This is a genomic window from Dongia sp., assembly GCF_041905885.1.
Lineage (GTDB): Bacteria > Pseudomonadota > Alphaproteobacteria > Dongiales > Dongiaceae > Dongia.
Genome location: NZ_JAYRKD010000009.1, coordinates 55,472 through 110,307, shown reverse-complemented (window position 1 = coordinate 110,307; position 54,836 = coordinate 55,472). Strand labels below are relative to the sequence as shown.

Sequence of the window (54,836 nt, the reverse complement as noted above, 5' to 3'; positions counted from 1 at the left end):
CGCAGGTTGGCCGGCCCGCCGGTGCCTTCGCCGACGAGACGACCGCCGCCATCGCGGATCCGGGCCCGGCAATGGGTCCCCCCGCCGTCGATTCCTATAAATAGTGTGTCAGCCATTCAGCCGGCGGCGCTCCCAGACATTCGCCGAAATCATAATGCCAGTTTAGGTCCAGATCGGGAAGTACCAAAGAATTTGACTCGTCCGGATAATACCAGCATAATATCAGTTAAGGGAAGGCAAGGCTGAGAACAGCCATATGGCTTTTGGGACTGAGACCAACGCGGCGCGCTATCGCGGCCTCGATACCTGGAGCGACGGGGAGATCCTCGACGCGTTCTGGGAAGGCCAGTCGCGTGCCATCGGTTCATTGCGTTCGGCCCTGCCGTCCATCGCCGCCGCGGCGCAGGCCCTGGCGCAGCAGCTGAACGCGGGCGGCCGCGTGGTCTATGCCGGCGCCGGCGCTTCCGGCCTGCTGGCCGCGGGCGACGCGATGGAGATCGGCCCCACCTTCAACTGGCCCGACGACCGCGTCTTCGTGCTGCTCGCCGGCGGCACCGACCTGACGCCGGGCTTGAAGGGCGATGTCGAGGACCATGACGACCGCGGCCGGACCGAAGCCGAAGCGCTCAAGCTGACGCCGAACGACGCGATCATCGCGGTCGCCGCCAGCGGCACCACCCGCTACACCCTGGCGGTGATGGAAGCGGCGGCACGCGCGAAAGCACTCACCATCGCCATCGCCAACAATGCCGGCGCGCCGATGCTGGAACGTGCCGACCATGCGATCCTGCTGGAGACCGGGCCGGAGGTGATCAGCGGCTCGACCCGCATGAACGCCGGCACCGCGCAGAAGGCGGCGCTCAACATGCTCTCCAGCCTCACCATGATCCGGTTGAACCGCGTGCATGACGGGCTGATGGTCGATCTCCGGGTGCAGAACGCGAAGCTGCGCGAGCGCGCGATCGGCATCCTGATGAGCATCACCGGCGCCACAAAAGATTCGGCGGCCAAGGCGCTCGCCGCCTGCAACGACCGCATCAAGCCGGCCGCCCTGGTGCTGGCCGGCCGCTCGCCCACCGAGGCCGAGCGCATCCTCTCCCAAGTCGGCGGCAGTCTGCGCGCCGCATTGGGCTCTGTCGAAGCAACAACCAACCTGCAACGTAGACAAGGGAGCTGAACATGAAGACTGGATACCTTGCCGCGACCGCGATCGCGCTGGTGACTTTGATGGGCGGTGTCGCCCATGCCGAGACCGCGCTCACCATCGAGAGCTGGCGCAACGACGACGCCGACATCTGGAACAAGCAGATCCTGCCGGCCTTCATGGCCAAGCACCCGGACATCAAGGTGACGTTCAAGGGCTATCCGCCGACCGAGTATAACGCGGCCCTGAACACCGAGCTCGCCGGCGGCACCGCGGCCGACATCATCACCTGCCGTCCGTTCGACGCCTCGCTCGACCTCTACAAGAAGGGCCACCTGCTGAAGATCGACGACATCGCGTCGATGAAGAACTTCTCCGACGTCGCCAAGGCCGCCTGGCAGACCGACGACGGCAAGGACACCTTCTGCATGCCGATGGCCTCGGTGATCCACGGCTTCATCTACAACAAGGCGATCTTCCAGGAGCTGGGCCTTGCCGTGCCGAAGACCACCGCCGAGTTCCACGCCGTGCTGGAGAAGATCAAGGCAGACGGTAAGTACACGCCGCTGGCGCTCGGCACCGCCGACCAGTGGGAAGCCGCCACCATGGGCTTCCAGAACATCGGCCCCGACTACTGGAAGGGCGAGGCAGGCCGCAAGGGCCTGATCGCCGGCAAGGAGAAGTTCACCGACAAGCAGTATGTCGATGTGTTCAAGGAACTGGCGACCTGGGGCCCCTACATGGGCGACGGCTACCAGGCGCAGAAGTATCCGGACACCCAGAACCTGTTCTCGCTGGGCCGCGCGGCAATCTATCCGGCGGGCTCCTGGGACATCCCGCTGTTCGAGCAGACCAAGGAGCTCTCCTTCGACGCCTTCCCGCCGGTGCAGCCCGAAGGCACCGACAAGTGCTACATCAGCGACCATGTCGATATCGGCATGGGCATCAACGCCAAGTCGAAGAACGTCGATGCCGCCAAGACCTTCATCGACTGGGTCGGCTCGGCGGAATTCGCCGGCATCTACGCCAACGCCCTGCCCGGCTTCTTCCCGCTGACCCAGGAAGCGGTCGAGATCAAGGACCCGGTGGCGCAGACCTTCGTCGGCTGGCGCAAGAGTTGCGAGAGCACGATCCGCAACTCGTACCAGATCCTGAATCGCGGCACGCCGAACCTGGAGAACGAGCTCTGGGCGGTCAGCGCCAACGTGCTCAACGGCACGCAGACCCCGGAAGCGGCGGCCGAGCAGCTGCAGAAGGGCCTGGACGCCTGGTACAAGCCGGCCCAGTAACCGGTTAGACTACGCATGACCGCGGGTCGTGGCACCGGCCGCGACCCGCGGTTCGTTTCCGGCATCGAGGAGTCGAGGGAAGTCCTGGAATGACGTCGATCGCCATGGCGGCGGATACTTCCGTCGGAAGGCGGAAATGGCCGGCGCATATCGTCGTGTTCCTGGCCCCGGCCTTCCTGGTCTACACCGCCTTCTCGATCTATCCGCTGATCGACACGATCTGGCTCAGCCTCTACACCACCGACGACACCGGCCAGTCGCATTTCATCGGCCTCGGCAACTTCGTGACCCTGCTGACCGATCCGGTCTGGTCGGGGCCGTTCTGGAACGCCTTCCGCAACAACTCGATTTTCTTCGCGATCCACATGGTGGTGCAGACCTCGATCGGCCTGGCGCTGGCGGCCCTGTTGAGCCTGCCGCGGCTCCGCGGCGCCGGGATCTATCGCACCCTGCTGTTCATGCCGACCATGCTCTCGGTGGTGATCATCGGCTTCGTCTGGCAGCTGATCCTCTCGCCGCTCTGGGGCATCTCGAAGGGCTTCCTCACCAGCTTCGGCCTGGGCGCGCTGTTCGCGCCCTGGCTCGGACAGGAAGGCACCGCGCTCATCACCGTCTCGCTGATCTCGGTCTGGCAGTTCGTCGGCATCCCGATGATCCTGATCTACGCCGCCCTCATCAACATCCCGGATGACCTGATCGACGCCGCCACGGTGGATGGCGCCCCGCCCTTCTACGTGTTCTGGCAGATCCGGCTGCCGCTGGTCTATCCGACCCTCGGCGTGGTCTCGATCCTGACCTTCGTCGGCAACTTCAACGCTTTCGACCTCATCTACGCGATGAAGGGCGCGCAGGCCGGGCCGAACGGCGCCACCGACATCCTCGGCACCTTCTTCTACCGCACCTTCTTCGGCTACCAGCTGCAGACCGGCAACCCGACCATGGGCGCCGCCGTCGCCACCATGATGCTGTTCATCATCCTGGTCGGCGTCCTCATCTATCTGTTCGGCGTGCAGCGCAAGCTGCAGCACCACCTGGCCTGAGGGCGCGCGCATGGCCATGGTCAACCGACGCCTGAACCTGAACCGGATCGCCGTCCACGCGGCGCTGATCTTCTACACCCTGATCGCCACCTTCCCGATCGGCCTGGTCCTGATCAATTCGATGAAGTCGCGGAGCGCCATCTTCGGCGATCCGCTGGCCTTGCCGACGCCGTCGAGCTTCGACCTCGTCGGCTACGCGCAAGTCCTCGAGAAGGCCGACTTCGTCCTCTATTTCGGCAACAGCCTGATCGTGACCGTGGTCTCACTGCTGCTGGTGCTGCTGACCGGGGCGATGGCGGCCTGGGCACTCGGCGAATACCGCTTCAAGGGCAACACCATCGTGGCACTCTACATGGCGGTCGGCATCATGGTGCCGATCCGCTTGGGCACGGTCTCGATCCTGAAGATGATCGTCGGCATGGGGCTGATCAACAGCCTGACCGCGCTGATCCTGGTCTATACCGCGATGGGCCTGCCGCTGGCGATCCTGATCCTCGGCGAGTTCATGGCACAGATCCCACGCGACCTGCGCGAGGCGGCGCGCTGCGACGGGGTCAGCGAATACCGCATCTTCACCGACGTGATCCTGCCGCTGATCCGCCCCGCCGTGGCGACCGTCGCGGTCTTCACCATGGTGCCGATCTGGAACGATCTGTGGTTCCCGCTCATTCTAGCCTCAGGCGACGGGAAGCAGACCATCACCCTCGGCGCCCAGCAGTTCATCGGGCAATACGTGACCAATTGGAACGCGGTGCTGGCCGCCCTCAGTCTCGCGATTGCTCCGATTCTGGTGCTCTACATCGCCTTCTCGCGGCATCTGGTCCGCGGCCTGACCATGGGAGCGGTCAAATGAGGATGAGCAATGGCTGACGTTTCGCTGCGCAACATCAAGAAGTCCTACGGCAAGGTCGAGGTGCTGCACGGCATCAGCCTGGACGTGAAGGACGGCGAGTTCGTGGTCTTCGTCGGCCCCTCGGGTTGCGGCAAGAGCACGGCCTTGCGCATCATCGCCGGGCTGGAGGAGATCACCGCCGGCGAGCTCCATATCGGCGGCAAGCTGGTCAACCAGGTGCCGCCCGCCGAGCGCGGCATCGCCATGGTGTTCCAGTCCTACGCGCTCTATCCGCATATGTCGGTCTACAAGAACATGGCCTTCGGCTTGAAGTTCGCCAAGACCGACAAGGCCGAGGCCGACAAGCGCGTGCGCAAGGCGGCCGAGATCCTGCAATTGACGCCCTATCTCGAGCGCAAGCCCCGCGACCTCTCCGGCGGCCAGCGCCAGCGGGTCGCGATCGGCCGCGCCATAGTGCGTGAGCCCGCGGTGTTCCTGTTTGACGAGCCCTTGTCCAATCTAGACGCCGCGCTGCGCATCAACACCCGGATCGAGATCGCCAAGCTGCACCGGCACTTGAACGCCACCACGATCTACGTGACCCATGACCAGGTCGAGGCGATGACGCTGGCCACCAAGATCGTGGTGATGAACCAGGGCCGGGTCGAGCAGGTGGGCGCACCCTTAGAGCTCTACCACCACCCGCAGAACCAGTTTGTCGCCGGCTTCATCGGCTCGCCGAAGATGAACTTCGTGAAGGGCAAGGTGACCGCGATCGACGGCATGGGGATGAGCGTCGATTTCGGCGAAGCGAAGCCGATGGCGATTCCCTTCGCCGGCGGCGGCGCGAAGCCCGGAGACTCAGTAACGCTGGGGATCCGCCCCGAGCATCTGGGGGAAGGCACGCGTCACGCCATGGTCCTCACCGGTACGGTCGACGCCGTGGAGCACCTGGGCGAGGCGAGTTACGTCCATGTAAGACGCGACGATGGAACCATGCTCACCGCGCGCTCGCCGGGCGACAGCCGGGCCGAGATCGGCAGCCGGATCCCGGTCTCGACCGACGTCGATCACCTCCATCTCTTCGACGCGGAGGGCAAGGCGTTTCCCCGACACAGCAAGGCGGATGCGGCGTAGCATTCTTCAGCCCCCCAGACTGCGCGCGATCGCGTCGAACGCGGTCAGCAGCAATCCATCCATCGTATCGTCGAGCGGCAGCGGCTGCGACGAGAGCTTGACGATCACCACTTCGGAAGCGGGATCGATATAGATCCACTGGCCGTGGATGCCGATGGCGCAGAAGGCGCCGCGCTCGTTGCCGGTCGAGTACCACTTGCCGCGGTAGCGACCCCGGGGCAGCAGCTTCGCCATGCTGCTGCCGGCCCAGGCGACCGGATCGCCCTTGGTGCGGATATCGTCGATCCACCATTCCGGCACGACCTGGCGGTCGCCGGCCCGGCCGCGGTTCCGGACCATGTCGCCGAACCGGCCGAGATCGCGCAACGCGGCGCAGATGCCGCCGGCGGTCCGCGGCGCGCCCATGCGGTCGACCGTGACATAGGCGTCGAACTCGGTGCCGAGCTTCTTCCAGATCGTGTCCGCGAGCAGCGTGGCGTAGGGCCGGCCTGTCGCCCGCTCCAGGATCCAGCCGAGCAGATCCGAGTTGGGCGAGACATAATGGAACACCTGGCCATGAGGCCCCGGCCCGCGCCGCAGCGTGCGCAGGAAGCTCCTGAGATCGTCCGCCCTGGTCCCCTGCGGGATCGGATTCCAGCCGGTCGCCACCCGGTAGCGCATGAAGTCGCCCTGGGCGTCGAGATAATCCTCGATGAAATTGATGCTGACCGTCATGTCGAGCACATGTCGGACGGTGCAGTCGCCGCCATAGGCGGAGCCCTCAACCTCCGGAATGTAGCGAGTCACCAGCGCGTCCGGATCGAGCCGGCCGTCGCCGATCACCACGCCGGCCAGGATCGCCGAGATCGACTTCGAGACCGAGAAGACGATGTGCTGGATCTCCGGCCGCATGCCGGCGTCGTACCATTCCATCAGCGCGCGGCCGCGCTGCATCACCAGGAATCCGTCAGTCCAGGTCAGCGGCAGCAGGCCGCCGATGGTCCATTCGCGGCCGTCCGGTCCCTGGAAGGCGAGGCGCTCCAAGAGCGAGGAGACCAGCATGATCCGCTCGACCGGCTTCTCGGTTCGATGGATCGTCGAGGTCGGGATCAGCTCCCGCACATGGTGGAAGCCCCAGCGGTTGAACGGCGGCAGGCGCCAGTTGTGGATGGTGACCTGCCCCTCGTTGGGCGGGGGGAAGCCCTCCATGATCTGGGGCTCGCTCAACTGCGTCTCCTCGGGGACGATCTTCTTGAAATCGAGCATAGCAGCCTGACCTGGTGCGCCAAAGAGGGCCGCAGCGCAGCCCACTGGTGATCGAACGGCCGAGCGGGGATTCTGTTCCACTTATAGTAAATTGAAATGCATGGCATTTTCGGAAAATCACCGGCTTCGCTATAGTGAGGCCAGGAACAAGGATTCTGCGCGGGAGCGATCATGCAGCCGGAGATCGTCGCCTTCTTCGACGAGGACACATTCACCGTCAGCTACCTGGTCGTCCACCCGGAGACCCGCCGCGCCGCGGTGATCGACAGCGTGCTCGACTTCGACCATGCCTCCGGTCGCACCCGTCATGCCTCCGCCGACAAGATCATCGCCCATGTGCGGTCGCGGGGCCTCACGGTGGACTGGGTGCTGGAGACCCATGTCCATGCCGACCATGTCAGCGCTGGCGACTATTTGAAGCACCAGCTCGGCGGCCGCTCGGCGATCGGCGAGCATGTGCGGGTGGTGCAGGATGCTTTCGCCCGGATCTTCAACACCGGGGCCGAGTTCAAGACCGACGGACGACAGTTCGACCAGCTGTTCAAGGACGGCGACCGCTTCAAGATCGGCAATCTCGACGCCCGGGTGATCCACACCCCGGGCCATACCCCGGCCTGCATCACCTATGTGATCGGCGATGCCGCCTTCGTCGGCGATACGCTCTTCATGCCGGACTACGGCACGGCGCGCTGCGACTTCCCCGGCGGCGATGCGGCGGTCCTCTATCGTTCGATCCGCAAGCTGTTCGCCCTGCCGCCGGAGACCCGCGTCTTCCTCTGCCACGACTACAAGGCGCCGGGGCGGGATGAATACCGCTGGGAAACCACCATCGCCGAGCAGCGGGCCAGGAATGTGCATATCCACGAAGGGGTGACGGAGGCCGCGTTCGTCGCCATGCGCAGCAGCCGCGACAAGACCTTGAGCATGCCGAAGCTGATCCTGCCCTCGGTGCAGATCAACATGCGCGCCGGCATCCTGCCGGAGCCGGAGAGCAACGGCGTGCGGTATCTGAAGCTGCCGGTGGACGGGTTTTAAGCAGCGAGTCTGCGGCACCCCCTCCCCAACCCTCCCCCGAAGACGGGGGAGGGAGAAGCAAGCACGGTGCGCCCCTCCCCCGGCTTCGGGGGAGGCTGGGAGGGGGTGCGACTGAATGCTCTATCCGATCAGCGCGACGCCGCGCGGCCTTCGACCTTGCCGAGCACGGCGTCGATGCGGTCGCGGGCCTTGGTGCAGTCCTCCGTCGAGCCGGAAAGGAACAGCCGTCCGGTCGCGCCGATCATCTGGACATCGACCAGGGTGACGCCGGGCGCCGCCTTCTCCGCCTCGTTGGCGGCGACGGTGGCGAACAAGGCCGGCTCCAGCTCATAGAGCAGCAGCGACTTCCCCGGCAGCAGCATCGAGGCTTCGCGGGTGCGGTTGAGGATGATCGCATGCTGGTCGGCGACATTCTCGATGATGTCGGCGAAATGGGTGCGGGGCTTCAGCTGGTCGGTCGCCTTGCGGCCGATGCCGTCCAGCACCACCTGCCCCACCCGCTTCAAGGCATCGAGGTCGGCGGAATGGAGCTCCAGCAGGCCGTATTGCCGTTCAACATAAAGCAGGCCCGGCTCCATGTCCGGCGCGCTCTTCAGGGCGAGGTCGCAGATCCGGTGGATCGCCAAGGCCGGCGCCACCTCGATGATCAGGCTGTGCTCGCCCTCCAGCGGCGGATAGCCCCGGGCCCGCGTCGGCGTGGACATATACGCCGCGAACTGCCGCGCAAGGGATTCGATGAGGAGGTAGACGCGAAGCTCGGTCATTTAGGCTCTCTGCCAACCACTAACTCCGTCATCCCGGCGCCCAGCACCGGGATGACGGCTGAGAGAGTCCTGTCACTTGCCCGAGGTCGTGAAATGCTTCGCCAGATCGGCATGCGGCCGCGGGATCACATGGACCGAGACCAGCGTGCCGACGGTGTTGGCGGCCTCGGCGCCGGCTTCGGTCGCGGCCTTCACCGCGCCGACATCGCCGTTGATGATGACCGCGACCAGGCCGTCGCCCACTTCCTCGCGGCCGACGATGGTCACGTTGGCCGCCTTCACCATCGCGTCCGCAGCGGCGAGTGCCGCGACGAAGCCCTTGGTCTCGATCATTCCGATTGCGTTTGACATGGTTTTCTCCGTTGCTTGATTTGAATTACTTCTTGGCCGACTTGGCGTCGGTCGGTTGATCCAGGGATCCGATGATCAGCGCGTCGATCGGGATCTTGCCGCCGCCGAGCCAGGAGGCCGCGGTCGAGCCGGTCACCACCATGACCTCCTCGCCCTCGCCGCAGCCCAGCACGTCAAAGGCCATGATCCGGCCGCCGCCCAAGGTCTCCACTTCCAGAAAGGCGCCCGAGGGAATGTGCTCGATGCGCTTGGTCGCCCAATAGCGGCCGACCACGTTTCCACGGATCATGGCTTCATCCTCTCGATGGTTATGCCGAGGCTGCTCGCCTTGTCGCGGGCGAGCGGCGTGACGCTGACACCGGCCCCGATCTGCAGCCGCCGGGTGCCCTTGGGCAGCTTCAGCAGCAGGGTCTCGGTGACGACACCCTTGTCGATGCGGGGGGAAGCGCTGGCTGGCGCGGAAGATGCCGGTGCCGCCGAAGAGCCGCCCTCCAGCGTAAAACGGTAGCTGCCGTTGGCGATGGCACTGCGGGTTGCGGGATCGTTGGCGAGACTGAGCACCTGCTTGGCGAAGGCGGCGAGATCGGCGTCATTGGCGATCCGCACCCGATGCTCCGCGGGCATGGCTTTCGCCGGCGCGGCCTCGCGCTTCACCGCGGCGATCTCGGCCGCGATGACGTCGCGGATCAGGGCTCTGAGTTCATTGCCGTCGAGCATCACTATCCTTCCAAGGCACGGATCGCGCGTTCCGCCGCCTGCGCGCCCATGCGTACATCCGATTCCTCGCCGGAGAGATAGACCCGGCCGGTCGCACCGATCATCCGGTAGTCCACCACCTTGATCTCCGCCGCCTTCTCCGCCTCGTTGGTGGCGAGGATCGCGTAGGAAGCCGGCTGCATCTCCAGCACAAACAGCGACTCGCCCGGCAGGATCATCGAGCCCGCCTTGTTGCGGTTGATCAGGAAGGCATGGACCGGATCGACCCGGGTCACCATCTTCGCCGCCAGCACCTTGGGCTTCATCGCATCGCCCTCGTCGGCCTCGAGCTCGTCCAGCACGGCGCGCGCCGCCGCCTTCACCGACGAGGTCGAGCGCGAATGGAACTCCAGGGTGCCGAACTGCCGCTCGACCACCAGCATGCCGCCGCCGACATCGGCGTGTTTCAGCGCCACGTCGGTCAGCGGCTCGATGTCCAGGCCCGGCGCCACTTCGATGATCTGCGCCGCCATGTTGGTGCGCGGCAGCCGCCCGCGCATGCCGCTCGCCATGTAGCAGAGCGTCTGCGGCTGCAGCTGGTCGATGAAGATGAAGGAGCGCAATTCCGCCACGGGCTATTTCCTCAGCGCATGGCGCAGTTCGTCGAGCACGATGCGGCGAATCTCTTCGCGCAGGATCGCGATCTCGTCGCCAGCGGCCGGGGCGGCTTCGGCACCTTCCTGCAGGCGGCCGAGGGTCATCGGCGCCTCGCGGCCGAGCACCGGATCGGGGAAACGCGCGTCGATGCCGCTGAAATCGCCGAAGGCTTCGGCCGGGTCGCTGTTGTAAGCGATCCGGGTCCAGTTCACGAGATGCTTCGGCTCGATATTCTCGCCCACTGAAGAGCGGCCGAAGAAGCCGGTGCCGATGGTGAAGGTCGGCGCCAGATGCGTGGCGAAGCCCGCGGCACCCTGGCTGCACGGCGCGTTGACCGCGACGCGCAAAGCTTTCACCGCGGCGCTGAATTTCAGGATGGTCGCCGGGTTCTTGCTGTGGATCGCCGCCGAATGCCCGGCGCCCGAAAGCCGGATCAGCGCCCGCGACATGGTGATGGCGCCTTCGGCATGGGGTGCGCGCACGAAGCCCAGCACCGGGCAGAGTTTCTCCTTGGAGAGCGGCTCGTCGATCCCGACCCGGTCGATCTCGGCGAGGATGATCCTGGCATTGGCGGGAACGCGAATCCCGGCCTTCTGGCCGATCTCCGCCGCCGACTTGCCCAGCACCTCGATGTTGAAGCTGCCCTTGCCGAAGAGGAGATCGCGCAGCACCGCGACCTCATCCGGCTTGGCGACATAGGCGCCGTGCTTGGCGAAGGCCGAAAGCAGGCGGTCGGCGATCGCCTCCTCCGCGACCACGACGCTTTCATTGGTGCAGAGGATGGAGTTGTCGAAGCTCTTCGATTCCACGATCCGCTTCGCCGCCGCGTCGAGATCGGCGCTGGCATCGACCAGGGCCGGCGCATTGCCGGGGCCGACGCCGATCGCGGGATTGCCGGAGGTGTAGGCGGCGCGCACCATCGGCGTCCCGCCGGTCGCCAGGATCACGTTGATCTTCGGCGAGGCCATGACGTATTCGATCAGCGGCAGCGTCGGCGCGTCGATCACCTGAATGACGCCCATCGGCGCGCCGGCCTTCTCCGCCGCCGCGGCCATCACCCGCGCGGCTTCGGCCGAGCAGGCCTGGGCCTTCGGGTGCGGCGAGATCACGATGGCGTTGCGGGTCATCAGCGCCAGCAGGATCTTGAAGAAGACGGTGCAGACCGGGTTGGTCGAAGGGGTCAGCGCGAAGATGACGCCGGCCGGACGGGGCAGCTCGACGATCTTCTTCTCGGCGATGATCCGCTTCGAGCAGAAGTCCTCGTTGCGATAGAGCTCATAGAGGCCGCGGGTGGTGATCTCGTTCTTTGTCTTCTTATGCGCGGCGACGCCGAAGCCGGTTTCCTTCACCGCGGCTTCGCCGAGCTTGCCGGCGACGGCATAGCCGGCTTCGGCAGCGGCATGCACGATCGCATCGACCCGCGCGCGGTCGAACAGGGCGAAGGAGGACGCGGCCCAGCCGGCCGCCTCCAGCATCATGTCGGCCTGGCCGGTCTGGCGCTTCTCGCCCGCGAGCAGTTCGGCGACGATCGAGTTCATTCCGCGGCGCTCCGGGTCCAGCGCTTGGACTTCGAGCCCATGCATTCGGCCCGCGCCAGGCCGATCGCGCGCTCGACCCGCTCCAGCAGCTCCTCGCAGAGCGCGGTCGGCATCAGCACGCCGGGCTTGAACTGCAGCACGCGCGGGTCGAGGGTGGAGAAGATCGCCCAGACGCCGTGCTCGTAGAGATGCTTCATGACCGGCTTGGCGCCCTCGGGATAGTCGAACTCCAACCCCATGACCACGCCGCATTGCCGGATGCCGACGAAGAAGTCGGAATAGAGATTCATGATCTCGGTGAGGCCGGAAAGCATGGTCTCCGAGATGTAGTTGACGATCGGCAGGGTCTGCGGCCGCTGCAGGATCTCCAAGGTCTTCAGCGCCACCAGGCAGCCGAGCTCCGCGCCGCCCATCGTTGACATATGCGCGAAACCGTCCTGCTTCAGCCAGACCGCGGCGCGCTCGGTCGCGACCACGCAGGCGATCGGATATATGCCGCCGGAGATGCCCTTGCCGGTCACCATGATGTCGGGCTCGATGCCGTAGCGCTGGTAGCCCCACATGGCGCCGGTGCGCATCATGCCGGTCTGCACCTCGTCGGCGATGTAGAGCGCTTCATACTTCTCGCAAAGCTGCTTCACGCCGGTGAGATAGCCCGGCACCGGCATCGGGAAGCCGTAGGTCGCCGGGATCGTCTCCATGATGACGGCGGCGAAATCCTTGCCCTTCAGCGCGTCTTCCATCGCGTTGAGGTCGTTGAACGGCACGTTGAAGAACTCGTCGGGGCGGTCGGAGAGGAAGGTCTTGGAGAAGCGGTCGGCGCCGGTGGCCACCGAAAGCCCGCTATGGCCGTGATAGGCGTTGACGATCGAGAGGATCTTGCGCTTCTGCGTGGCGTTGCGCGCGCATTTGATCGCGAGGTCGATCGCCTCGGCGCCGCCCGCCGTGTACATCGTGTATTGCATGCCGCCGCCGCAGACCTTGGCGAGCTCCTCGGCCAGCGCGGTGCGGCCTAAGGCCGGGAAATGGTGGTTGCCCATGTCGAAGCGGGTGGTGCCGCGGTGCAGGACCTCGATCAGCTCCGGATGGCGGTGGCCGATGTTGTAGGTGCCACCGTTGAGATGCACGTCGATCAGGCGACGGCCGTCCATGTCATAGAGCAGGTAGCCTTCGCGGCGGTCGATCACCAGATCGACATGCTGGTCCTGCCAGAACTGCGTCTTGTTCGGATTCCAGAACTCTTTCGACTTCGCGATGAACTCTTTCTTCGCAGGACTCTGTTCCATGGGCCTCACCCGAAGCGAGAGAGATAGTGTTCGGCCATATCGCAGGTGCCTTCGGCATAGGCGGGACCTTCCTGCTTGGCGAGATCGGTCTCGGCGTGGCTGCCCATCCAGGCGAAGAGGATCATGCGGCGGAGCATGACGAAGGTCGGCAGCTCCGCCTCGTCCTCTTGCGATAAGGGGCGCACGCGGCGATAGCCCTCGGCCCAGGCCGCGATCAGGCCCGGCACTTCCGGCTTGTGCTCGAAGAAGCTGACCGCGGTGCCGGCGTCGTAGAGGAACCAGCCGAGGCCGCAATCGTCGAAATCGATGACCCGGACCTCGCCCCGGTGGATCAGCAGATTGGCGAGACGGAAATCGGCGTGGATCAGGCCGTAGCGGTCCTGGCCCTGGCCGTAGGCGGCGAGACGCTTGCCCATCGCCGCGACCAGCTTCTGCAGCAGCGGCAGGCGCGCCGGGGTCATGTCCGGGCCTTCGGTCCAGGGTCCCCAGTTCGGCTTGCCGCCGATGCTGTGCTCGAAGTCCCAGACCGTGCGCTCGAAGAAGGGCGGGCGCTGCCAGCGCATCGCGTGGAGATGCGTGCGCGCGGTGACCTCGCCGAGCTGCTTGAAGGGCTCGGTGAGGTCGTGGTCCTGCTGCGGCTCCGCGCCTTCGATGAACTGGAACAGCACGCAGTTGCGCGGGGTCGAGAGCGAGGGATGCGCGACGGTCTGCACGTCCTGGCCGTCGCGCGCCGGAATGGCCTGCGGCGTCGGCACGCCGCCCTCGGCCTGCAGCGCCCGCATCCAGGCGAGCTCGCTGCGGATGCCGTCGACCGTGTGATAGCCGGGCCGGTGCACCCGCAGGATCAGCGGGCGAACATCACCAGCCGGAGTGACCAGGTAGGTGGTGTTTTCCGAGTGGTTGATCATCTTGAGCGCGGCGCCCTCGAGGCCCCAGCGCGGCAAGGCCGCTTCGGCCAGCAGGCCGATGCTGCGCATCAGGGACTCGTGACTCAACATCTCGCTCATCGCCTCTCCTCGACTCTGCTGGACCCTAGGACCGGGGACCGCGTCTTACTTGACCGGCGGGCGGTCGATCTTGACAGCCAGCGACGCCGGATCCCCCGCTTGCGGCGGTGCAGCAAGCGTGCAATCCTTCCCTTAAGACGCCGTTCTGCAGGGATCCCACCAGGGAAGGCGCGCCATGACCGGACTGACGGAAGTCCAGAGCAGCGACCATCAGCACGGGCCGATTGTCCTCGCCTGTGCCGCGACCGGAATCGTGCCGTTCATCGAGAGATCCGGCGGCGACATCGACCGGATCTTCGGCAATTCCGGCATCGCGCCGGACATGGCCGGCTCGCCGACCCTGAAGCTGAAATTGAGCGACTATTGCCGGCTGTTCGAGGAGGCCTCGCGGCGCACCCAGAACGACAATTTCGGCCTCTGGTTCGGCAACCAGTTCCAGCCGCGCGATCTCGGGCTCTGGGGCTATGCGACGGTGTCGTCGCCGACCTTGGGCTCGGCGCTGGAGAACCTGGTCGGGTTGTTCCGCTATCACCAGGAATCCTCGTCGATGCGGCTCATCCCGGGGCGCGACGGGCTCATTCGCCTGGAATACCGGGTCGAGGCGCCGGAGATCCTGGAGCGGCGGCAGGATGCCGAGCTTTCGCTCGGCATGTTCCTCAACGTGATCCGCGAATGCTGCGGCCCGCATTGGGCGCCCGAGGAAGTCTATTTCGAGCATCCGCGGCCGCAGCTCTGGCAGGAGCATGAGGCGGCCTTCGATGCGCCGGTCTATTTCAGCCAGCCGACCAACGCCCTCGCCTTCCGCCGCGACGTGCTGGAGAAGCCGATGCCGGCGCGCGATCTCAAATTGCTGGCGACCATGCAGGCCAGCCTGCAGGCGCTGGGCTTGCAGGGCGGCGAAGGCGGCCTCTTCGACCGGATCCGCACCGCAATCCGCATGCGGCTGCCGAACGGTGCGCCCACGCTCGACCAGATCGCGGCGGAGCTGCGGGTCTCCGCACCTTCCGTGCAGCGCAGCCTGGCCGAGCAGGGCCTCACCTATAAGGACGCGGTCGAGACCATGCGGCAGAACTTGGCCCGCATGTATCTGGAGCAGCGGCAGCTCCCCTTAACCGAGGTGGCGCTGCTGCTCGGCTATTCCGAGCTCTCCGCCTTCACCCGCGCGTTTACCCGCTGGACCGGGGTCTCGCCGCGCGCCTACCGGCAGGGCCTGGTCCGGCATTAACAGCGGTGCGCAACAATCTTGCGTCCCGCGCGCAATGTTTCCGCGATAAATCATAGGTTTATTGTTCGATTGACTTTACTCACACGATGGTGTACGGTCTTGCCGACCTGAGGAGTAGCGAGAGCCAAAAGGTCCAGCGCGCCCTATTCTGGAAGCGCCAACCCAATCAAATCAGCGGACATTCTTCATGCAAGCAGTCGTGTGCCGGCAGCCCGGCGAGATGGCGATCGAGGAGCGGCCGGAGCCCAAGCGCGGCGAGGGCGAGGTGCTGGTCGGCGTGCAGCGGATCGGCATCTGCGGCACCGACTTCCACATCTACGAAGGCAAGCATCCCTACCTGCAATATCCGCGCATCGTCGGGCATGAGTTCTCGGGCAGCGTGATCGAGGCGCCGGAAGGCAGCGCACTGAAACCCGGCGAGACGGTGGTGATCAATCCCTATGTCGCCTGCGGCAAGTGCATTGCCTGCCGCAACGGCAAGCCGAATTGCTGCATGCAGATCGGCGTGCTCGGCGTGCACCGCGACGGCGCGATGTGCGAGCGGATCAGCGTGCCGGAACGCAACGTCTATCCGGCCGGCCGGCTGACGGTCGACCAGGGTGCCGCTTGCGAGTTCCTGGCGATCGGCGCCCATGCCGTGGCGCGCTCGGAGATCATCGAGGGCAAGCGCGCGCTGGTGATCGGCGCCGGGCCGATCGGGTTGGGCGTGGCGCTGTTCGCCAAGCTCGCCGGCGGCGACATCACGATCATGGACCGCGACACCGAGCGCCTCAATTTCGCGGTCGAGAACGGCATCGCCGCGCGCGCGATCGCGGCCGACGACAAGGTCGTCGAAGCCGTCGCCGCTGCGACCAGCAGCGAAGGCTATGACGTGGTCTTCGACGCGACCGGCAACAAGGCCTCGATGGAAGGCGCCTTCCGCCATGTCGCCCATGGCGGCACCTTGGTGCTGGTCAGCATCGTGACGGAGAACATCACCTTCTCCGACCCGGAGTTCCACAAGCGCGAGATGACGGTGAAGGGCAGCCGCAACGCCACCCGCGCCGATTTCGAACGCGTGATCACCGCGATCGAAAGCGGCCATGTGCCGCTGGACAAGCTGATCAGCCACCGCACCAGTCTCTCCGGCGCCATCACCGACCTGCCGCGCTGGGTCCGCGAGAAACGCGGCCTGGTCAAGGCGCTGGTGGAGATCGGCTGATTCCAGGATATCGCTTGTTCCCTTCTCCCCTTGTGGGAGAAGGGTACGGAGGCTTGGCGAGGCGCAGCCGAGCCTAGCCACAGTTGGATGAGGGGTGCGCACCGCGAGGTGCGCGCGCTCGTCAGAGCGCTTACGCGCTGCGCGCCTTCGGCGCGCGCCCCCTCACCCAGCTACGGCTAAGCTCGCTCACGCTCGCTAAGCCTTCGCAACCCTCTCCCACGAGGGGAGAGGGGAATCACTTATGCGATAGCCCCGCCTGATTTGACTTCGCCCTAATCCTGCCGGCTGGACGAGGCGCGCATCAGCGTCTCCTTCGCCGAGGCCAAGTGCGCGCGGCAGGCCAGTTCCACGATCGAGGTGTTGCGGCCGAGCAGCGCGTCGATATAGGTCAGGTGCTCGCGGATCGCGACCTCGTTGCGCTGGCGCTCGTCGCGTTTGTTCCACTGGTAGTGATAGTGGAAGATCAGCGTGATGATGTCGAAGAAATCCTCGATGAAACGGTTGGGTGCCGCCGAATTGATCAGGCGGTGCAGCCGGCTGTCGAGGTCGGAGAAGTCGTGAAAGCGCAGGTCCACTTCCTGTTGCAGGGCGACATGCTCCTCGCGCAGCGCCTTCAGCCGCTGCCAGAGCGGTGAGCTGTCGGGCAGTGCGGCGAAAGCCATCGCCGAGCGCAGCTCGAACATCTCGCGGATCTCGAACAGCTCGAGGGCGAAGCTGGGCGTGAAGCCCTTGAACACCCAGCCGGCATTCGGTCGCTTCTCGATCAGGCCGAAGCGTTCGAAGCGGTTGAGGAACTCGCGGATGCCGGTGGTCGCGACGCCGAAGCGGCGCGCGAGATCAAGCTCGTTGATGCTGCTGCCCGGCCGCGTGTTGTCCCGCAGCAGCCATTCCATGAAACGGCGCTCGACCTGCTCCGACATGGTCACAGTTTCTTCTTCGGGAAAGCGCTCGACCCGGACCGCGGCGCGCACCGAGCGCTCGCGGCCGCTGCCGCCGATGGTGCCCTGCTCGCCCAGCACCGAGAGGATCTTGCGCACCGTGGTGCGGCTCACCCGGAGCTGCGCGCCGAGCTGATTTTCAGAAGGCAAAGCCGTGCCCTCGCCCAGGTTGGACACCAAGTCCAGCGCCTCGTTGAACGCCCTCTTGAACACCGCATCGGTCTTCATTTGCCCGCCTCAAAATGCTTCAAGTGATTATTAATCCATAAAAAACAAATTGACCAGCGTCTGTCTCTGCTTTTTGTCTATAAGAAACAAGATCAGGGGAAGGCATGGTGGACGTGGCGAGAGAACCGGAGGTCGGGATCGGCGATCCGGCGCCGCGCGGCACCGCCCTGATCGCCCTTGGCCTCAGGCTGCTCGGCATCGGGCCGCTGCTGATCCTGGGGACGCTGGTGGCGGTGATCGGCCTCATCACCCCGGCTTTCCTGACGCCCGGCAATATCGGCAACATCGTCGCGCAGACCGCGGTCATCGCCACGGTGGCGATGGGCCAGCACCTGGTCATCCTCACCCGCGGCATCGATCTCTCGGTCGGCGCCAACCTGGCGCTGGCGACGGTGATCGGCGGGCTGGTGTTCCGGCAGACCGATTCCGCCGCGCTGGTGATGCTGGCGATGCTGCTGTCCGGTGCCGCGGTGGGTGCGGTCAACGGCATGGCCTATGTCTTCGGCCGCCTGCCGCATCCCTTCATCATCACGCTGGCGACCTTGAGCATCTGCAAGGGCCTGGCGCTCGAGCTCGCAATCGGCCACACCACGATGCGCGGCATGCCGGCGGCGATTGCCGCGATCGGCGGCGGCGACAGCTTCGGCATCCCCAACTCCTTCTTCGTCGTGGCCGGCGTCGCGGCCCTGGTGCTGCTAATGGCGAAGGCGATGGTCTGGGGCCGCTGGGTCTATGCGGTCGGCGGCCAGCCGGATGCCGCGCGGCAGATGGGCATCCCGGTCCGCGGCGTGCTGATCTCGACCTATGTGATCTCCGGTCTCTGCGCCGGGATCGGCGCGGTCGTTCTCGCCGGGCGCACCGAAGCCGGGTCGCCGCTCTACGGCAACCTGCTGGAGCTCGACACCATCGCCGCCGTCATCATCGGCGGCGCCAGCTTCCTCGGCGGCCGCGGCCATATCGGCCACGCCCTGGTCGGCGCGGTGATGATCGGCGTGATCCGCAACGCGCTCAACCTGCTGGGCGTCGATGTCTTCTTCCAGATGATCGCGATCGGGCTGATCATCGTGCTCGCCGTCGAAGCCGACGTGCTGCGCAACCATTTGGAAGCGCGGGCCCGCGTGCTGCAATCGGCGAGGGGCCAATGACCCAGCCCCTGCTCGCCATCCGCCAGGCGGAGAAGCGCTTCGGCGCGGTCCACGCCCTCAAGGGCGTCAGCCTCGAGGCCCATCGCGGTGAGGTGCTGGCTTTGCTTGGCGACAACGGCGCCGGCAAGTCGACCTTGGTCAAATGCATCAGCGGCGTCCATGCCCTGGACGAGGGCGAGATCCGGCTCGACGGCGAGCCGGTTCTCCTGCATTCGCCGGCGGCGGCGCGCCGCGCCGGGATCGAGACCGTCTATCAGGACCTGGCGCTGTTCGACAACCTCACGCCGGCGCAGAATTTCTACTGCGGCCGCGAGCTCGGCTTTCCCTCCTGGCTGCCGCAGGGATTGCGGCTGCTCAACAAGCGCGCCATGGAGCGCGAGGCGGCGGGCGTGCTCGACCGCCTGAAGGTCAAGTTGCCGAAATTCGATGCGCCGGTCGCGCTGATGTCCGGCGGCCAGCGCCAGGCCATCGCGGTGGCACGGGCCACCGTGTTCGCGCGGAAAGTCGTGATCCTCGACGAGCCGACCGCGGCGCTGGGACTGCGGGAGTCGCGCAAGGTGCTGGACCTGATCGCGCGCCTCAAGGCCGAAGGCAACGCGGTGATCCTGATCACCCACAACATGGAGCATGTGATCGAGCTTGCCGACCGCGCCGTGGTGCTGCGCCAGGGCCGCAAGGTCGGCGAGCTGAAACCGAGCCGCGCCAACCAGCAGGAGCTGGTATCGATGATCGTCGGCGCGGAGGCATGAAGGAATTCGCCGCCTGCCAAGGGCAGCGGATGGAAGGATCGCCCAAATCGAGGCGATCCAATTGGGAGGAGACGTCAATGAGACTGAAACTGCTGCTGGGAGGACTGGCGCTGGCTCTTGCATATGTCAGTCCGGCCTTGGCCGATGACATCAAGATCGGCTTCATCACCAAGTTCCCGGTGCCGTTCTTCGCCACCATGGAAGATGCCGCCAAGGAATACGCCAAGAAGAATCCAGGGGTCGAGATCATCTTCGGCCAGGGCACTTCGGCCACGGATATCGAGGGGCAGATCGCGCTGATCGAATCCATGGTCACGAAGGGTGTCAAAGGCATCGCGATCACGCCGGTTGATCCGACCGTGGCGCCCGCGCTCGACAAGGCTGTCGCCGCCGGGGTGAAGGTCGTCCTGATGGACAACAACATCCCCGACTGGAAGAACGCGACATCGCTCGCCACCACCAATAACTACAACGCCGGGAAGATCATCGGCGGCTACCTGAAGACCGTGCTGAAGGCCGGCGACACGATGGGCATCCTGGAAGGCGTGCCCGGCGTGCCGGCGCTCGACGACCGGGTGAAGGGCATGATGGACGGCTTGGACGGCCTCGACGTGAAGATCGTCGGCAAGGGCGCCACCAACTGCACCGAGGAGCTCGGCATCAGCGTCGCCGAGGACCTGATCACCAAGAACCCGGAGATCAAGTCGATCTTCGCGGCCTGCGGACCGCCGGCCGCCGGTGCGGCGCAGGCGATCAAGAACGCGAAAATCGACAAGGACAAGATCGTGCTCGCGGGCTTCGACTTCTGCTGCGGAGAGAAGGAAGCGCTCGAAGCCGGCATCGAGGATGCCACCGTGGCCCAGTTCCCGGCCAAGATGGCGGAGCTCGGCGTCGACGCGCTGGTGAAGGCCATCAAGGGCGAGAAGGTCGAATCCCTGATCGACTCCGGCGCCGCCTTGGTGACCAAGGACAACATGGCCAACTTCTGACCGCCCAACTTCTGACCGCCTGGGCGAGGGCCGGCACCCGAGCCGGCCCTCGCCGGTCCGCAAACAGCAAAGAGAATCATGCAAGCCGTCGTCTGCAGAAAGCCCGGCGAGATCGCGCTGGAACAACGCCCGGAGCCGCTGCGCGGCGATGCGGAAGTGGTGGTCGGCGTGCGCCGGATCGGCATCTGCGGGACCGACTACCACATCTACGAGGGCAGCCACCCGTTCCTCAAATATCCGCGGGTGATCGGCCATGAGTTCTCCGGCGAGGTGCTGGCGGCACCCGATGGGAGTCCGCTCAGGACCGGCGAAACCGTGGTGATCAACCCCTATGTCGCCTGCGGCGACTGCATTGCCTGCCGCAAGGGTAAGCCGAATTGCTGCGTGCGGATCAGCGTGCTCGGCGTGCACAAGGACGGCGGCATGTGCGAGCGCATCGCCGTGCCGGAACAGAATCTCTATCCGGCCGCCGGCCTCACGCTCGACCAGGCCGCGAGCTGCGAGTTCCTGGCGATCGGCGCCCATGCGGTGGCGCGGTCGGCGTTGGAGCCCGGCACAAGGGTGCTGGTGATCGGCGCCGGCCCGATCGGCCTCGGCGCCGCCCTGTTCGCCGGCATTGCCGGCGGCGCGGTCACCATCATGGACCGCGATCCGGAACGCCTCGACTTCGCGATCGATGCCGGCATCGCCGCCGCCGCGATCCAGGCCGGCGAGCGGAGCGCCGCATCGATCGCCGCGGCCACCGGCGGCGAGGGCTTCGACGTCGTCTTCGACGCGACCGGCAACCGCGCCTCGATGGAAGCCGCCTTTCTCACCGTCGCCCATGGTGGTACACTGGTTCTGGTCAGCGTGGTCAATGAGCCGATCACGTTCTCCGACCCCGATTTCCACAAGCGCGAGATGACGGTGATGGGCAGCCGCAATGCGACGCAAGCGGATTTCATGCGAGTGATCGCGGCGATCCGCTATGGCAAGGTGCCGCTTGACCGGCTGCTCACGCACCGCACTTCCCTCAGCGGCGCGATCACCGACCTGCCGCGCTGGGCCAGCGAGAAACGGGGTTTGGTCAAGGCGCTGGTCGAGATCTAGCCCCATGCGCCGGATCATCCAGTTCGGAACCAGCCGGTTCCTGCAAGCGCATGCGGACCTGTTCGTCCACCAGGCGAGACTCGCCGGCCAGGATGTCGGCCCGATCGCGGTGGTGAAGACCACCAGCGGCGGCGACCGCGCCGGCCGCATCGCGGCGCTGAAGAGCGGCCGGCCCTATCCGGTGCGCATCCGCGGCATCGAAGCCGGCAAGACGATCGACGAGACGATCGAGGTCGCCAGCATCGATCGCGCCTATGAGGCCGACACGGAATGGGCGGATGTGTTGCGCTGCTTCGCCGAGGAGGCGGAGATCGCGATCTCCAATGTCGCCGAGCGCGGCTATGAGCTCAATCCCACCGACACGACGCATGACTATGCCGGCACCCAGGCGCCGCCGAGCTTTCCGGCCAAGGTGCTGGCGCTGCTGCTGGCCCGGCATCGCGCCGGCGGCAAGCCGCTGCTGTTCCTGCCGACCGAGCTGATCTCCAACAACGGCCGGGTCTTGAGCGGCATCCTGCAGGAGCTCGCCAAGACGACCGGGCAGAGCGCGGGTTTTCGCGACTGGATGGCGCAAGCGGTCACCTTCCCGGACACCCTGGTGGATCGCATCGTCGCCCAGCCGATCGAGCCGATCGGCGCGGTGGCCGAGCCCTACGCGCTCTGGGCGATCCGCAAGGGCGGGTTCGATTTTCTCGAGCATCGCGACGTCAAGCTGGTGGACGACCTCGAGCCCTATGCGCGGCTGAAGCTGCACATCCTCAATCTCGGCCATACCGTGCTCACCGAGGGCTGGATGCAGCGCGGCGCGCCGGAAGGCGAGCTGGTGAAGCAGGTGATCGACGGCACCGACGATGCCAAGCGGCTGATGGAAATCTACTGGAACGAGGTGCTGCCGGGTTTCCAGCGCCGCGGCATGGGCGAGGAAGCGCAAGCCTATGTCGGCACGACGCTGGAGCGGTTCCGCAATCCGTTCCTGGAACACCGCCTCGCCGACATTGCGCAGAACCACGCGGTGAAGAAGACCAACCGAATCGCGGCCTTCATCGACTGGGTGCGCGCGGTGGATCGGAGTTTCGCCGCGCCGCGGCTGAGCGCGGTGCTGGGCGCTTAAACCTGGAAGGAGTTATTGCGGGGCACCCCCACCCATCCTCCCCCGAAGTCGGGGGAGGGGTGCACCGCGCCTGCCCTCTCCCTCCCCCGTCTTCGGGGGAGGTAAGGTGGGGGTGCCGCACACTCGATGCAATTAAGCTTGCGCCAGCGCGTCCAGGCTCTCCGGCAGGATCTGGCCGCCGTCGACGATGATGGTCTGGCCGGTGATGTAGGCGGCTTCCTTCGAGGCGAAGAACAGCGCGGCGTGGCCGATGTCGTCGACATGGCCGAGGCGCTTCAGCGGCACCGAGGCGGCCATGCTCTTCTGGTAGGCCTCGCCGAGCTCGGCCAGGCCCTCGGTGACGATGTTGCCGGGGAGCACCGCGTTGACGGTGATGCCGTATTTCGCCAGCTCGATGCAGGCGGTGCGCATGAAGCCCAATTGCGCCGCCTTGGTGGCGCCGTAATGCGACCAGCCGGGGAAGCCGGTCACCGGGCCGGTGATCGACGAGGTGATCACCACCCGGCCCTGCTGGCTTTTCTTCAGGTAGGGCATGCAGGCCTGGACCGAGAGGAAGCAGCCCTTCACGTTGATCGCGAAGGTGTCGTCCCATTGGTCGACCGACATCTCTTCCAGCTTCACCTGGGGGAAGACGCCGGCATTGGCGCAGAGCACGTCGATGCCGCCGTAGCGCTCGTTCGCCGCCTTGGCCATCGCCGCCATGTCCTCGGGCTTGGTCACGTCGGCCGCAAAACCCGACGCGCCGTTGCCGAACTCCTTGGCGGCGGCCTCGGCCTCTTTCAGATGGCGCGAGACCACGAGGACCTTGGCGCCGCCGTCCCTGGCGAAGACTCGGGCGATGCCCTTGCCGATGCCCTTGCTGGCGCCGGTGACGATGACGGACTTGCCCTGCAGCGACGACGTGGTCATATGCATTCTCCCCCTTAGCTTGCCTTGGTCGACCGGCTGCGGCGCCACCAGGTGATCAGCGCATAGGCGCCGAGCAGGAGGACCGTCGCCCCGACCGTGTTGACCGTGCCAAGCACCGGCACGCCCGGCGTGTAGCCGGCGACCATCTTGGCGTAGAGATATTCCGGGATCGTGGTGTCCGCGCCGGTCGTGTAGAGCGACAGCGGGAAGTTGCCCCAGGAGAGCAGGAAGGCGAACAGCGCGCCGGAGAAGATGCCGGGGAAGAGCACCGGCAAGGTGACTTCCCTGAACACCTGCCAGCGCGTGGCGCCGAGATCGAAGGCCGCCTCCTCCAGCGCCGGGTCGAAGCTGTAGACCTGGATCGAGATCACCAGGGTGACCACCGGCACGATCCAGACCAGATGCGCGAAGACCGCGGATTTCCAGGAGAGGTCGAGGCCGAGCGCGTTGAACCAGAGCAGCAAGGCCAGGCCCAGGACCGATTGCGGGAAGAAGATCGGCAGCAGCACGATCTTCTGGTAGAGGCCCCGCCCCTTCCAGTCATAGCGCGCGAAGGCCAGGGCACCGAACAGCGCAATCACCACCGAGATCACGGTGACGCAGAGGGCAATCGAGATCGAGGTCTGGAACAGCGCGTGGATTTCGAGCGAGCCGAAGGTCTTGCCCCACCAGGCCAGGCCCCATTTGTTGATCGGGAAGGTGAAGTAGCGGCTGTCGGTCAAGGAGGCGAGCAGCAGGCAGAGGCTCGGCAAGTAGAGAAAGATGACGACGGCGAAGCCCCAGGCCCAGATCAGCGCGCGCTGGCCGCGGGTGGAAGTGGCGTCCATGCCCTACTTCCTCCCCAGGATGGTGTCGAGGTCGAAGCGCCGCAGCACCACCAGCACCAGCGCGCCGACCACCAGCATCAGCAGCACGGAGAGGGCCGAGCCCATCGGCCAGTTCTGCGCATAGGTGAAGGAGATCTCGATGTCGTGCGTCACCGGGATGATGCGCTGGCCGCCCAGCACCTTGGCCTCGGCGATGGCGCCGACCGCGAGCACGAAGGTCAGCAGGAAGCCGATCATGATGCCCGGCATGGAGAGCGGCAGGTCCACTTCCCTGAACACCTGCCAGCGGCTGGCGCCGAGATCATAGGCGGCGTTGCGGGTATCGGCCGGCACCATGCCGACGCCGAGCGTCATCGGGAAGAGCATGAAGGGCAGGTACACATAGACCATGCCGAAGAGCACGATGCCGTGGGTAAACAGCCAGCTTTCCGGGGTCAGGCCGAACAGCGACTTCAGGGTGCCGAGCAGCACGCCGTTCTTGATGTAGAAGAGCACCCAGCCGTAGAGCCGGACGTTCTCCGAGACGAAGAGCGGGATGGTGAAGAGCAGCGACATCACCATCGCCCAGCGTCCGAACACCCGCACCAGGCCGACCGCGACCGGGTAGCAGACCAGCGCCAGGATGACGACGGTCATCGCCGCGAAGGTCAGCGACCAGAGGAAGGAGATGTAGTTGGTGCTGTCGAAGATCGCGACATAGTTCTCCAGGCTCGGCATCTGCCAGAGGCTGAAAGTCTTCGCCGGCGCGAGGCTGAAGCCGATCACCGCCAGCAAGGGTGCGGCGAAGCCGAGCAGCAGCAGCAGGATCACCGGCAAGGCGTGGCGCGGGCCGGCCGGGATCGAGAAGGCCTTCTTGTGCTCCGCAGTATTCAGTCCCTGGGGCATCAGTCGTTCACCAGGATGCTGTCGCGGGCGTCCCAGCCGATCAGCACCTCGTCGTCGAGCTTGCCCTGGTAGGCCTGCTGGCGGAGCTTCTCGACGATCAGCACGGTCTCGCCGACGCGGACCTGGTACTGGATGCGCGAGCCCAGGGCGTATTCGTTGTAGAGCCGGCCCTTGAGGCTGTTCTGCGCCGCGTCCGGCCGGTCGAGGAAGCGCAGGAACTCCGGCCGCACCACCAGGCTGCCGGCGGCGAAGCCGTCGAGTGCCCGCGGCGGCAGGAACTCGGCGCCGACCGTGTCGGAGCGGAGCTTGCCGTTGCCGTTGGCGACCACCGGGAAGACGTTGACGTCGCCGATGAACTCCGAGACGAAGCGGGTGTTGGGCGCGGTGTAGATCTCGTTCGGCGTGCCGACCTGGACCATCTCGCCGGCGCGCATGACGCCGATCCGGTCGCTCATCACCATCGCCTCTTCAAGGCTGTGGGTGATGTAGAGGAAGGTCTTGCCGGTCTCGCGGTGGATGTCCTTCAGCTCCTTCTCCAAGGTCTTGCGGAGCTTGTAGTCGATGGCGCTCAAGGGCTCGTCGAAGAACAGGATCTCCGGGTCATAGGCAAGTGCCCGGGCCAAGGCCACGCGCTGGCGCTCGCCGCCGGAGCATTTGGTGACGCTCTTGCCGTAGTAATTCTGCGGCAGGCGCAGCTGGTCGAGGAGCTGCAGCGCGCGCTCCTTGCGCTTGCCCGGCTCGACGCCGCGGATCTTCAGCGGGAACTCGATGTTCTGGCCGACGGTGCGGTGCGGGAACAGGGCCAGCGACTGGAACACCATGCAGGTCGGGCGCTTGTTGGCCGGCACGTCGTTGATCCGCTCGCCGCGCAGGATGATGTCGCCGCTGCTCGGCGTCTCCATGCCGGCCAGCATGCGGATCATGGTGGTCTTGCCGCTGCCCGAAGGGCCGACGATGGTGAAGAACTCGCCCTCTGCAATGGTGAGGTCGATCGCATTGACCGCGGTGAATCCCGCGAAGGTCTTGGTGAGTTTCCGCAACTCTAGGATCGGGGCACGCGTCATCGGGTCCTTGGGGCGTCAGAAGCGGGGAACCGGGTTGCCGGTCGCAAACGGCCCCCCGCGCGGGTTCCTGGGAGGAGGATCGCGCGGGAGGCCGCTTTGTTCAAGCCGATGGCAGCGGAATCAGCCGCCGGAGACCTCGCGGCGGGCCGAGTTCATGATCTCGAGCAGCTGCGGGTAATCGGGCGGGATGGCGTATTCGACCGAGCGCGCCATCTCTTCCTCGAGGCTGTCCCACTGGATCGCGTCGAGCTCCTCCTTGGTGAAGAGGTCGAAGCATTCCTTGTTGCCCATCTGCGCTACGGGATTGAAGGTGCCCTCGGCGAAGGCGACGGTGTGGGCGACCTTGGGGTCCTGGACGTATTGCAGGAACTCGACGGCCAGCGGCGAGAGGTCCGGGTTGTTGACGGTCGAGGTCACCTCGATCCAGGAGATGCCGCCCTTGCCGCCTTCCAGTGGGCCCTTCAAGGGCGTGATGCCGCGGATGTTGGCGTTGCCGTCATGGCGCGCCGGCGAGGCGCTGTAGGTGCCGCCGGTCATGTGGAAGTCGATCTCGCCGGAGATCAGCGCCTGGTTCATGGTGGCGATGTCGCCGACCACCTTGGCGTTCTTGAACAGCTTCTTCGCCGTTTCGCCGAAGGCGGTGACCTGCTCCGGGGTCAGCTTCTTGAAGGGATCGAAGCCGGCGACGACGCAGATGTTGAACACGTTCCAGTCGGCTGAATCCAGGATGCCGAACTTGCCGGCATTCTTGTCGTCCGCGAACAGGTTCCAGCCCTCGTCTTCCGCGGTCTTGCGGCTGACCTTGTCGGTGTTGACCACGAAGCTGTAGGGGCCGAAGCGCTGGCACATGCCGATCAGCTGCTCGCCGCTGGAATCCATGGCCCAGCGGTAGGGCGGCTTGAACATCGGCAGCATCTTCTCGAAGAAGGGCTCCATCGCCGCGCGGTCGAGCGGCTTGATGAGCTTCTCGGGCATCATCACTTCGCGGGCCCAGGGATTGTTCACGTTGATCAGATCCCAGACCTTGGTCTCGCCGGCGCGCAGCCGGTCGATCATGGTCGGGTCGTTGGTGAGCGATTCCGCCTTCACCGTGGCCGCTTTCATCTCGCGGAAGGGATCCAGCACCTGGGCCGAGTTGTAGCCCTCCCAGCACAGGATGTTCAGCTCCTTCGCCCGGTCGGCGAAGGCCTTGCCCGCGAGGCTGCCCGCGCCGATCGCCGCGAGCGCCGTGCCCATCGCAGAATGTTGCATGAAACTGCGACGCGATAGTCCTCTCGTCATCTCTCCACGCTCCCTGTTGCGGCACGATTTGAGATGCCTCGCCCATCCGTGCCCGATGGCGGCAAAGGCTTTGGCGCCGCCGTCCCGCTTCACGCGTTTATTTGGACGACGGCCATGGTTTCGAGGCTAGCGGGTCCTGGCCATCCGGACTTGACCGCAGCCGTCTGAATATTGACAGGCATGGTCAAGTTCCACAACGGGATGCCAGACTTCTGGCAAAAAATCAGGCAAGTCCGCACCAATTCTGCACAAGGTTCCGGCAGAGCCGGCTGGATTCCGGGAAGTATGCGGCGAAATCCTGGTCGAGATGGGTGATCAGGCGCGGTTCGTCCTTGCAGAAGACGGCGCCGAACTTCCGCACCCAGTCGCGGGCGATGTCGATCGTGGCCTCCGGGTGGAACTGCAGGCCATAGGTCGCCGTACCGCCGATGCGGAAGGCCTGGACCGCGCTCATCCCGCCGCTGGCCAGGATGACCGCCTCGGGGATGTTCCGGACAGCGTCGTAATGGGTGTGGAAGGCGCTGAACCGGGCGGCGATGTCGCGAAAGACCGGATCGTCGGCCGCGGCCGCGGTCGTGTGCATGCCGACATAGCCGGCTTCCAGCCCGCTCATGCGAAAGACCTCGCCGCCATAGGCGCGGGCGATGACCTGGGCGCCGAGGCAGACGCCGAGCACCGGCTTCTTCGCGACGCCGAAGCCGCGGATCAGCGCCATGCTCTCCTGCAGGAAGGCATGGTCGGCGGTGTCGTTGGCGCTCATCGGCCCGCCCATCATGATCAGGCCGGCATAGTCGCCGGGTTCGGACGGCAGGCCGGGATAGGACAAGGGCGAATGGCTGGCGAAGCGGTCGATCGGATGGACCGCGTCGTAGCTGTGGCCGCTCTCCAGCAAAGCCTCGCCGATCAGGGCAGGCGGCGCGGAATTCTCCGGGATGATGGCGAGGAATTTCTTGGTCATTGCAGCTTCATCATCCGAATGAGCTCGTCGCTGTTCATCACATGGCAGTAGATCATGTTGATGATCGCAAGCTCCTTGTCGTGCAGTTCGTCGGTGCCGGCGGCGCAGCAATCCTCGACCACGATCACCTGGAAGCTCTCGTCTGCGAGGCTGCGCACGGTCGATGAGACGCATTGGTCGGTGAAGATGCCGGCGCAGATCACGTTCCTGATGCCAAGATTGTGCAGGATCAGCCGCAGATTGGTGCCGGTCAGCGCGCTGTCGGTGGTCTTGGTCACGGTGATTTCGTCGCCGACGGGGCTGAGCGCCGGCACCAGCTGCGAGGCATGCTCGTTCTTGGGCAGCAGCAGGTTGTTCCAGCCGGGCATCTTCTGCGACAGCGAGCGGTCGCGGCCGTCATGGGTCTGGCAGGCGATGCGGGCGAACAGGCATTCGATCTTGGCCTTGCGGCAGAGCTCGAGCAGGCGGCGACTGTTCGGGATCACCTGCTTCTGCATGCGATCATGGAACGGCGTCCATTTGTCGTAGCTCGCCTGCTCGGCGGGCGAGAGCCTGGCGCGGTCGGGCCGCTCGACATAGGTGTTCTGGACGTCGATCACCAGCAGCGCGGTTTCCGCCGGTTTCAGATCGAGATCATCGGGCTCGGGCGCGCCTTCGTAATAGAAGGAGCGGTTGCGGGTCTTCCAGCTGGTCATGCTTTCCCTGTAAACGATCCTACTCCGCCATGCCGGCGCGGCGCAGCGCGTCCGAGACATGCTCCCGGTCCGACGCATGCCGGAACGGGTAGCGCTGCTGCAAAAGTGATACGCGGGCGGTGGGATCGTTGGCAAGGAGTCGCCGCATCGCCTCCTCCGCCTCGGCCTGGTTGCCGTTGGAGGCGCTCGCCGCCGCGAGCACATAGAGCGCATTGAGATAGTCCGGCTGCTCGGCCAAAGCCAGGCGCGCCCAGTCCACCGCGTCGGCGTAGCGACCTGCGAGCAGATGCGCCCATCCCGTCGCGGTGCGGATATTGAAAGTCTGCGGGTCCTGGGGACTCATGCGCATTGCACGCTCAAGTCGCTCGAGCGCTTGCGCGGGCTCTCCCATCCAGAGCCGGGTCCAGCCGCTGAACAGCCAGGTCCAGCCGGCGTTCGGATTGAGCTGCAGCGAGCGGTCGATCATGGCGGCGCCGTCGTCGAGATCGCCGACCACATAGGCGAGCGCCATGCCCGCCGTGCCGAGCGCCACCGCGTCATCCTTGCCGATCTCGGCGACCTTGCGTGCCAGCCGCGCCGATTCCGCGACCTCGTGCTCGCGGTCGCCCACCCAACCGCTGACCTTGCGCGACGAGTAGCAGCGCGCCGCGTAGCCGTAAGCCGATGCATAGTCCGGGTCGATCTCGATCGCCGCGTAGAAGTGCGCCAGCGCCCGGTCGCTGGCGGACCGGTTCCACCGGTAGAGGCTGGCCAGACCGCGTAAGAAATGGTCGTAGGCGTCGAGATTCTCGGTCGGCTTGCTCTTGGCCCGCTCGATCTCCGCCTGCTCCAGCTTCGGCGTGATGGCGGCGGCGACGGTCGCGGCGATCTGGTCCTGGAGTTCGAACACCTCCTCCAGGCTGCCGTCGAAGCGGTCGGCCCAGAGATGCGCGCCGCTTTCGGCATCGATCAGGCGGCCGCTGATCCGCACGCGGTGGCCGGCCTTGCGCACGCTGCCTTCCAGGAGGTAGCGCACGCCGAGCTCCCGGCCGATCTGCTTCACATCGACGGACTTGCCCCGATAGGTGAAGCTGGAATTGCGCGCGATCACGAACAGCCAGCGCATCCGCGACAAGGCGGTCGTGATATCCTCCACCATGCCGTCGGCGAAGTATTCCTGCTCCGGATCGCCGCTCAGGTTCTCGAAGGGCAGCACGGCGATCGACGGCTTGCTGGGCAGGCTGAGATCGGGTGTCTTCGGCTGCGGCACCGCCTGCGGCGGGACCGCGCACTTCCCTTCGCGGATCTCGTCGTAGAGGCGGATGGTTTCGGGATTGGGCTTCACGCCGAGCTCGGCGTGAAGACGATCGCGCGTGGTCTCGAACAGCCTCAGCGCCTGGGCGATCTCGCCGCGCTCGGCATGGACCTGCATCAGCGCGCGGATCGCGGTCTCGCGCAGGGGGTCGAGGGAGAGCATGCGCCGTGCCGCCCGCTCGCGTGTCGCCGCCGGAAGCGCCGGCGCCAGCAGGTCGCTCAGCGCCTCCTCCAGCATCCGCCGCAGCCGTTGCCGCTCCGCGACCAGCCAGTCCTCGAAGCCCGCGTCGCGGATCGCGATGTCGTCCAGGAGATCGCCGATGCAGATCTGGCCGGCCTGTTCGCGCGCCTCCGGCGTCTGTTGCCGAAGCAGCTGCTGGAAATGCAGCACATCGATCGCCAGTTCGGAGGCGTCGAAGCGGACCGACTGGCGGTCGGCCATGATGGCATTGGGCGAGCAGCCGGCGAGGCTTTGCCGGATCCGGCTCAGGGCGTGCTTGAGGCTGTCACGGGCCTGGGCCTCGCCATGCTCGCTCCAGAGCAGGGCGGCGAGCTTGTCGCGGGAATGGGAAATGCCGGGCGCCAGGGCCAGGAAGGCCAGCAAGGCACGGTCCTTCTGGCCGGGCAGATCGACGACCTGACCCTCGGCCAGCTTCAGCTCGAACTTCCCGAACAAGGTCAGCTCAGCAGCGGCCATCCGGTCCCCGCGCCCATGCCCACGCCTGTGCCCAAAAGATCCAACCTTAGGCGATTTAACGAATTTTTCCCGTTGAAAACAACGCGGAAATCCCGAGGGCGCCGCTGGTTTCCCGGTCCGCTCCCGCTGCGATCCCGGGTCGCCGGCTAAGAAATCAGCCACCGGCAGAGACCGGGAAGCTGAAGGAGAACCTGCCATGCAAAACCACCGCAACCAGCCAGGCCGCCGCGCCGAAGGCTTCGCCCTGCATCCGGTCGGGATCGTGAGCGCCGGCCCGGCGACCGAGCCCAGCGACCGCCTGACCGGCCTGCAGTCGGCGATCAGCCGGCTGGTCGACCTGCTGGTCTTCGGCTTCCGGCGCCGCGCGCCAAAGGTCTCGTCGCTGCCGCTCCGCAGCTTCGTTCAACGCTGAAACAGGGGAGATCCGCCATGACCGTTTTCGAAATCACCGCACCGTCTAGCACGACCATCCGTTTCGCCGATCGCGCCCGTGCCGCGCTGCGCGCTCTCTCCGATGCGCTGATCGCGCTGCAAGAGTGGCAGGCGCGGGCCAAGGAACGGCGCCAGCTGCTCGGCCTCTCCGACGCCGCGCTGAAGGATTTCGGCGCCAATCGCGTGGACGCCGAGGCCGAAGGCAGCAAGGCCGCATGGAATCAGTAGCGGAACTGGAAGAGGCCGCGCCGTTCGTAGACTTCCGCGGCCTCTTCCAAAAAGCCGGCAACGCGTTCGGCCTTGTGGGTTTCGCGGAAGGTCGCGGCGGCGTCGAGCAGTTCCTGCTTGGACTTGGCGCGGCCGGGGCGGAGCAGTTCGTAGGCGCGGAGCAGGAAATCCTGCGGCACGTCGACCATATCCGCCGCGCGCTCGAAGTTTTGCCCGAGGCGCGGGCGGCCGGCGGCGGTGGCGATCTCGGCCTGCATCAGCAAGGCGTCCTTGGTGATGCGCAGATCTTCCATCGTCGCGGCGCCGGATTTCAGCGCTTCTACGGTGATCGCATCGAGCAGCTTGCCGGTGCGCGTGCGGATGAGATCGGCGCGCTTCTCCGAGAGCGGGTAATCCTTGACCGCGAGCTTCATGCTGCACCTTCCAGCAGCCTGATCTCGACATTCTCAGGCTTGGCACCCTCCTCGGTCAGCGAGGTCTCGATCGCATAGATGAGTGCGGTCTGGGCGTGGAAGCGCGCACCCAGGGCCTGGCCCTTGGTCGGCACGACGACGGGTTCGGGGATCTCGCCCTGGGCATAGACCACGGCGTTCTCGCCGAGGCGGCGATAATGCTCGAGCGTGGTGATCGGCGCGTTGGAGAAGAGCTCGAGATTGTTGTGCGGCAGGCGGCCGCGCTGGTGAATGACCGCGGTGCCCTTGGCCTGGATGCCGATGCCGATGCCCGAGCCGGCGATGCCGGCGGCGGAGAGGCCGAGGAAGGAGGTGTCCGCGGTGTGGCGGAAACGGACGATGCGCGGCTTGCCGCCCTTGGCCTTGATGCCGGCGGTGAGTTCCTTAAGCACCTGCGCCAGCGAATGGCCGGCGGTGGTCTGGAACAGCTTCAGCCCGAAGGCCGGGCTGATGCCGACCACGACCTCGGTGGGATCGTCGCCGATGTCGGCCGGCCCCATGTCGCGGTAGACGATGCGGCGGGCCTCGGTCCTGGCGTGGCGGTTCTGGTCGCGCAACACCGCCTCGCGGTCGAGCACGTCGCGGATATGCATGATCTCGTCGCGGCGCTTCTCACCCAGGCGATAGCCGGTGCCGGGGCCGGTATAGTCGTTGGGATCGTTGACGGCGGAGAGCACCTTGCCGTCGCGCACCACCGCCGAAGTCTGCAGGTAATCGCCGGAGACCCGGAGCTTCACCACGTTGAGGAGATTCTCCGCCTCTGCGGCAAAGCCGCGCTTGTCCAGGGCCAGGATCACGTCGACCACGGTGATGCCGCGGGCCTTGATCGCGTCGCTGATGATGGAAACATCGCGCGGCGTATAGCTGTTAGTCTCCGCCGAGCCGGAGGCGACCTGGACGCTGGCCTTCATGGCGGGCGTCGGCTTGCCGAGGTCGAGCTCCTCGAAGACGGCGGCGATGGCGTCGAGGCCGCGGCCGCGGACGTCCAGCACCTTGCTCTCATCGACCGGCGTCAGACCGCCATCGACCTCGAAGTCGCGCTGCAGGACCAGGAAATCCTCCATCTCCTCGCCGTTGAAGGAGGAGGGATTGAAGGAATTGTCATAGGCCTTGATGGTGCCGAAGCCGGAGCAGACCAGGTCGGAACCGGCGAGCAAGGTCGGCGTGATCTTGGCGGCGACCCGCATCTCGGACTCCGAACTCCGCGCGTCGTTGCCCGATGCGCATTCGAGGTCGAGCCAGACCGCCAGCAGGTTCTCTGCCAGCAATTCTCGAACGCCGCCAGGCACCGTCGAAGTTACCGGCGCGCCATCGATGCCGCCGTTCTGCGTCCCCTGCACGCCCATGGCGCGCTGCAGGCAGAGGCAACGGGCCTCGAGATAGAGCAGCGACTTCGATTCATGGAAGCCCATCAGCAGCTCGGAGCCTGCCCCGGAGGTGCAGCGCATCTTGATGCCGCGCGAGGCATAGGCGGCGGCCAGGAAAGCCTTGGACCAGGGCGTGTCGTCGCCGTCGATGAAGGCGCGCTCGGTGCCGTAGACCGAGACGGTCTCGGCATAAGAGGAGAAACCGGCCATGCCGATCTGCAATTCCTCGGCCTCTTCGGAGGAGCATTGAAACAGCGTGCCCCAGCGTCCGACCGCGCCGCCCACAGCACACGCGACCGCATTGGACCAGGCGTTGCGGGCGACGCGCTGGGTGGTCTCGATCTCGTCGAAACCGAAGGCCACCGCGGTCGCGGCATCGGCCGCCAATTGCAGCGGGTCGTCCTTGGCGTTGGTGACATGGCCCTGGTTGCCGGGAGTCTTGCGCGCCCGCATCTTGGAATAGGCGAAGGCGATCTCCATGGCGTTCAGCTGGGCCACCACCTCGGCGAGCTTTGCGGGGGTGAGGCCATGGGCGAGGCGCGTTAGCTCGGTGCGGGGCACGTTGAAATCGACCAGCATCCGGGCGAGCGCTGCCGAATCCATCGCCATCGCCTGGGGCGCGATCTCGGGATCGATGTGATGGCGGGCGATGAAGAGGTCGATCATGTCGAAATCGGCCTCGGCCTTGCCGTCGAGCGAGACGACGCGGCCGTTCTTCAGCTCCAGGCCGGGCTTCGGGTCGTTCGGGCTTGCGAAGGCGGCGAAGCCGTTCTCGGCGTCCTCGACGGCGAAGCGGTCGAGGCGCAGCGGGCGCTCGTCCCAATCGGCGAAGCGCCGCCACCGATTCGCTCCACTGGGATTTGCCCCAGCCGGTTTCGCCGTGTCGTCCATACGCCGCCCCTCTTCCGGCGGCGATCCTAGACCCGTTGTGGCGGCGCTGTCACGACTCTGTGTAGAGTCGCAACCCTCAGGCGGTGATCAGCTGATGGATGAAGTCCGGCTTGCCGATCTCGATCCCGTTATGGCGCAGGATGGCGTAGGCGGTGGTGGTGTGGAAATAGAAGTTCGGCAGCGCGTAATGCAGCAGATAGGGCTGGCCCTTGAACACCGTCGGCGTACCGCGGAGCTGGATGGTGATGTCGCGGGTCTCGGCGCCTTGGAACTGTTCCGGCTTCAGGGTGGCGAGGAAGTCGAGGGTTTTCTGCAGCCGTGCCTTCAGATCGGCGAGCGTCACCTCGGTGTCCTCGAATTTCGGCACTTCGACTCCGGCGAGCCTGGCGCTGGCGCCCTTGGCGAAGTCGGTCGCGACGCCGATCTGGCGCGCGAAGGGGAACATGTCGGGATAGAGCCGCGCGTTGGCATAGACCGCCGGATCGATCTTCTTCGCTTCGGCATGGGCGATGGTCTTGTCGATGATGCCGGCGAGCGCGGAGAGCATCTGGCGGAAGACCGGAACGGACGCGTTGTACATGGCAGGCGACATCGGAACCTCGACGGTGAGAATGTTGCGTGCCGTGACCTTAGCCGATCCGCCCGGAGTGTGATACGGGTCTCGCCATGCTGAAAGGTAAGTGGCCATCGCTGGCGGCATTGTGTGGGGCACAGGTACTCGCACTCTCCTTGTGGTTTTCCGCGACGGCGATCGTGCCCAGCCTGCGGCAGGCCGCGGCGATCGACGCGTTCAGCGCATCGCTCTTCACCAGCGCGGTGCAGGCCGGCTTCGTCCTGGGCACCTTGACGAGCGCGCTGCTCGGTCTCGCCGACCGATTCGACCCGCGGCGTCTCTTCACCCTCTCGGCGCTGGTCGCCTGCGGGGCGAATGCGCTGATCCTGGTGGTGCCGCCGACCTCGCCGCTGACGCCGCTGCTGCGCTTCATCACCGGTGCGGCGATGGCCGGAATCTATCCGGTCGGCATGAAACTGGCCGCGACCTGGGCGCGCGGTGACTTGGGCCTGCTGGTCGGCATGCTGGTCGGCGCGCTGACCCTGGGCTCGGCGGCGCCGCACTTGTTCAACGCGCTCGGCGGTGTCGATTGGCGCGCCACCATCGCCGCGACCTCCATCGCCGCCCTGGGCGCGGCGCTGATGATCAACCTCGCCGGGCTCGGGCCCAACCGCGCCAAGCCGCGCACCTTCCGCTTCGGCGCGGCGCTGGATGCCTGGCGCATGCCGGCGCTGCGCCTCGCCAACTTCGGCTATCTCGGCCATATGTGGGAGCTCTATGCCATGTGGGCCTGGATCGCGGTCTTCCTGCAGGCGAGCTTCGACCGCACGATGATGAGTGCAGACGCCGCCTACTGGGCGCGGGTCGGCGCTTTCCTGACGGTGGGCTCCGGCGCCATCGGCTGCCTGATCGCCGGACTTGCCGCCGATCGCTTTGGCCGGACGCGGATCACCATGGTGGCGCTCGCCACGAGCGGAAGCTGCGCGGTGCTGGTCGGGCATCTGTTCGGCGGCAATCCCACGCTGCTGCTCATCCTCTGCGTGATCTGGGGGATCAGCGTGGTGGCGGATTCGGCGCAATTCTCCGCCGCGATCACCGAGCTTTCGCCGCCGGAGCAGATCGGCACCATGCTGACCATCCAGACCTGCGCCGGATTCCTGCTGACCATGTTCACGATCCATATGGTGCCGTTCCTGGTCGACCGGATCGGCTGGTCGCAGGTCTTCGTCTTCCTGGCGGCGGGTCCGGTCTTCGGCATCTATGCCATGGCGAGGCTGCGGCAACGGCCGGAAGCGGAGAAGCTGGCCGGCGGGCGGCGCTAGACATCAAACCGTCACGCGGTTGCGGCGCGGGCGTCACGAATCGCTGCTAGCGTCCAAGCCATGCATGCCGCGATCGATCTCAGCTATGCCAGTCCCTGCGACAGCCGGCTGACCCGCGCCTTCATCCATCTCATCGAGGCGACCACCGGCCAGCTCGAGCTGAAGCGGCTCTACAAGATCTACCAGACCGAGCTTCGGGGCAGCGTCGACTTCTGGGAAGCGGCGATGCGGCTGATGCGGCTTTCGGTCGACTACGATCCGATGAAGCTCGAAGCCCTGCCGCGCTCGGGTCCCCTGGTCATTGTCGCCAACCATCCGTTCGGCTTGATCGACGGCCTGCTGATCGGGCATCTCGCCAACCGGGTGCGGCGCGACTTCAAGGTGCTGACCAATTCCAGGCTCTACCCGCCGGACGCGGAGCTGCGGAACTACATTCTGCCGATCGATTTCGATCCCACCCCGACGGCGCAAGGCACCAACCTGCAGAGTCGCGCGGTGGCGCGGGCGCACTTGAAGGGCGGCGGCTGCATCATCGTGTTTCCGGGCGGGGGCGTCGCCACCACGCCGAGCCTGTTCGCGAAGAAGGCGGTCGATTTCGAGTGGAAGCATTTCACCGCGCGGCTGGTGCATGAGGCCAGGGCGCCGGTGGTGCCGATCTTCTTCCCCGGCCAGAACAGCCGCATGTTCCAGATCGCCAGCCATATCGGCATGACCGCGCGCATGGCCTATCTGCTGCACGAGGTCGCCAACAAGATCGGCGGCAGCTTCAGCGCCACGATCGGCGACGTGCTGCCCTACGAGACGCTGCGGGAGATGCGCGACCCGCGCAGCCTCTGCCGCTATCTCCGCGACAAGACCGAGGCGCTGGCAGTCACCGGCTGATCGCCTTCAGCGCGGCGTCTGCAATAGCTTCGGGTGCCGGTGACGCGTCGATGCGGTGCCAGTCAATCGCGCCGAGATCGTAGCCGAGCTGCCGCTCCAGGACCGCGAGATCGGCATCGGAAGCGTCGTTCTTCCGGGCGCCGACGCGGGCGCACAGGATTTCCGGCGGTGCTTCAAGCCAGATTCCGTCGAAGGGAACGCTCAAGCGCTCGCCGAGGGCGGCGAAGGCGGTGCGTTCCTCCGCCTTGGCGGAGACGGCATCGATGATCACGCTGCTGCCGGCTGCGATGGCGGCTTGCGCCTCGGCTTCCAGCTGCGCATAGACGCGTTCGGTCGCATCGCGGGCATAGGCTTCCGCCGGCAGGCGCTGCTCCGGCGCCGCGCCGAACAGGCGCTTGCGGATCACGTCGCTGCGCAGCACGCGCGCGGGCGTGAGGCCGAGACGGCCGGCGAGGATCGCGGCGATCGTGGACTTGCCGGTGCCGCTCAGGCCGCCGACAGCGACGAGCCGCGGCGGGCGTGGTTTCAGCAGATCGCGGGCGAGGTCGAAGTAGCGGCGCGCTTCGGCAGCGTCCCCGGCGCCGCTCTTCGCGGCGGTCGCGGTCACATGGGCCCGGACCCAGGCCCGCAGAGAGAGGAACAGCGGCATGGCGGCGATGCCGTCGCTCTCGTCGCTGACGTCCATATAGCGGTTGAAGACGATCGCCGCTTCGGTGCCATGGCCGCGATAGCGCAGGTCCATCAGCAGGAAGGCCAGATCGTAGAGCACGTCGATCGCCGCCAGCGATGGGTTGAACTCGATGCAGTCGAACAGCGTGGGTTCGCCGTCGATCAGGGAGATGTTGCGGAGATGCAGATCGCCATGGCATTGGCGCACCTTGCCCGCGATGCGGCGCTGCTCCAGCAAGTCGGCGAGGTCGCCGGCGGCCTTGCGGGCCGCCGCGGTCAAGGCTTCGGCCTCGCCGACCGGGATCACCGGCGGACCGTCACGGCGCAGATTCTCGTCGTTGATGCGGATGACCTGTTCGACGCCTTTGACGCCGCCGAAATCCGGTGTGATTTCGGCATCGCGGTGGAAGGCGACAATGTTGTCGGCGAGGCGGCGCATCAGGTCCGGCGTCAGCCGGTCGGCTTCGGCGAGGTGGCTGAACAGCGCTTCCTGCGGGAAGCGGCGCATGACGACGACCCAGTCGACGGGCTCGCCCTTGCCACCCAGCGCAAGGCCGTTGGCTTCGCGGGTGACCGGCTGGACGTCGAGATAGAGGTTCGGTGCGGTGCGGCGGTTGAGCCGGAGCTCCTCCTCGCAGGAGCCGCGGCGAAGTTCGGGCGTCGAGAAATCGAGGTAGGAGTATTGGACCGCGCGTTTCAGCTTCAGGACGCGCTCGCCCGCCATGAAGATCCGCGAGGCATGGGTGGTGATGGTCTCGACTTCGGCGCCGCCATGCGCCCGCGGGTCCGAGAGGAAGGCAACGGTCTCGCGTTGCGCTTCTTCACTCATCTAGAAGAATTTCGCCAGGTTGCGGCGGATGCGGTCCTTGACCTTCTCGCCGGCGGGCGGCGCGCCGAAGCTCTTGCCGGTCACGGTCTCGTAGAGCGCGATGTATTTCTGCGCGAACTCGACCAGGGTGTCGGCGGGGATCTCCGGGATCGGCTGCTTGTAGGGGTCGCAGCGCGCGGAGATCCAGAGCCGGAGGAATTCCTTGTCCAGGCTCTCCGGCTCCTCGCCCGCGTTGTGACGCGCGGCGTAGCTGGAGGCTTTCCAGTAGCGGCTGCTGTCGGGGGTGAGGATCTCGTCGGCCAGCACGATCTTGCCCTGGTCATCGAGGCCGAACTCGAACTTGGTATCGACCAGGATCAGGCCGTTCCTGGCGGCGATCTCGCGGCCGCGGGCGAAGATGGCCAGCGACAGCGCCGCCACCTCGTCCCATTGCTTCTGGCTCAACAAGCCCTGGGCCACGATCTGCTGCGGCGTGATCGGCGCGTCATGGCCGCCCTGCTCCGCTTTCGTCGTGGGCGTCAGGATCGTGCCGGGCAGCTTGTCGTTCTTCTTCATGCCGTCGGGCAGCGCGACGCCGTAGACCGTGCGCTTGCCGTCGCGATACATCGGCCAGATCGCGGTGTCGGTCGAGCCGGTCAGATAGTCGCGCACCACCATCTCGACCGGCAGCATGGAGAGCCGGCGGCCGATGACGACGTTGGGATCGGGATAGTCGAGCACGTGGTTGGGGCAGATGTCCCGGGTCGCCTCGAACCAGAAGCGCGCGGTCTCGGTGAGCACCTGGCCCTTGAAGGGCACCGCGGCCAGCACCTGGTCGAAGGCGCTCTGCCGATCGGTCGAGATCAGGATGCGACGGCCATCGGCGAGATCGTAGTTCTCCCGCACCTTGCCGCGATAGTAGTTCGGGAGTTCGGGGAAATGCGCTTCGGTGAGGACGTTGGGGATCGCGGCGCGGATGCGGTCAGGGTCGAGCATGCGGCTTGTGGGCTCCTTTTTCGCGCCAGGCATCCATGGCCTGAAGATACCAGTAGGTCGCCTGGACCGCGATGCGGCCGAACGGCCCGCCATTCCAGTCGAGGCCGAAGGGGGCGTAAAGCTTGATCCGGTCGCTCTCGCCGGCGATCGCCTCGGCGACCACCCTTCCGGCAATCGTCGTCGTGTTCATGCCATGCCCGCCGAAGCCGGTCGCATGCCAGAGGCCCTCCGGCGTGCGGCCGATCTGCGGCATCAGGTGCCGGGCGTAGGACATCAGGCCGGACCAGGCCGCGGCGACCTTCAGGTCCCGGAGCTGCGGATAGGTGTCGACGATGCGGCGGCGCATGATTTCGGCGAGGTTGGCGGGATCCGCGGTCCGGGTGGTGATGCAGCCGCCCCAGAGGATGCGGTTGCCGTCCACCACCCGGTAGTAGTCGCCGGCGCGCCGGTCGTCGGCGACCGCCGCCGGCGTGTTGATGGCCCGTGCGATGTCGGCGATCGGTTCGGTCAGCAGCATGTAGGTGGCGATCGGCAGATAGGCGCGGTGCAAGGCGGGTGAGAGACGATCGGTGTAGCCGCCGCTGCAGAGCACGACATGCCCGGCCTCTATCTTGCCGCCGGCCGCCGTCACGGTGAAGCCGCCGGCCTTGCGGGCGATGGCGGTCGCGGGACTTTGCTCGAAGATCAGGCCGCCCTTTTGCGCGACCGCCGCGCCGAGGCCGAGCGCGTAGTTCAGCGGATGGAAGTGGAAGGCGTCGGGCGAATAGAGGCCCTGGAAATAGGCCTTGCTCTTCAGCTTCTCCTGCACCGATTCGCGCGAGAGGTAGTGCAGGGTCGCACCGAACTTCCGTTTCGCCTCGGCGACCTCCGCCTGCAGCCCGGCCGCGTCGTCATAGCGGATCGCGCGCAGGATGCCGGGCGTCGGGTTGACCCGCGCGAGGTCGAGTCGGTCGATATTCTCGCGCACGATCCGCACGCCTTCGACCGAGAGATCGTGCAAGGCCTTGGCCCCCGCCTCGCCGGTGCGGCGCGCGATCTGCGCATGGCCGGTCGCATAGCCGGCGGTGACGAAGCCGCCGTTGCGGCCCGACGCGCCCCAGGCGATCCGGTGCCGCTCCAGCAGCGCGACCTTGAGCCCGCGCTGCAGGCATTCGGTGGCGGTGGAAAGCCCAGCCAGGCCGCCGCCGACCACGCAAACGTCGACCTGATGCGAAGCGGAAAGCGTCGGATAGGCCGGATGATCGGCCATGCTGCGCCGGTAATAGGTGTCTATGTAGGATTCGGGCATGCGGGGGTCTGCGGAAATTTCACCGGCGGAACTAAGCAGAATTGACGGCAGATTCCAATGCCGCAAGCCAGCGGCTTTGACATTCCGCGCCGGCGGGCGTCTTCTGCCGGGCGGCAGCAATCCGTGGAAGCCCCATGAAGCCCGAACTGATCATGCTGATGACGTCGTCCCTCGACGGGCGCCAGCATCCCAGCCGCTGGACCCTGACTCCCGACGGCGAGCGCAAGGATTGGGGCGCCATGTTCGAGAAGGTGCATGAGACATTGGGCGGCGATGCCTGGATCGTCGGCCGGGTCACCATGCAGGAGATGAGCAAGGCCGCGGCCCATCCGCCGGCGACCCTGCCGAAGGTCGCGCGGCCGCTGCATGTGGCGGCCCGGCAGGCGAAGGGCTACGGCGTCGTGCTGGATCCGTCGGGCAAGGCGCATTTCTCCGGCGGCACGGTCTGGGGCGACCACATGATCGCGCTGCTCGGCCGGGAGGTCGGCGATGCGCATCTGGCGGAACTGGCGGCGGACGGCGTTTCCTACATCGTCGCGGAAGGGCCGCAGATCGACCTCGCGGCGATGCTGGAGACCCTGAACCGCGCCTTCGGCATCAAGCGGCTGCTGCTCGAAGGCGGCGGCACGGTGAACGGCAGCTTCCTCGCCGCCGGCCTGGTCGATGAGGTCCATGTCCTGATCGGCCCGGCCTTCGACGGCGACAGCAGCCAGCACGGCATCGTCTTCCATCCGGGCGGGCTCGCCGGCAAATGCGAGCTCAGCTTCACATCCGCGACGCCGCTCGAGCATGGCATGGTGCATCTGCGCTATGCGGCGACGCCGCCCCGCGCCGGCTAGGCGCCGCGGCGCAGCAGGTAGATGTCCATGATCCAGCCATGCTCTTCGCGGGCGGCCTGGCGCGCGGCGACGATGCGCGCGGTCACTTCGGCGAGCGGTCCGGCGATGCGGATCTCGGTCTCCATCCCCGCATAGGCCGACCACCAGATCGAGATGCCGGCGGGATCCAGGCTCTGGAACGAGCAGCTGCCGTCGAGCATCACCACCACGGTATCGGCGGCCGGCGGCCAGCCGGCGTCGCGCAGGCGGCGGCCGGTGGTGACCACGAAAGGCGCGCCGATCTCGTTCAAGGTGATGCCATGGCCGGCGGTCAGCGCCTGGATCGCGGTGATGCCCGGTATCACCCGCAGTTCCAGCGGCATGCGTTGCCGCAGCCGTTCCACGATCCGCAAGGTGCTGTCGTAGAGCGAAGGATCGCCCCAGACCAGGAAGCCTGCCTTGCCGCCGCCGGGCAAGGCCTCGGCCAAGGCGCGCGACCAGGTCGCCGCGATCGCGTCATGCCAGTCGTCGACACGGCGGCGGTAGTCGGGCGTGTTCTCGTCGCGCACCGGGAGATCGAACTCATGCAGGCGCGGGCCGGGTGCGCGCAGATTGCGGGCGCAGATCTCGCGCCGGAGTTCCGCGAGGTCCTCCTTGTCCGGCCCCTTGCGCGGGATCAGCAGCGCGTCGACCTCGTTCATCGCAGCGACCGCCTCCTGCGTGAGGTGCCGCGGGTTGCCGGTGCCGATGCCGATCAGGACCAGCGTGAGGCTCATTCGGTCCCCTTGGGGAAGCGCGGCGCGGCGCCGGTCGGACGGAAGCGGCGGTCATAGCCCTCGGCATAGAGCGCGCTTTCGCGGAAATCCGCGTTGCCCAGGACCGGGCCGACCATGATGATCGCGGTGCGGCCGCGCTCGCCTTCGGTAGCCGCGACGAGTGTTCCGAGGGTCGCGCGGACGATCCGCTGGTCCGGCCAGCTCGCGCGCCAGATCACCGCGGCCGGGCAGTCGGCGCCGTAATAGGGAGCCAGCCGCTCCACCACCTCGTCGAGCACATGGACCGAGAGATGGATCGCCAAGGTGGTGCCGGTCCTGGCGAAATTCTCCAGGGTCTCGTTCTCCGGCATCGGCGAGGCCCGGCCGGAGGTGCGGGTCAGCACCAGCGACTGTCCGATCTCCGGCAAAGTGAGTTCGGTTTCCAGGGCGGCGGCGGCGGCGGCGAAGGCCGGCACCCCGGGCGTGATGTCATAGGGAATATTCTCGGCGCGCAGGCGCCGCAGCTGCTCGCCGATCGCCGACCAGACCGCGAGATCGCCGGAATGCAGCCGCGCCACATCCTGGCCCTTCTCGTGCGCGGCTTTGATCTCGGCGACGATCTCGTCGAGGGTGAGCGGCGCGGTGTTGACGATGCGCGCGCCCGGCGGGCAATGCGCGAGCAAGGCCTCGGGCACCAGCGATCCGGCATAGAGGCAGACCGGGCAGGCGGCGATCAGGTCGCGGCCGCGCAAGGTGATGAGGTCGGCGGCGCCGGGGCCGGCGCCGATGAAATGCACGGTCATCGGGTGACGCTCCATTGAATGATCGGCCGCGCCCGCTCCCAGCCACGCATCCGACCGAGCGGCGCGGCATCGGCCAGCTCGACCCGCAGCAGGTGGCCGCCGACGCGCGCGTGCCAGTCGGTCAGCAGCGCCTCGGTCTCCAGGGTGACCGCATTGGCCACGATCCGCGCGCCGGGTACGAGCTGGTCCCACAAATACTGCAGCACGGCTTCCGAGGCGCCGCCGCCGAGGAAGACGGCATCGGGCTTCGGCAGACTTTTCAGCGCATCGGGTGCACCGCCTTCGACGATGTCGATCCGATGCGCGAGGCCGAAGGCTGCGGCGTTGCGGCCGATATTGGCGCAGCGTTTGGCGAGCGGCTCCAGCGCGATCGCCCGGGTCGCGGGTGCCGCGAGCAGCCATTCGATCGAGATCGAGCCCGAGCCCGCGCCGACATCCCAGAGAGTTTCGCCGGGGCGCGGTGCCAAGGCGGAGAGCGTCAGCGCGCGGATCGGCCGCTTGGTGATCTGGCCGTCCGAGGCGAAAAGATCATCGGGCAGGCCGGCGGCGCGCGGCAGGCCCTTGGCGCCGGCGGTGTCGATCGCCGCGGCCACCGGCGCGGCGACGTCGGTGAGATTGAAATCTTGCGCTGTTGCCTGGCGCAGCCGCTCGCGCGGTCCGCCGAGCGCCTCCAGCACATGGAGCTGCGACGCGCCGAAGCCGCGCGCGGTCAGCCATGCGGCCAAAGCCGCCGGTGCGGCGCCGTCGCGCAGCAGGCAGAGCGCCTTCACGCCGGGCGACAGGATGGGGACGAGCTGCTCGAAGGGCGCGGCATGGAGGCCGAGGCAAACGGCCTCCTCCAAGCGCCAGCCCAGGCGCGACGCGGCGAGCGAGAAGGTCGAGGGCGATGGAAAGGCGCGCCATTCCTCTGACGAAAGATGCGCGGCGAGCGTGCCGCCGGCACCGTGCCAGAAGGGATCGCCCGAGGCGAGCACGGCGACGCGGCGGCCGCGCAATTCCAAGACTGGTGCCACCGAGAAAGGCACGGGCCAGGGCCGGCCGCGCGCGCCGACTCCCGCCAATTCGAGATGGCGCGGGCCGCCGAAGACAATTTCCGCCCGGTCGAGTGCGGAGCGGCTTGCCGCGGTCAGGCCGTTCAGGCCATCTTCGCCGAGACCGATGATACTCAGCCAGGCATCAGGCCCAGAATTAGCCATGACACGCATCCTTCTGCTCGGCGGCACGACCGAGGCCAGCCGACTCGCCAACGCGCTCGCCGCGCGCGGCGCCGACGCGATCTTCTCCTATGCCGGACGGACGCATGCCTTGGCCGGCCAGCCGCTGGCGATGCGGGTCGGCGGCTTCGGCGGCGTCGATGGGCTGCGGCAATACCTCCGCGACGAGAAGATCACCCATGTGATCGACGCGACCCATCCCTTCGCCGCGCAGATGAGCGCCCATGCGGTCGCCGCCTGCCAGGTTGAAGGCGTCGAACTCTGCGCTTTCGAGCGCGAGGCCTGGTCGCCGGCGCCCGCGGACCGTTGGACGCGGGTTACCGATATCGCGGCGGCGGTGGAAGCCTTGCCCAAGACTCCGACCCGCGTCTTCCTCGCCATCGGCCGGCAGAACCTGCAGGCCTTCGCCGCACGGCCCGAGCATTTCTATCTGCTGCGCCTGGTCGATGCGGCGCCGGATCCCCTGCCCTTCCCGCAGGCCGAGGCGGTGATCGCGCGCGGGCCCTTCACCGAAGAGAGCGACCGGGCCTTGCTCGAGACATATCGCATCGAACTGATCGTCGCGAAAAATTCCGGCGGCGAGGGGGCGCGCGCCAAGCTCGATGCCGCCCGCAAGCTCGGCATTCCGGTGATCCTGATCGACCGGCCGGCGATTCCGCCACGACGAGTCGCGGGCACGATCGACGCAGTGCTGCACTGGCTGGATCATGCGGCACCGCCGGCCGAACGCGGCGTGTAGACGAAGCGGCCGACACGCCGGGTCTCGGCATTGCCGACGATCACCACCGTGCGCATGTCGGCCATCTCCGGCGTCGCTTCTCCGAGCGTCACCGTCTCCAGCCGCTCGTCGGGCTTGCTGACGTTGCGGGCGAAGGAGATCAGCCGGTCGTTGCCGCATTCGGCGCGCAGGATGTCGAGCGCCTCAGCGAATTGGTGCGGCCGCGACTTGGAGCGCGGGTTGTAGAAGGCCATCGCGAAGCCGCCGCGCGCCGCCATGCGCAAACGATGCGCGATCACGTCCCAGGGCTTCAGGTTGTCGCTCAGGTTGATGGCACAGAAATCATGGCCGAGGGGGGCGCCGAGCCGCGCGGCAGCCGCCAGCATCGCGGTGATGCCGGGCAGTATGCGGATGTCGAGATCGCGCCATTCCGCGGGCCCCGCTTCCAGCGCCTCGAACAAAGCCGAAGCCATGGCGAAGACTCCGGGATCGCCGGAAGAGACGACGACCACGCCCTGCCCTGCCGCGGCCATGGTCAGCGCGTGCGTCGCGCGCTCCAGCTCAACGCGGTTGTCGGAGGGATGCAGGGCCAGGCCAGGCCGCGGCGCGACGCGGGCCACATAGGGCGTGTAGCCGACCACGTCGGTCGCGGCCGCGAGTGCCGCCTGCACCTCGGGCGTCACCAGCGCGTCATTGCCTGGCCCGAGCCCAGCGACGGCGAGCCAGCCGCTCACGGCCTGCGACCCTGGCCGTGCACCACGGCGATCGAGAAATAGGGCACGCTCTCGCCGGCATCGACCAGGCGCTGCACCTTCTGGCCGGGCATGGTGCCGCGCTCGATCAGCCAGGCCTGCTGCAGCTTGCCGCTCTTCTCCAGGGCGCGGCGCAGCTTCGGCAGGTTGCGGCCGATCTTCATCACCACCAGCGCGTCGGTATCGCCGATGCGGCGGCTGAGCTCGGCCTCGGGCAAGGTCGCCATCACCACGGTCAGCACATCGTCACCCCAGGTGATCGGCTGGCCAGTGCTGGTCCAGCAGCCCGACATGCCGGTGATGCCCGGCACGATCTCGATCTCGACCTTGCCCTGCAGCCGCGCGTGGAGATGCATGAAGGAACCGTAGAAGAAGGGATCACCCTCGCAGAGCACGACGATGTCGGTGTCGCGCGCCACGGTCGCGATCTTCGCCGACCAGTCGGCGTAGAAGGCGGCCATCATTTCGTTGTAGCGAGGGTCGTCGAGCGGGATCTCGGTGGTCACCGGATATTCCATCGAATACTCGACGGCGTCGGGCGAAATAATGCCGTCGACGATCTGCCGCGCGTGACCCTGCCGGCCTTCCTTGCAGAAATAGGCGACATGGCGCGCGGCGCGGACCAGGCGGTCGGCGCGCACGCTCATCAATTCCGGATCGCCGGGGCCGAGGCCGACGCAGATCACCTTGCCCATTCTATTCCTTCCAGCTGGCGAGGGCGTTGACGGCGGCGACGGTGATCGCCGAGCCGCCCAGCCGCCCCTGCACCACCAGCGCCGGCACGACGTTTGCGGACATCAGCGCCGCTTTCGACTCCGCCGCGCCGACGAATCCGACGGGGCAGCCGATGATCGCCGCCGGCCGCGGGCAAGCCGGGTCTTCCAGCATGTTCAAGAGATGAAACAGCGCGGTCGGCGCGTTGCCGATCGCGACCAGCGCGCCCTGGAGATGCGGGCGCCAGAGTTCCAGCGCCGCCGCCGAGCGCGTGTTGCCCATGTCGCGTGCGAGGTCCGGCACGCGCGGGTCCTGCAAGGTGCAGATCACCGCGTTGTCGGAAGGCAGCCGCGCGCGGGTGATGCCTTCCGAGATCATCCGCGCGTCGCAGAGGATCGGCGCGCCGGCGGCGAGCGCCGCCCGGGCCGTCGCCGCCATGCCGGGCGTGAACGCGACATCGCGCTCCAGCCCCACCAGCCCGGCGGCGTGGATCATCCGCACCACCACGGGCTCCTCGTCCTTCGAGAAGCGTGCGAGGTCGGCTTCGGCGCGGATGGTGGCGAAGCTCTGGGCGTAGATCTTCGCTCCGTCTTTTTCGTAGGCGTAGGGCATTCAGGCTCGCAGGATTCCAGGCAGCTTCAGGAGGTCGTCCGGTGTCAGGTCCCGGCGTTCGGGGGGATCGCCGGGGCGACCGTAGCGGATCAGGTCGAACCGATCTGGACCGGTTGCGACAAGTGTCAGGTCGACAGCGCCGGAACAGGCGCAGCCCTTGGCGCAGCCGGAGACATGCAGGCGCGCCCCTTCCGGCAGGAACGGCGCCAGCGCCCGGGCCAGCGGCCGGGTCTCGGCGAGGCCCTGCAGGCAGGTCGGCGCACCGGTGCAAGCCTCCAGCAGGAGGCGCGGGTCGCCGGCGTCGCGGATCAGGCCGGGGAGATCGGGAAGCGCAGCGGCGCCTTCGATCAGCAGCATCCGCCAGGGCGTCAGCCGCAGCGGCCCGATCGCGGCCAGGGCGGCGAGCGTCTCCGCGTCGATCCGCCCGAACTCGATTGCCACCAGCGCGCCCTGCGCGCAGAGCCCGGGTCCGGGACGCGGCGCCGGTTCGGCCGCCGGGTCTTGCCGCCACGCCGCGGGCAGCGCGGCCCCGGCCGAGAGATGACGGGCCATGCGGCCGCGCTGCTCCTGCACGCCGCCGCTGTCCAGGAACCAGCGCGCAAAGGCCAAAGCGGTCTCGGCGGCCGTGTCGCGGGTGACGGGGCAACCGGAGGTGATTGAGTCGGCGCGGCAGATCAGGCCCTCGCGGCCGCGCTCGATGCGAATATCCGCGGAGGTGCCGGCCAGCAGCGGGCGCGGCCCGCAATCGACCGCGAAACCGAACTTGCCGGGGAGAGTCGGCGCATCATCGGCCGCAAAGCGCGTCGTCAAAGCCCGGGTGATCGCGGCGCTGTCGTCATCCGCTTCCCAGAACGGCGTCACCACGAGGTTGCGCCGCGCCTCCGCTTCCACCGAGAGATCGACCAAGTCGAGCGCCTGCAGCGCTTCGACCAAGGGGCGATGGGTCTCCGGCGTGACGCCGCGGAGCTGCAGGTTGGCGCGGGACGAGAGATCGATCTGGCCGTTGCCATGCGCGGCGGCGAGGGACGCGATCCGCCGCGCCTGCTCGCCGGTCAGGCGCCCGAGCGGCGGGCGCAGCCGCACGACCAAGCCGTCGCCGGATTGCATGGGCCGCAGCGCGCCGGGACACCAACCATATATCCGCGGATCGTTCATCGCCCTTCCGGTCGAGACGCCTTTCTTGTTCGGCGGAAGGGGGCGGCCGGGGATGCGCAAGGCATCGTCCTAAGCCGGCCGCGAAAAACCCCGTTCGCCCGTGACATCATGCGCTGGCAGGTCTCCCGGCTTGCGGATTTCGAGCCTTGGCTCGTCGGTCCCGCCGCCTTCCCGGCCGAACGGCCAGTGGCAGTGGCGGACCTCTCCGGTCACGGTCGCGGGGGCGGCTGCGCTTCGGCGCCGAAGCGGCGCCTGTCGCATTCCCTTTTCACCTGCCCCTTTCAATCGATCGGGACAGGAACCAGCGCCCGTAACTGAGGCTCGGCCGGTCACCTTGTCAAGCGCTGGCAGCGCCGCAGCTCAAACGTGGGCGAGCAGCGCGACGAGCTCGGCCTGGCGTGTGGCGCCGGTCTTCTGCAGGGCGTCCTTCAGATAGCTGCGGGCGGTGCTGGGCTGGATCTTCAGCCGCGCGGCGATCGCCTCGATGTCGAGGCCTTCGGCCAGCAAGGCCGCGACATGCGCCTCCCGCTCGGTGAGACCATAGGCATTGCGGATCCAGGTGAGATCGGGCCGCAGTGCCGCCGGATCGCGGTCGCGCTCGACCAGCAGCGCCAAGGCCGTGGCCGAGGCGAAGACATCGCGCGCCCGGCCCGGCACCGGATGGACCTGCAGCAGGTAGCGCCGGCCCTCGATATTGGTCAGCGCCGCGACCCCCAGCCGTCCGGGCCGGGAGACCGCACTGGCCACCGCGCGGTCGACCGCGAGCTGCGACACCCGATCTCCCGCCACCAGCCGACGGCGCAGGATGCGCAGCGGCGAGGCCGGATCGACCTCGCCGGCCGATTGGCCGGGCAGCACGCGCCCCCAGGAATCCAGCTCGACGATCGCGCCGCCGCGCCGGCCGAGCATCCCGGCCATGCCACGCGCCTCGGCGTCGAGCACGCCCTTGGCGATGCGGGCAACGGCATGGAGCTCCGGCAGCACGCTGTCGAGCATCGCGCGCTCCGCCGGCTGGAAAGGCCCATGCTCGACGCGGCGCTTCAGGCTCAGCTCGATATATTCGTCCGGCCCGGGCGCCAGCACCGTGTTGGCATGCCAGAACACGCCGTTCGGACGCAGGAACTCCTGGTAGAACGGGTCGCGCGCCAGCTCTTCGGCGGAATAGTCGTCCTGATCGATGCGGAAGCCGACATAATGCGTACCGATCCGCTGATAGCGCGAGTTCGGTGGCGTGCGGCCGGCGGCGAAATCCGCGACCGCGCGCGCGCATTCCGGGGTCACGATCGCCGTGACCATCTTGCGCGCTTCATTCCGCATCAGCACGGCGTCGCGTGCACCCGCCGCCATAGCGAAATGCACCAGCGCTTCTTCCCAGCCATCCGCGAGAATCGCCGCAGAGACCAGGTCGTCGACGCTCGCCCGGATGCCATCCAACGAAAGCATCGTGCGCATCTTGCGCCTCTGGTAATCAACCTGCGGCCGCACCCTGCCATAGGGGGGACCGCGCCCCGACCCCGCCATCGTGCCCTAATTGCGGGATCACGGCGACACTTTTGGTCGCGTTAACCATCGCACCCAGGTGTGCTTCGGTTTCATCTTCTTGCGATCGTCACAAGGATCGGAATCGGAGATTGGGCGCGAAGCGGTTATCCGGTTCGAGGCCAGACAATGCGCCACGCCATGTTATAGTCGCGCCGCGCAGTCGGGGGCGCGTCAACGGGTGAGCGGGACAATGAAAACTGGCTTCAGGTCGCTGGCGGTTCTGGCGCTGGTGCTTTTGCTCGGCAGTTTCCCCGCACGCGCCGAAGATGACGGCACGACCCGGAACGTAATGCTGATCGTCGATGCCTCCGGCTCGATGAAGAAGGCGGTCGAAGGTGAGTCCCGCATGACCGCGGCCAAGCGCGTGCTGGCCGAGACCCTGGCCACGATGCCGCCGGAAGTGCGGCTCGGCCTGCTCGCCTATGGCCATCGCAAGGCCAAGGACTGCAAGGACATGGAACTGGTCGCGCCGATCGGCGCCGAGGATGCCGGCAGCATCGCCGGGCGGATCCAGGAACTGACGCCGAAGGGCGAGACGCCGATCGCGGCCTCGCTGGAGATGGCGGCGAAATCCTTCCTCGCCTTCAAGGGCCAGGAGAACGCCATCATCCTGGTGACCGACGGGATCGAGGAATGCAAAGGCGATCCTTGCGCCGCCGCGTCGGCGATCAAGGCGGCGGGACTGGATCTCAAGGTCAATGTGGTCGGATTTACTTTGAAGCCGGAGCAGCGCAAGCTGATCGAATGCGTCGCGACCGAGACCGGCGGTACTTACTATGACGCGAAGAACGCCGCCGCGCTGACCACGGCGCTCGCCACCGTCGCCAAGGCCGCCGCCAAGCCCAAAGCGCCGGACGACGACATCCTGGCGCAGAGGAACGGCGGCCAGCTGATCGCCGCCAACAACGACGAATGGCAGAAGCTGAACGACGGCAAGGACGACGAACGCGCCGTCACCTATGCCGGGATCGGCGTCTGGGGCTTCAAGGACGGCAAACCGGCCACCATCACCGGCGTGGACCTGCTGATCCCGGAAAAGAGCGGATACAACGTGAAGGATTTCGAGGTCTTCGTCGGCGACGAGAGCCCGACCGGCGCCTTTACCTCGGTCGGCACCTTCACCACGCAGAACATCAAGCTGATGCAGGATCCCTATCAGCGCTTCAGCTTCCCGCCGGTGACCGGCCGCTTCCTCAAGATCGCGTTCAACACCGATTGGGGCGGCGGCTATATCGCGGCCTATGAACTACGCGCCCATGGCAAAGTAGACGAGAGCGCCGCGCCGGCGCCGCAACCTGCTCCTGCGCAGGGCATCGACCTGCTTTCGCCGCAGAATGGCGGCGCCCTGCTCTCCGCGCCGAACGACGAATGGGCGAAGCTGAACGACGGCAGCCCCGATCGCGCGGTTACCTATGACGGCGAGGGCGTGTTCGGCTTCAAGGACGGCGGTGCGGCGACCTTCGACCGTTTCGAGATGCTGATCGCCGAGACCCTCCCCTACAACGTGAAGGAGTTCGAGCTCTCGGCCGGCGACGAAGGACCCGCGGGCAGCTTCCGCCCGATCGGCAGCTTCACGACCGAGAACATCAAGTTCATGCAGGCGCCCTACCAGGCCTTCACCTTCGCGCCGGTCACCGCGAAGTATCTGAAAGTGGCCTTCAGGTCCGATTGGGGGGGCGGCTATATCGCGGCCTATGACCTGCGGCTCTACGGCGCGATGGCGCCTGCGGCCGCCCCGCTGGTCGGACAGATGCCCGGCCAGCAGGTCGCCGTGCCGGGCGGTGCCGCGCCGGCCGATGCCGGCGGCGAGACCCAGGCGGCGAGTGCCGGCGCGAGCGGCGTCGATCTGCTGGCGCCGGCCAACGGCGGCACGATCCTGGCGGCGCCGAATGACGAATGGGCCAAGCTCACCGACGGCAGCGAGGAGCGCGTCGTCACCTATGACGGCGAGGGCGTCTGGCAGTTCAAGGATGGCGCGCCAGCGACCTTCAGCAACTTCGAGATGCTGATCCCGGAGCAGATCCCCTACAACGTGAAGGAGTTCGAGCTTCAGGTCGGCGACGAGGGACCGGCCGGCAGCTTCCGCTCGATCGGCACCTTCACCACCCAGAACATCAAGCTGATGCAGTCGCCCTATCAGAGGTTCACCTTCGCCCCGGTGACGGCGAAATACCTGAAGGTGATCTTGAAGAGCGACTGGGGCGGTGGCTATATCGCTGCCTATGAGTTCCGGTTGAAGTAACAAGATCCCAGGGGAATCACCAATGATCCGGCACACCGTCGTCTTCAGCTTGAAGCATGCCCAGGGCTCGGCGGAGGAGAAGAAGTTCCTGGCCGACGCGATGATCCTCGCCAAGATCCCGACGGTGCGGAAGTTCGAGCAGCTGAAACAGGTGAGCCGCAAGAACGACTACCAGTTCGGCTTCTCGATGGAGTTCGACGACCAGGCCGGCTACGACACTTACGACCAGCATCCCGACCACGTCGCCTTCGTGCGCGACCGCTGGAAGAAGGAAGTGACCGACTTCCTGGAGATCGACTACACGCGGCTCTAGGGGTCATCCGATGGCGCGTGCGGAAGAAGTCGCCGCGGTCCTCGACGCGGCTGTGGTCTGCGACATGACCCTACCCTGGTTCGAGCCCTATATGATCGACCAGGACGTCACCCTGCCGAAGTTCCACTCGGCCGGATTCGATTTCGTCTCGCTGACCGTCAGCATGCCGAAGAACTCTCTCGCGGAGACGATGCGCCATATCGCCAAGGTGAAGGCGCATATCGCTTCGCGGCCCGGCCTCGTCTTCGCCGCGAGCGCGGACGAGATCCTGGCAGCAAAGCGGCAAGGCCGGCTGGCTTTGGGCTTCCATTTCCAGGGCACCGAGCCCTTCGACGGCGACATCGAGCTGGTGCAGAGCTACTACGATCTCGGCGTGCGGCACGCCTTGCTCGCCTATAACCTGAAGAACCTGGTCGGCGACGGCTGCGTCGAGCGCACCGATGCAGGCCTCAGCAAATACGGCATCAACCTGGTCAAGGAAATGAACCGGGTCGGCATGCTGGTCGATGGCTCGCATACCGGCTACCGCACCACGATGGACGCGATGGAGGTCTGCGAGCGGCCGTTCATCTTCTCGCATTCCAACTGCGATGCCGTGGTGCCGCATTACCGCAACATCAAGGACGACCAGATCAAGGCCTGCGCGCGCTCCGGCGGGCTGATCGGCATCAACGGGGTCAACGAGTTCCTCGGCGATATCCATGCCAAGAGCGAAACGATGTTCCGGCATCTCGAGCATATCGTGAACCTCGCCGGCATCGACCATGCCGGGATCGGCCTCGACTATGTGCGCGACGTGCAGGCGATCTGGGACTGGATCCAGCGCGACCGCGATCTCTGGCCGCAGGCCGGCGATGAGGAACAGCCCTACCCCGCCCATGCCCAGCCCGAGCAGGTCGCGGAGCTGGTCGGCCTGATGCTCGATCATGGTTATAAGAGGGACGACGTCGCCAAGGTGCTGGGCGGGAACTTCCTGCGGGTGATGCGCGCGGCGGAAAACCGGCGAAACTAGCGGGTCGGCAGCGTTCCGCGAAGCTGTGGCCATCCGCACGGCGTCGCCGTAAGATTGCCGATCTTGCCGGCGCATCCGGCATTGACCTGAGGAAGAGCCATGGATTCCGGTGGATCGACGACCTTCGCGGTCGAGAAGACCTCTCATCCCGTTTCGGCCAAGGACCGCGAGGCGATCCTCGCCAACCCCGGCTGGGGCCGGAATTTTACCGATCACATGGTCACGATCCGGCATTCCGAGGAGCGCGGCTGGCACGATGCCAAGATCGGCCCGCGCGGCGATCTGCAATTCGACCCCGCGACCATGGTCTTCCATTATGCCCAGGAAATCTTCGAGGGCCTGAAGGCCTATCGCCAGCCCGATGGCGGCGGTGCGCTGTTCCGGCCCCAGATGAATGCCCGCCGCTTCCACAATTCCGCGGTGCGGCTGGCGATGGCGCCGCTGCCGGAGGAGCTGTTCGTCGAATCCGTCCGCGAGCTGGCGCGGATCGACCGCGACTGGATCCCGTCGGCGGAGGGTGCCTCGCTCTATCTCCGGCCCTACATGCTGGGCACCGAGATCGCGCTGGGGACGAAGCCGTCGGCGGGCTACCTCTATGGCGTGGTGGCTTCGCCGGTCGCCGGCTATTTCAAGAGTCCGACGGCCACCGTGACACTCTGGGTCTCCGAGAACTATACGCGCGCAGCACCCGGCGGCACGGGCGCGGCGAAATGCGGCGGCAATTACGCCGCGAGTCTCGCTGCGCAGGCCGAGAGCCTGCGCGAAGGCTGCGACCAGGTGGTGTTCCTCGACGCCGTGGAGCGGAAGTGGATCGAGGAACTGGGCGGGATGAACATCTTCTTCGTGTTCGAGGACGGGTCGTTGCAGACCCCGCCCTTGACCGGCACGATCCTGCCCGGCGTCACCCGCGATTCCCTGATCACCTTGGCGCGCGACCAGGGCATGACCGTGCGCGAGGAACCCTATGCCATCGATCAATGGCAGGCGGATGCC

56 protein-coding genes and 1 riboswitch (2 of these 57 running past the window's edge) are annotated in these 54,836 nt (G+C 66.7%); of the genes, 23 read left to right on the top strand and 33 right to left on the bottom strand.

All coding sequences use genetic code 11. The features are described 5' to 3' along the window. Positions 1–116, bottom strand: partial view of a BadF/BadG/BcrA/BcrD ATPase family protein gene (locus tag ACH2CY_RS11760; RefSeq protein WP_395019221.1) — the 5' end (the start) only. It extends 775 nt beyond the left edge of the window; only the first 116 of its 891 coding nucleotides appear in the window; the start codon lies at positions 114–116; the stop codon falls past the left edge of the window. 140 nt (positions 117–256) lie between these two features. Between ACH2CY_RS11760 and ACH2CY_RS11755 the strand changes: the two genes are divergently transcribed. The 5 genes from ACH2CY_RS11755 to ACH2CY_RS11735 all read left to right on the top strand — a co-directional run bounded on the left by ACH2CY_RS11755 (position 257) and on the right by ACH2CY_RS11735 (position 5,442). Beyond that, entirely contained in the window at positions 257–1,177 is a 921-nt protein-coding gene (locus tag ACH2CY_RS11755) for an N-acetylmuramic acid 6-phosphate etherase (protein WP_395019220.1), read from the top strand. Between the two features lie 2 nt (positions 1,178–1,179). Continuing rightward, the gene (locus ACH2CY_RS11750; protein WP_395019218.1) at positions 1,180–2,433 is read left to right on the top strand and encodes an ABC transporter substrate-binding protein; all 1,254 of its coding nucleotides are present in this window, start codon (positions 1,180–1,182) and stop codon (positions 2,431–2,433) included. 89 nt (positions 2,434–2,522) lie between these two features. Continuing rightward, entirely contained in the window at positions 2,523–3,473 is a 951-nt protein-coding gene (locus ACH2CY_RS11745) for a carbohydrate ABC transporter permease (RefSeq protein WP_395019215.1), read from the top strand. A gap of 10 nt (positions 3,474–3,483) precedes the next feature. Continuing rightward, entirely contained in the window at positions 3,484–4,326 is an 843-nt protein-coding gene (locus ACH2CY_RS11740) for a carbohydrate ABC transporter permease (protein ID WP_395019213.1), read from the top strand. 9 nt (positions 4,327–4,335) lie between these two features. Beyond that, positions 4,336–5,442, top strand: coding sequence for an ABC transporter ATP-binding protein (locus tag ACH2CY_RS11735; RefSeq protein ID WP_395019211.1), 1,107 nt, complete (start codon positions 4,336–4,338; stop codon positions 5,440–5,442). Positions 5,443–5,448: 6 nt separating this feature from the next. Here ACH2CY_RS11735 and ACH2CY_RS11730 read toward each other — a convergent pair whose 3' ends face one another. Next, positions 5,449–6,648, bottom strand: coding sequence for a serine hydrolase domain-containing protein (locus ACH2CY_RS11730; protein ID WP_395019209.1), 1,200 nt, complete (start codon positions 6,646–6,648; stop codon positions 5,449–5,451). A gap of 210 nt (positions 6,649–6,858) precedes the next feature. On the opposite strand from ACH2CY_RS11730, the gene ACH2CY_RS11725 reads away from it, so the two are divergent. Continuing rightward, complete coding sequence (locus ACH2CY_RS11725; RefSeq protein ID WP_395019207.1) at positions 6,859–7,722, top strand: MBL fold metallo-hydrolase; 864 nt, start codon at positions 6,859–6,861, stop codon at positions 7,720–7,722. Positions 7,723–7,850: 128 nt separating this feature from the next. Here ACH2CY_RS11725 and ACH2CY_RS11720 read toward each other — a convergent pair whose 3' ends face one another. From ACH2CY_RS11720 to ACH2CY_RS11685, 8 genes are all read right to left on the bottom strand, one after another. After that, on the bottom strand, positions 7,851–8,486 hold the full coding sequence (locus ACH2CY_RS11720; protein WP_395019206.1) for a microcompartment protein: 636 nt from the start codon (positions 8,484–8,486) through the stop codon (positions 7,851–7,853). 72 nt (positions 8,487–8,558) lie between these two features. After that, a complete protein-coding gene (locus tag ACH2CY_RS11715; protein ID WP_395019205.1) occupies positions 8,559–8,837 on the bottom strand; it encodes a BMC domain-containing protein in 279 nt (92 codons plus the stop codon). A 25-nt stretch (positions 8,838–8,862) separates the two neighbouring features. Continuing rightward, a complete protein-coding gene (locus ACH2CY_RS11710; protein WP_395019202.1) occupies positions 8,863–9,126 on the bottom strand; it encodes a EutN/CcmL family microcompartment protein in 264 nt (87 codons plus the stop codon). Beyond that, on the bottom strand, positions 9,123–9,554 hold the full coding sequence (locus ACH2CY_RS11705) for a hypothetical protein (protein WP_395019200.1): 432 nt from the start codon (positions 9,552–9,554) through the stop codon (positions 9,123–9,125). The genes ACH2CY_RS11710 and ACH2CY_RS11705 overlap by 4 nt, the downstream gene beginning before the upstream one ends. Positions 9,555–9,556: 2 nt before the next feature. Further along, positions 9,557–10,165 (bottom strand): BMC domain-containing protein, encoded by a 609-nt coding sequence (locus ACH2CY_RS11700; RefSeq protein ID WP_395019199.1) that lies wholly within the window; start codon positions 10,163–10,165, stop codon positions 9,557–9,559. A gap of 3 nt (positions 10,166–10,168) precedes the next feature. Further along, complete coding sequence (locus ACH2CY_RS11695) at positions 10,169–11,728, bottom strand: aldehyde dehydrogenase family protein (RefSeq protein ID WP_395019197.1); 1,560 nt, start codon at positions 11,726–11,728, stop codon at positions 10,169–10,171. Next, entirely contained in the window at positions 11,725–13,014 is a 1,290-nt protein-coding gene (locus ACH2CY_RS11690) for an aspartate aminotransferase family protein (RefSeq protein ID WP_395019195.1), read from the bottom strand. The genes ACH2CY_RS11695 and ACH2CY_RS11690 overlap by 4 nt, the downstream gene beginning before the upstream one ends. A gap of 5 nt (positions 13,015–13,019) precedes the next feature. Next, positions 13,020–14,021, bottom strand: a complete 1,002-nt coding sequence (locus ACH2CY_RS11685; protein ID WP_395019193.1) for a phosphotransferase enzyme family protein — start codon at positions 14,019–14,021, stop codon at positions 13,020–13,022. Between the two features lie 175 nt (positions 14,022–14,196). On the opposite strand from ACH2CY_RS11685, the gene ACH2CY_RS11680 reads away from it, so the two are divergent. Continuing rightward, positions 14,197–15,246 carry an AraC family transcriptional regulator gene (locus tag ACH2CY_RS11680; RefSeq protein ID WP_395019191.1) on the top strand — a complete coding sequence of 350 codons (1,050 nt, stop codon included), beginning with the start codon at positions 14,197–14,199 and terminating at the stop codon, positions 15,244–15,246. Between the two features lie 187 nt (positions 15,247–15,433). After that, positions 15,434–16,447 (top strand): zinc-binding alcohol dehydrogenase family protein, encoded by a 1,014-nt coding sequence (locus ACH2CY_RS11675; protein ID WP_395019189.1) that lies wholly within the window; start codon positions 15,434–15,436, stop codon positions 16,445–16,447. A gap of 272 nt (positions 16,448–16,719) precedes the next feature. Here the strand turns inward: ACH2CY_RS11675 and ACH2CY_RS11670 are convergent, their stop codons facing one another. After that, entirely contained in the window at positions 16,720–17,613 is an 894-nt protein-coding gene (locus tag ACH2CY_RS11670) for a GntR family transcriptional regulator (protein WP_395019187.1), read from the bottom strand. A 113-nt stretch (positions 17,614–17,726) separates the two neighbouring features. Here ACH2CY_RS11670 and ACH2CY_RS11665 point away from each other — a divergent pair, with 113 nt between their 5' ends. The 5 genes from ACH2CY_RS11665 (at position 17,727) to ACH2CY_RS11645 (ending at position 22,696) form a co-directional block, all read left to right on the top strand. Continuing rightward, positions 17,727–18,758, top strand: a complete 1,032-nt coding sequence (locus tag ACH2CY_RS11665; protein WP_395019185.1) for an ABC transporter permease — start codon at positions 17,727–17,729, stop codon at positions 18,756–18,758. Beyond that, positions 18,755–19,507, top strand: a complete 753-nt coding sequence (locus ACH2CY_RS11660) for an ATP-binding cassette domain-containing protein (protein ID WP_395019183.1) — start codon at positions 18,755–18,757, stop codon at positions 19,505–19,507. The genes ACH2CY_RS11665 and ACH2CY_RS11660 overlap by 4 nt, the downstream gene beginning before the upstream one ends. Positions 19,508–19,584: 77 nt before the next feature. Then, on the top strand, positions 19,585–20,496 hold the full coding sequence (locus ACH2CY_RS11655; RefSeq protein WP_395019181.1) for a sugar ABC transporter substrate-binding protein: 912 nt from the start codon (positions 19,585–19,587) through the stop codon (positions 20,494–20,496). A 78-nt stretch (positions 20,497–20,574) separates the two neighbouring features. After that, positions 20,575–21,585: a zinc-binding alcohol dehydrogenase family protein gene (locus tag ACH2CY_RS11650; protein ID WP_395019179.1), complete on the top strand. Its 1,011-nt coding sequence runs from the start codon at positions 20,575–20,577 to the stop codon at positions 21,583–21,585. Positions 21,586–21,589: 4 nt separating this feature from the next. Beyond that, complete coding sequence (locus tag ACH2CY_RS11645) at positions 21,590–22,696, top strand: mannitol dehydrogenase family protein (protein WP_395019178.1); 1,107 nt, start codon at positions 21,590–21,592, stop codon at positions 22,694–22,696. A 132-nt stretch (positions 22,697–22,828) separates the two neighbouring features. Here ACH2CY_RS11645 and fabG read toward each other — a convergent pair whose 3' ends face one another. The 8 genes from fabG to ACH2CY_RS11605 form a co-directional block, all read right to left on the bottom strand. Continuing rightward, positions 22,829–23,605 (bottom strand): 3-oxoacyl-ACP reductase FabG, encoded by a 777-nt coding sequence (gene fabG, locus ACH2CY_RS11640; protein ID WP_395019176.1) that lies wholly within the window; start codon positions 23,603–23,605, stop codon positions 22,829–22,831. Positions 23,606–23,619: 14 nt separating this feature from the next. Continuing rightward, complete coding sequence (locus tag ACH2CY_RS11635) at positions 23,620–24,432, bottom strand: ABC transporter permease (RefSeq protein WP_395019174.1); 813 nt, start codon at positions 24,430–24,432, stop codon at positions 23,620–23,622. Positions 24,433–24,435: 3 nt separating this feature from the next. Beyond that, positions 24,436–25,317 (bottom strand): ABC transporter permease, encoded by an 882-nt coding sequence (locus ACH2CY_RS11630; protein WP_395019172.1) that lies wholly within the window; start codon positions 25,315–25,317, stop codon positions 24,436–24,438. Continuing rightward, positions 25,317–26,381, bottom strand: a complete 1,065-nt coding sequence (locus ACH2CY_RS11625; RefSeq protein WP_395019170.1) for an ABC transporter ATP-binding protein — start codon at positions 26,379–26,381, stop codon at positions 25,317–25,319. Before ACH2CY_RS11625 ends, ACH2CY_RS11630 begins: the two co-directional genes overlap by 1 nt. 120 nt (positions 26,382–26,501) lie before the next feature. Next, positions 26,502–27,662 (bottom strand): PotD/PotF family extracellular solute-binding protein, encoded by a 1,161-nt coding sequence (locus ACH2CY_RS11620; RefSeq protein ID WP_395019168.1) that lies wholly within the window; start codon positions 27,660–27,662, stop codon positions 26,502–26,504. 223 nt (positions 27,663–27,885) lie between these two features. Continuing rightward, complete coding sequence (locus ACH2CY_RS11615; protein ID WP_395019166.1) at positions 27,886–28,620, bottom strand: type 1 glutamine amidotransferase; 735 nt, start codon at positions 28,618–28,620, stop codon at positions 27,886–27,888. Beyond that, positions 28,617–29,315 (bottom strand): cysteine hydrolase family protein, encoded by a 699-nt coding sequence (locus tag ACH2CY_RS11610; RefSeq protein ID WP_395019164.1) that lies wholly within the window; start codon positions 29,313–29,315, stop codon positions 28,617–28,619. Before ACH2CY_RS11610 ends, ACH2CY_RS11615 begins: the two co-directional genes overlap by 4 nt. A gap of 19 nt (positions 29,316–29,334) precedes the next feature. Next, complete coding sequence (locus ACH2CY_RS11605; protein ID WP_395019163.1) at positions 29,335–31,305, bottom strand: BTAD domain-containing putative transcriptional regulator; 1,971 nt, start codon at positions 31,303–31,305, stop codon at positions 29,335–29,337. 196 nt (positions 31,306–31,501) lie between these two features. On the opposite strand from ACH2CY_RS11605, the gene ACH2CY_RS11600 reads away from it, so the two are divergent. Continuing rightward, positions 31,502–31,717, top strand: a complete 216-nt coding sequence (locus ACH2CY_RS11600; RefSeq protein ID WP_395019161.1) for a hypothetical protein — start codon at positions 31,502–31,504, stop codon at positions 31,715–31,717. Between the two features lie 17 nt (positions 31,718–31,734). Next, positions 31,735–31,965: a DUF1127 domain-containing protein gene (locus ACH2CY_RS11595; protein WP_395019160.1), complete on the top strand. Its 231-nt coding sequence runs from the start codon at positions 31,735–31,737 to the stop codon at positions 31,963–31,965. On the opposite strand, the gene ACH2CY_RS11590 is transcribed toward ACH2CY_RS11595, so the two are convergent. The 3 genes from ACH2CY_RS11590 to ACH2CY_RS11580 all read right to left on the bottom strand — a co-directional run bounded on the left by ACH2CY_RS11590 (position 31,959) and on the right by ACH2CY_RS11580 (position 35,267). Beyond that, positions 31,959–32,378, bottom strand: coding sequence for a diol dehydratase small subunit (locus ACH2CY_RS11590; protein ID WP_395019158.1), 420 nt, complete (start codon positions 32,376–32,378; stop codon positions 31,959–31,961). The two genes, ACH2CY_RS11595 and ACH2CY_RS11590, sit on opposite strands and share 7 nt — an antisense overlap. Next, complete coding sequence (locus tag ACH2CY_RS11585; RefSeq protein ID WP_395019157.1) at positions 32,375–34,675, bottom strand: propanediol/glycerol family dehydratase large subunit; 2,301 nt, start codon at positions 34,673–34,675, stop codon at positions 32,375–32,377. The genes ACH2CY_RS11590 and ACH2CY_RS11585 overlap by 4 nt, the downstream gene beginning before the upstream one ends. Positions 34,676–34,751: 76 nt before the next feature. Then, on the bottom strand, positions 34,752–35,267 hold the full coding sequence (locus tag ACH2CY_RS11580) for a DUF1993 family protein (protein WP_395019155.1): 516 nt from the start codon (positions 35,265–35,267) through the stop codon (positions 34,752–34,754). A 74-nt stretch (positions 35,268–35,341) separates the two neighbouring features. Between ACH2CY_RS11580 and ACH2CY_RS11575 the strand changes: the two genes are divergently transcribed. Beyond that, on the top strand, positions 35,342–36,550 hold the full coding sequence (locus ACH2CY_RS11575) for an MFS transporter (protein WP_395019154.1): 1,209 nt from the start codon (positions 35,342–35,344) through the stop codon (positions 36,548–36,550). Positions 36,551–36,610: 60 nt separating this feature from the next. After that, positions 36,611–37,432, top strand: coding sequence for a lysophospholipid acyltransferase family protein (locus ACH2CY_RS11570; RefSeq protein ID WP_395019152.1), 822 nt, complete (start codon positions 36,611–36,613; stop codon positions 37,430–37,432). Here ACH2CY_RS11570 and ACH2CY_RS11565 read toward each other — a convergent pair. From ACH2CY_RS11565 to ACH2CY_RS11555, 3 genes are read right to left on the bottom strand one after another with little or no spacing between them, the layout of a single operon-like run. Further along, positions 37,422–38,930 carry an AAA family ATPase gene (locus ACH2CY_RS11565; protein ID WP_395019150.1) on the bottom strand — a complete coding sequence of 503 codons (1,509 nt, stop codon included), beginning with the start codon at positions 38,928–38,930 and terminating at the stop codon, positions 37,422–37,424. The genes ACH2CY_RS11570 and ACH2CY_RS11565 overlap by 11 nt on opposite strands. Next, entirely contained in the window at positions 38,931–39,905 is a 975-nt protein-coding gene (locus ACH2CY_RS11560; protein WP_395019148.1) for a phosphoribosylaminoimidazolesuccinocarboxamide synthase, read from the bottom strand. Continuing rightward, complete coding sequence (locus ACH2CY_RS11555; RefSeq protein WP_395019146.1) at positions 39,892–41,193, bottom strand: NAD(P)/FAD-dependent oxidoreductase; 1,302 nt, start codon at positions 41,191–41,193, stop codon at positions 39,892–39,894. Before ACH2CY_RS11555 ends, ACH2CY_RS11560 begins: the two co-directional genes overlap by 14 nt. A 134-nt stretch (positions 41,194–41,327) precedes the next feature. Between ACH2CY_RS11555 and ACH2CY_RS11550 the strand changes: the two genes are divergently transcribed. After that, positions 41,328–42,032, top strand: coding sequence for a RibD family protein (locus ACH2CY_RS11550; RefSeq protein WP_395019144.1), 705 nt, complete (start codon positions 41,328–41,330; stop codon positions 42,030–42,032). Here the strand turns inward: ACH2CY_RS11550 and cobF are convergent. From cobF to cbiE, 3 genes are read right to left on the bottom strand one after another with little or no spacing between them, the layout of a single operon-like run. Further along, positions 42,029–42,787, bottom strand: coding sequence for a precorrin-6A synthase (deacetylating) (gene cobF, locus ACH2CY_RS11545; RefSeq protein ID WP_395019142.1), 759 nt, complete (start codon positions 42,785–42,787; stop codon positions 42,029–42,031). The two genes, ACH2CY_RS11550 and cobF, sit on opposite strands and share 4 nt — an antisense overlap. Further along, positions 42,784–43,569 carry a precorrin-4 C(11)-methyltransferase gene (cobM, locus tag ACH2CY_RS11540; protein WP_395019140.1) on the bottom strand — a complete coding sequence of 262 codons (786 nt, stop codon included), beginning with the start codon at positions 43,567–43,569 and terminating at the stop codon, positions 42,784–42,786. Before cobM ends, cobF begins: the two co-directional genes overlap by 4 nt. Continuing rightward, on the bottom strand, positions 43,566–44,765 hold the full coding sequence (gene cbiE / locus ACH2CY_RS11535; protein ID WP_395019138.1) for a precorrin-6y C5,15-methyltransferase (decarboxylating) subunit CbiE: 1,200 nt from the start codon (positions 44,763–44,765) through the stop codon (positions 43,566–43,568). The genes cobM and cbiE overlap by 4 nt, the downstream gene beginning before the upstream one ends. Between cbiE and ACH2CY_RS11530 the strand changes: the two genes are divergently transcribed. After that, positions 44,764–45,522, top strand: a complete 759-nt coding sequence (locus ACH2CY_RS11530; RefSeq protein ID WP_395019136.1) for a cobalt-precorrin-6A reductase — start codon at positions 44,764–44,766, stop codon at positions 45,520–45,522. The genes cbiE and ACH2CY_RS11530 overlap by 2 nt on opposite strands. Here ACH2CY_RS11530 and cobJ read toward each other — a convergent pair. From cobJ to ACH2CY_RS11505, 5 genes are all read right to left on the bottom strand, one after another. Next, positions 45,489–46,235, bottom strand: coding sequence for a precorrin-3B C(17)-methyltransferase (gene cobJ, locus ACH2CY_RS11525; protein WP_395019134.1), 747 nt, complete (start codon positions 46,233–46,235; stop codon positions 45,489–45,491). The two genes, ACH2CY_RS11530 and cobJ, sit on opposite strands and share 34 nt — an antisense overlap. Further along, entirely contained in the window at positions 46,232–46,948 is a 717-nt protein-coding gene (locus ACH2CY_RS11520) for a precorrin-2 C(20)-methyltransferase (protein ID WP_395019133.1), read from the bottom strand. Before ACH2CY_RS11520 ends, cobJ begins: the two co-directional genes overlap by 4 nt. A gap of 1 nt (position 46,949) precedes the next feature. Further along, positions 46,950–47,579: a precorrin-8X methylmutase gene (locus tag ACH2CY_RS11515; protein WP_395019131.1), complete on the bottom strand. Its 630-nt coding sequence runs from the start codon at positions 47,577–47,579 to the stop codon at positions 46,950–46,952. Next, positions 47,580–48,734, bottom strand: a complete 1,155-nt coding sequence (gene cobG, locus ACH2CY_RS11510; RefSeq protein ID WP_395019129.1) for a precorrin-3B synthase — start codon at positions 48,732–48,734, stop codon at positions 47,580–47,582. 97 nt (positions 48,735–48,831) lie between these two features. Further along, positions 48,832–49,055, bottom strand: a riboswitch (cobalamin riboswitch). Positions 49,056–49,094: 39 nt separating this feature from the next. After that, positions 49,095–50,186, bottom strand: a complete 1,092-nt coding sequence (locus ACH2CY_RS11505; protein ID WP_395019127.1) for a LuxR C-terminal-related transcriptional regulator — start codon at positions 50,184–50,186, stop codon at positions 49,095–49,097. Between the two features lie 280 nt (positions 50,187–50,466). Here ACH2CY_RS11505 and ACH2CY_RS11500 point away from each other — a divergent pair, with 280 nt between their 5' ends. The 4 genes from ACH2CY_RS11500 to ACH2CY_RS11485 form a co-directional block, all read left to right on the top strand. Continuing rightward, a complete protein-coding gene (locus ACH2CY_RS11500) occupies positions 50,467–52,518 on the top strand; it encodes a VWA domain-containing protein (RefSeq protein ID WP_395019126.1) in 2,052 nt (683 codons plus the stop codon). A gap of 22 nt (positions 52,519–52,540) precedes the next feature. Further along, positions 52,541–52,831 carry a Dabb family protein gene (locus tag ACH2CY_RS11495; protein WP_395019124.1) on the top strand — a complete coding sequence of 97 codons (291 nt, stop codon included), beginning with the start codon at positions 52,541–52,543 and terminating at the stop codon, positions 52,829–52,831. Between the two features lie 10 nt (positions 52,832–52,841). Further along, positions 52,842–53,843 (top strand): dipeptidase, encoded by a 1,002-nt coding sequence (locus ACH2CY_RS11490; protein ID WP_395019123.1) that lies wholly within the window; start codon positions 52,842–52,844, stop codon positions 53,841–53,843. Positions 53,844–53,942: 99 nt separating this feature from the next. After that, positions 53,943–54,836: the 5' portion of a branched-chain amino acid aminotransferase gene (locus ACH2CY_RS11485; protein ID WP_395019121.1), read on the top strand. 204 nt of this gene lie beyond the right edge of the window; 894 of the gene's 1,098 nt are visible here — the first part of the coding sequence; its start codon is at positions 53,943–53,945; its stop codon lies beyond the right edge, outside the window.

Coding starts and splice junctions, on each gene's coding strand:
- ACH2CY_RS11755 (WP_395019220.1), top strand. CDS start 257: ATGGCTTTTGGGACTGAGACCAACGCGGCGCGCTATCGCGGCCTCGAT.
- ACH2CY_RS11750 (WP_395019218.1), top strand. CDS start 1,180: ATGAAGACTGGATACCTTGCCGCGACCGCGATCGCGCTGGTGACTTTG.
- ACH2CY_RS11745 (WP_395019215.1), top strand. CDS start 2,523: ATGACGTCGATCGCCATGGCGGCGGATACTTCCGTCGGAAGGCGGAAA.
- ACH2CY_RS11740 (WP_395019213.1), top strand. CDS start 3,484: ATGGCCATGGTCAACCGACGCCTGAACCTGAACCGGATCGCCGTCCAC.
- ACH2CY_RS11735 (WP_395019211.1), top strand. CDS start 4,336: ATGGCTGACGTTTCGCTGCGCAACATCAAGAAGTCCTACGGCAAGGTC.
- ACH2CY_RS11725 (WP_395019207.1), top strand. CDS start 6,859: ATGCAGCCGGAGATCGTCGCCTTCTTCGACGAGGACACATTCACCGTC.
- ACH2CY_RS11720 (WP_395019206.1), bottom strand. CDS start 8,486: ATGACCGAGCTTCGCGTCTACCTCCTCATCGAATCCCTTGCGCGGCAG.
- ACH2CY_RS11715 (WP_395019205.1), bottom strand. CDS start 8,837: ATGTCAAACGCAATCGGAATGATCGAGACCAAGGGCTTCGTCGCGGCA.
- ACH2CY_RS11710 (WP_395019202.1), bottom strand. CDS start 9,126: ATGATCCGTGGAAACGTGGTCGGCCGCTATTGGGCGACCAAGCGCATC.
- ACH2CY_RS11705 (WP_395019200.1), bottom strand. CDS start 9,554: ATGCTCGACGGCAATGAACTCAGAGCCCTGATCCGCGACGTCATCGCG.
- ACH2CY_RS11695 (WP_395019197.1), bottom strand. CDS start 11,728: ATGAACTCGATCGTCGCCGAACTGCTCGCGGGCGAGAAGCGCCAGACC.
- ACH2CY_RS11690 (WP_395019195.1), bottom strand. CDS start 13,014: ATGGAACAGAGTCCTGCGAAGAAAGAGTTCATCGCGAAGTCGAAAGAG.
- ACH2CY_RS11685 (WP_395019193.1), bottom strand. CDS start 14,021: ATGAGCGAGATGTTGAGTCACGAGTCCCTGATGCGCAGCATCGGCCTG.
- ACH2CY_RS11680 (WP_395019191.1), top strand. CDS start 14,197: ATGACCGGACTGACGGAAGTCCAGAGCAGCGACCATCAGCACGGGCCG.
- ACH2CY_RS11675 (WP_395019189.1), top strand. CDS start 15,434: ATGCAAGCAGTCGTGTGCCGGCAGCCCGGCGAGATGGCGATCGAGGAG.
- ACH2CY_RS11670 (WP_395019187.1), bottom strand. CDS start 17,613: ATGAAGACCGATGCGGTGTTCAAGAGGGCGTTCAACGAGGCGCTGGAC.
- ACH2CY_RS11660 (WP_395019183.1), top strand. CDS start 18,755: ATGACCCAGCCCCTGCTCGCCATCCGCCAGGCGGAGAAGCGCTTCGGC.
- ACH2CY_RS11655 (WP_395019181.1), top strand. CDS start 19,585: ATGAGACTGAAACTGCTGCTGGGAGGACTGGCGCTGGCTCTTGCATAT.
- ACH2CY_RS11650 (WP_395019179.1), top strand. CDS start 20,575: ATGCAAGCCGTCGTCTGCAGAAAGCCCGGCGAGATCGCGCTGGAACAA.
- ACH2CY_RS11645 (WP_395019178.1), top strand. CDS start 21,590: ATGCGCCGGATCATCCAGTTCGGAACCAGCCGGTTCCTGCAAGCGCAT.
- fabG (WP_395019176.1), bottom strand. CDS start 23,605: ATGACCACGTCGTCGCTGCAGGGCAAGTCCGTCATCGTCACCGGCGCC.
- ACH2CY_RS11635 (WP_395019174.1), bottom strand. CDS start 24,432: ATGGACGCCACTTCCACCCGCGGCCAGCGCGCGCTGATCTGGGCCTGG.
- ACH2CY_RS11630 (WP_395019172.1), bottom strand. CDS start 25,317: ATGCCCCAGGGACTGAATACTGCGGAGCACAAGAAGGCCTTCTCGATC.
- ACH2CY_RS11625 (WP_395019170.1), bottom strand. CDS start 26,381: ATGACGCGTGCCCCGATCCTAGAGTTGCGGAAACTCACCAAGACCTTC.
- ACH2CY_RS11620 (WP_395019168.1), bottom strand. CDS start 27,662: ATGACGAGAGGACTATCGCGTCGCAGTTTCATGCAACATTCTGCGATG.
- ACH2CY_RS11615 (WP_395019166.1), bottom strand. CDS start 28,620: ATGACCAAGAAATTCCTCGCCATCATCCCGGAGAATTCCGCGCCGCCT.
- ACH2CY_RS11610 (WP_395019164.1), bottom strand. CDS start 29,315: ATGACCAGCTGGAAGACCCGCAACCGCTCCTTCTATTACGAAGGCGCG.
- ACH2CY_RS11605 (WP_395019163.1), bottom strand. CDS start 31,305: ATGGCCGCTGCTGAGCTGACCTTGTTCGGGAAGTTCGAGCTGAAGCTG.
- ACH2CY_RS11600 (WP_395019161.1), top strand. CDS start 31,502: ATGCAAAACCACCGCAACCAGCCAGGCCGCCGCGCCGAAGGCTTCGCC.
- ACH2CY_RS11595 (WP_395019160.1), top strand. CDS start 31,735: ATGACCGTTTTCGAAATCACCGCACCGTCTAGCACGACCATCCGTTTC.
- ACH2CY_RS11590 (WP_395019158.1), bottom strand. CDS start 32,378: ATGAAGCTCGCGGTCAAGGATTACCCGCTCTCGGAGAAGCGCGCCGAT.
- ACH2CY_RS11585 (WP_395019157.1), bottom strand. CDS start 34,675: ATGGACGACACGGCGAAACCGGCTGGGGCAAATCCCAGTGGAGCGAAT.
- ACH2CY_RS11580 (WP_395019155.1), bottom strand. CDS start 35,267: ATGTCGCCTGCCATGTACAACGCGTCCGTTCCGGTCTTCCGCCAGATG.
- ACH2CY_RS11575 (WP_395019154.1), top strand. CDS start 35,342: ATGCTGAAAGGTAAGTGGCCATCGCTGGCGGCATTGTGTGGGGCACAG.
- ACH2CY_RS11570 (WP_395019152.1), top strand. CDS start 36,611: ATGCATGCCGCGATCGATCTCAGCTATGCCAGTCCCTGCGACAGCCGG.
- ACH2CY_RS11565 (WP_395019150.1), bottom strand. CDS start 38,930: ATGAGTGAAGAAGCGCAACGCGAGACCGTTGCCTTCCTCTCGGACCCG.
- ACH2CY_RS11560 (WP_395019148.1), bottom strand. CDS start 39,905: ATGCTCGACCCTGACCGCATCCGCGCCGCGATCCCCAACGTCCTCACC.
- ACH2CY_RS11555 (WP_395019146.1), bottom strand. CDS start 41,193: ATGCCCGAATCCTACATAGACACCTATTACCGGCGCAGCATGGCCGAT.
- ACH2CY_RS11550 (WP_395019144.1), top strand. CDS start 41,328: ATGAAGCCCGAACTGATCATGCTGATGACGTCGTCCCTCGACGGGCGC.
- cobF (WP_395019142.1), bottom strand. CDS start 42,787: ATGAGCCTCACGCTGGTCCTGATCGGCATCGGCACCGGCAACCCGCGG.
- cobM (WP_395019140.1), bottom strand. CDS start 43,569: ATGACCGTGCATTTCATCGGCGCCGGCCCCGGCGCCGCCGACCTCATC.
- ACH2CY_RS11530 (WP_395019136.1), top strand. CDS start 44,764: ATGACACGCATCCTTCTGCTCGGCGGCACGACCGAGGCCAGCCGACTC.
- cbiE (WP_395019138.1), bottom strand. CDS start 44,765: ATGGCTAATTCTGGGCCTGATGCCTGGCTGAGTATCATCGGTCTCGGC.
- ACH2CY_RS11520 (WP_395019133.1), bottom strand. CDS start 46,948: ATGGGCAAGGTGATCTGCGTCGGCCTCGGCCCCGGCGATCCGGAATTG.
- ACH2CY_RS11515 (WP_395019131.1), bottom strand. CDS start 47,579: ATGCCCTACGCCTACGAAAAAGACGGAGCGAAGATCTACGCCCAGAGC.
- cobG (WP_395019129.1), bottom strand. CDS start 48,734: ATGAACGATCCGCGGATATATGGTTGGTGTCCCGGCGCGCTGCGGCCC.
- ACH2CY_RS11505 (WP_395019127.1), bottom strand. CDS start 50,186: ATGCGCACGATGCTTTCGTTGGATGGCATCCGGGCGAGCGTCGACGAC.
- ACH2CY_RS11500 (WP_395019126.1), top strand. CDS start 50,467: ATGAAAACTGGCTTCAGGTCGCTGGCGGTTCTGGCGCTGGTGCTTTTG.
- ACH2CY_RS11495 (WP_395019124.1), top strand. CDS start 52,541: ATGATCCGGCACACCGTCGTCTTCAGCTTGAAGCATGCCCAGGGCTCG.
- ACH2CY_RS11490 (WP_395019123.1), top strand. CDS start 52,842: ATGGCGCGTGCGGAAGAAGTCGCCGCGGTCCTCGACGCGGCTGTGGTC.